This is a genomic window from Nonomuraea sp. NPDC050227, from assembly GCF_044459705.1.
Lineage (GTDB): Bacteria > Actinomycetota > Actinomycetes > Streptosporangiales > Streptosporangiaceae > Nonomuraea.
This window is the reverse complement of sequence record NZ_JBITJF010000003.1, coordinates 53,645-107,939: the sequence shown is the minus strand read 5'-3', so window position 1 is coordinate 107,939 and position 54,295 is coordinate 53,645. Positions and strand designations below refer to the sequence as shown.

The following is a 54,295-nucleotide window of genomic DNA, read 5'->3' as shown; positions in this document are numbered from 1 at the left end:
ACGACGACGGCCTGCCCCACGCTGCCCCAGCCGTGGCCGCGGTGGAGCAGGTCGGACAGCTGGGTGACGGCGAACACGAAGACCAGGTCGAAGAAGAGCTCGACCCAGGTGACTTGCTTGTCTGCTTTCGGCTTCATCGAGCGGTGTGACTCCTCGTACGTCGTGCGGGTGCTCACGCGGGCAGCAGCGCGGGCTCGGCGCCCGCGGCCAGCCGCCAGCGCACGTCGAAGGCGTAGGCGGCCGAGGCCAGCGTGACGTGGTGGTGCCAGCCGTGGAAGGAACGGCCCTCGTAGTCGAACAGCCCGAAGCCCCCGGCCAGCTCGCCGATGGCGTGGGCGGCCCGCCAGCGGGACTTGGCCAGCGCGACCAGCTCCTGCGCCGGCACGGACATGTTCGTCAGCCAGAACGCCCGCGGCCGCGGCCGGCCGAGCGGCCACTCCACCAGCAGCCTGCGCGAGCGCGCGTGGTCGTCGGAGACCGGCAGGAGGACGAACTGCGAACGCAGCGACCGCCCCCGCGGCCCCTCCCACCAGGCCACCGTGCGCCGCTCCGCCCCGGCCGCGGCCTGCGCCGCCTCGGCCAGCGCGACGCGGGCCCGCGGGCCGCCCCCGCGCACCACGCTCATCGAGGCCCGGACCCGGTGGCGGGCGTCGACCTCGACGACGTAGTCGAGGCCGCGGTCCTCCAGGCCGCGCAGCAGGTCGGCGACGCCCCGGACGTGGGTGAGGTCGGCCACCAGCGGCGCGACGGGCGTGCCCCAGTCGAGCGTCAGGTCGTCGACCAGGTCGATCACGTGCTCGCCGAAGGGCCGGTGCCGCTCCTGGTCGGGCACGTGCGCCCGGGCCCGCCGGTCGTGGTCGGCCTCCCACGACTGCGGCAGGCACAGCCGCCAGTTGACCGGCACGGCCGCCTCGCCGGAGCTCATCAGCACGGCCGCGCCCACCTGGCAGTTGACCGTGCGGCCGAGGCCGCGCACGTACTGGCGCTCGACGCCCGCCGACCAGCGGCCGTGCTTGGCGAAGGCCACCTCCTCCACCAGCCAGGCGGCCGGGGGCGCGCCGGCCGCCAGCACGTCGGCGACGGTGCGGCGGACGGGGCGCGGGTCCCAGCGGCTCTGGTTGACGAACTGCTGGAGCGACTGGCCGTTGTGCGGGCCGCCCACCTCGTCGGCGATGCGCTGGATGGACTTGCGCCCGCCCGCGTGCAGCAGCCCCAGCACGTACGACTCGGCCGCGCTACGCTGGTCGGAGCGCGGCAGTGAACCGAATATCGTACCGAAGAATTCTGCGAACTCTTCACGCTCGTTCACCGCGAGTTCTCTCATGACCGCCCCTCACCTGCATTAGAGAAGATCCGTAATGGCGAACGCGGTCAGGATCGCAGTTAAGTTTTGGTTCGCACAAGAGAGTAACACCAAGGTGGCAGCGGAGCTGTCCGGGAGTATTAAAGGGAGTACTCCCGGAGGCATCTGCCTGGTGCTCATCGATAACCCGGTATTACATCACACGCGGCCTCAGTCAGGATGTGCGGGTAAAGGACTTGCCGCCCGATGAGTCTGGAGTGCACTCTTGCATCCGCCGGAATCATGTGATCATATGATGCGGGGATCTGCGCCGGTGACTGAGTAAGGCGACACACACTACGGGGGATGACCAGTGCAGTGCAACATCCAGCCCACGGTTGTGATAGCCGAACGGATCGAGGCCCATAAGGCTGCGATCTTGGCACAGCTGTGCGGCGAAATTGAAGAATCAACTTCCGGGGCCGCTCCCGGCGAGTGCGCGGAGTTGGCGGAAGAGCTCCTCGACCTGATGGTGGCCCGGCTCAAGGCCAGTACGGACCGCTCTCCCGGGGCTCTGGCCGGGGCAACGGACGGCGGTCGCGGCGACGCCCGGGAATGGCGGCGGATTTCCCGCGACCTGCACGATCGGGTGGGCCACGAGATCAGCGTGGCGAGCCGGCAGCTGGAGCTCGCCGAAATCGGTCACGCACGTGGTACGGACGGTTTCCCGGTGCATGTGAAGGAGGCGAAGGCCGCGCTGCTGAGAGCCCACCAGGAAATCCGCGACGTCATATCCGACCTGCGCGTTCACGCCCATTGGCCGGGAATGGAGCAAGCGCTTGTGCGGCTGATGACGACCATTGTGGACCCGCGGCTGGAGCATCGAATCACCCTTATCGGCGATGTCGAGGGCCTGCCTCCGCGCATTCGGGACGAGTTATTCCTGATATTACGCGAAGCCATTACCAACAGCATCTCCCACGCGGGCGCCGACCTGCTCGAAGTGTGCGTCAAGATTGCGCACGACCGGATCACAGCAATTGTGCGGGACAACGGCCGGGGTTTCTCGGGCTGGCGCGCGAAACAGGGGAACGGCCTGACCTCCATGCGCGAGCGCGGGGTCGCTCTGGGCGGCCTGGTGACCATAGAGAGCACCCCCGGGAAGGGCACCGAGGTCGTCTTCCGTGCCCCTGTCCGGCCTGTCCGGGACGAGCGGCCGAAGGAAACATCGGATGCAAAGAGAAGGCAGCATTGACGTCCTCATCGCCGACGACCACACGATCCTGCGGGAGACGCTCAAGCAGACGCTGGAGCTCGAACCCGACCTTCGTGTCGTCGCCACCGCGGGGGACGCGCGCGCGGCGGTGAAGTCGGCCGAGGCGCTGCGGCCGGACGTCGTGGTGCTCGACGTGGAGATGCCCGGCGACGGCGTCGTGCGCACCACCACCCACATCCACCGGGTCTCGCCCCGGTCCCGCGTCATCGTGCTGAGCATGTACGACGACCCGGTGCTGGTGCAGGAGCTCATCGCCCACGGCGTGCGCGGCTACCTGCTCAAGAGCGTCGGCCGGGAGGAGCTGGTGCAGGCCATCCGCGGCGTCTGCGCGGACGCCGAGCGCGTCGTCCTGTCGGTGTCGCGGGAGAGCCTGATGATGTCCGGCCGGCCGCGCGCCGGGAAGCTGTCCGAGCGGGAGCTGAGCGTGCTGTCCCTGGCCGCCCAGGGCCTCAGCAACGCCCAGATCGCCACCCGGCTGATGATCGCCGAAGGCACGGTCAAGCGTCACCTGCGCAACATCTTCACCAAGCTCGACGCCACCTCCCGCCTCGACGCGGTGAACAAGGCCATGGCCGCCTCACTGCTGACGCTCTGACGCCTCCTCCGCCATGGCCGCCTCACCGCTGACGCTCTGACGCCTCCTCTCCGGGGACCAGCCAGAGCGTCGCCAGCGGCGGCAGCAGCACCTCGGCGACCGCACCCCCCTCCGAGCAGGTGACCGAGCCCAGGTTGCCGAGGTTCCCGCCGCCGTAACAGGCGGCGTCGGTGTTGAGCGCCTCCTGCCAGCGCCCGCCGGAGGGGAGCGCCAGCCGGTGCCCGTGCCGCGGCACCGGCGACAGGTTGCTCACGCACACCAGCGGCGCCCCCCACCGGTCCCAGCGCACGAAGGAGTAGACGCTGGAACCGGCGTCGTCGGCGTCGATCCAGGTGAAGCCGCCGGGGGAGCAGTCCAGCCGCCACAGCGCGGGGGTGGCGGCGTAGCGCCGGTTCAGGTCCCTGACCAGGTCGCGCACGCCCTTGTGCCGCGGGTCGCGCAGCAGCGCCCAGTCCAGCTCGCGGTCATGGGACCACTCGCTGCGCTGCGCGAACTCCTGGCCCATGAACAGCAGCTTCTTGCCCGGATGCGCCCACATGAAGGCCAGGTACGCGCGCAGGTTGGCCAGCCGCTGCCACTCGTCGCCCGGCATCTTCCCGGCCAGCGAGCCCTTGCCGTGCACCAGCTCGTCATGGCTGAGCGGCAGCACGAAGTCCTCCGCGTACGCGTACGTCAGCCCGAACGTCAGCGCGTGATGGTGGTACGGCCGGTGCACCGGGTCGCGCCGCATGTAGCCGAGCGTGTCGTGCATCCAGCCCATGTTCCACTTGAAGTCGAACCCCAGCCCGCCGGCGGACGTCGGCCGGGTCACCCCCTCCCACGCCGTGGACTCCTCGGCGATCGTCAGCACCCCGGGACAGCGCCGGTGGACGGTGTCGTTCAGCTCCCGCAGGAACGCGATCGCCTCCAGGTGCTCCCTGCCGCCGTGCGCGTTGGGCCGCCAGGCGCCGTCCGGGCGGGAGTAGTCCAGGTACAACATCGAGGCGACGGCGTCCACGCGCAGCGCGTCGACGTGGAACTCCTCGCACCAGTACAGGGCGTTGGCGATGAGGAAGTTGCGCACCTGCGGGCGGCCCAGGTCGAAGGTGAGCGTGCCCCAGTCCGGCTGCTCGCCGCGCAGCGGGTCGGGGTGCTCGTACAGGGGGCCGCCGTCGAAGCGGGCCAGCGCCCAGTCGTCGCGCGGGAAGTGCGCGGGCACCCAGTCGAGTATCACCCCGATCCCGGCCAGGTGCAGCGCCTCGACCAGGGCGCGGAAGTCGTCCGGGGTGCCGTAGCGGGAGCTCGGCGCGTAGTAGGAGGAGATCTGGTAGCCCCACGAGCCGCCGAAGGGATGCTCGGCCACCGGCATGAGCTCCACGTGGGTGAAGCCCATGCCGCGCAGGTACCCGGGAAGCTGCTCGGCCAGGTCGCGGTAGGTCAGGCCGCGCCGCCAGGAGCCCAGGTGCAGCTCGTACACGCTCATGGGCGCCTCGCGGGCCGGGCCGTCGCCGCGGGCGGCCAGCCACGCGCCGTCGCGCCAGCGGTGCCGCGAGGTGAACACCACCGAGGCGGTGCGCGGCGGGTGCTCGGCCGCCAGGGCCAGCGGGTCGGCCTTGCGCCGGGTACGGCCGTCCGCGCCGGTGATGTCGTACATGTACCGGCAGCCGTCGCCGGCCCCGGGCACGAACAGCTCCCACAGGCCGCCGCCGGGCGCCCGGCGCAGCGCGTGCCCGGCGCCGTCCCAGCCGTTCAGGTCGCCCACCAGCCGCACGTCGCGCGCGCCCGGCGCCCACACGGCGAACGAGACGCCCGCCACGCCGCCCACCGTCCGGGTGCGCCCGCCCAGCGCCCGCCACAGCTCCTCGTGCCTGCCCTCGCCGATGAGGTGCAGGTCCAGCTCGCCCAGCACGGACGGCCCCCCGCCGGTCAGGACGTCCATCACCGCTCCACCGTCAGGATGTGCGCCGGCTGCCTGGACGGGTCCAGCCGCACGAAGTTGCGCGCCCCCCACTGGTAGACCTCGCCGGTCAGCTCGTCGCGCACCCGGAAGGACGGCCCGAGGTCGGGCAGGTCCAGCGTCACCGTGGCCTGCCGCACGCGGTGCGGATCGAGGTTGAGCACGACGATCACGGTGTCCTCGCCCGCCTGCTTGGCGAAGCAGAGCACGGCATCGTCGTCGGCGTGCTGGAAACGCAAATTGCGCAGCAGGCGCAGGGCCGGATGGCGGCGGCGGACCCGGTTCAGCGCCGCCAGGAAGGGCGCCAGCGTGCCGCCCGCCGACCAGTCGCGCGGCCGGTACTGGTACTTCTCCGAGTCCTTGTACTCCTCGCTGCCCGGCGCGGCCGGCTCCCGCTCGCACAGCTCGAACCCGGCGTACACGCCCCAGGTGGGGGAGGCCGTCGCGGCCAGCGCGGCCCGCACCCGGAACGCGGCCGGCCCGCCCTCCTGCAGGTAGGCGTGCAGGATGTCCGGCGTGTTGACGAACAGGTTCGGCCGCATGTACGCCGCCGCCTCCCCGGCCAGCTCGCCCAGGTAGCTCTCCAGCTCCGGCTTGGCGTTGCGCCAGGTGAAGTAGGTGTAGGACTGCTGGAAGCCGACCGCGGCCAGCGTGTGCATGATCGCCGGTCGGGTGAACGCCTCGGCCAGGAAGACGACGTCCGGGTCGGTGCGGTTGATCTCGGCGATCAGGCGTTCCCAGAAGAACACCGGCTTGGTGTGCGGGTTGTCCACCCGGAAGATCCGCACCCCGTGGCCCATCCAGTGGCGCAGCACCCGCAGCGACTCGGCCAGGATGCCGCCGGGGTCGGCGTCGAAGGAGATCGGGTAGATGTCCTGGTACTTCTTGGGCGGGTTCTCGGCGTAGGCGATGCTGCCGTCGGGACGGTGCTCGAACCACCGCGGGTGCTCCCGTACCCACGGGTGGTCGGGCGAGCACTGCAACGCGAAGTCCAGCGCCACCTCCAGGCCCAGCTCGGCGGCCCTGGCCACGAAGAAGTCGAAGTCGTCGATCGTCCCCAGGTCGGGGTGGACGGCGTCGTGCCCGCCCGCCGCCGAGCCGATCGCCCACGGCGAGCCGGGGTCGTGCGGCCCGGCGATGGGCGAGTTGCCCGGCCCCTTGCGATTGGTCCGGCCGATCGGGTGGATCGGCGGCAGGTAGACCACGTCGAAGCCCATCGCCGCGACGGCGGGCAGCCGTTCGGCCGCGGTCCGGAAGGTGCCCGAGCGCGGCGGGTGACATCCCGTGGGGTCCACCACGGCGCCCTCGGAGCGGGGGAAGAACTCGTACCAGGCCCCGTACAGCGCCCGTTCGCGCTCCACCAGCAGCGGCAGGTCCTCACCGGCCGTCACGTGGTCGCGCAGCGGCCGGCGGGCCAGCGTCCGCAGCACCGGCTCGGCCAGCGCGATCGCCAGCCGCGCCTCGGGGTCCAGCTCGCCGTCGCGCAGCGTCGCGGCGGCCACGCGCAGCAGCCGGGCGTCGGCGGGCGGCACCTCGGGCTGGGCGGCGGCCCTGGTCAGCAGCCGGGCGCCGGCCTCCATCGTGACGGCCACGTCGATCGCGGCGGGGATCTTCACCTCGGCCACGTGCAGCCAGGTCGCCACCGGGTCGCTCCACGCCTCCACCCGGAACGTCCACTCGCCCTCCCGGTGGGCGGCCACCTCGGCCGCGTACCGGTCGGAGCCCTGGGAGACGGCCGCCATCGGGATCCAGGCGGCCTGCTTGCCGTCGGGGTCGGTGAGCACGACGTTCGCGCCCACCACGCCGTGCCCCTCCTGGAACAGCGTCGCCGACACCTCGAACGGCTCGCCCGGCACCGCGCGCGCGGGCCGGCAGCCGCCCGCCACGACGGGCCGGACGCCCACGACGGGCACGCGGCCCGCGGCGATCTCGGAGATCTCGGTCAACACCAGCGTCTCAGTCATGTCTCACGCGTCCTGCAGGTCGGCGATGGTCTCGAACGAGGTGCCGGCGGCGGCCTCGCAGTGCGCCGGCACGGTCAGCCCCGGGTACACCGTCACCCCGGACAGCCGCACGCCGGCCTGAACCGTCACTCCGTTGCCCAGCGCGCTGTAGCCGCTCAGCACGGTCACGCAGTCCACGAACGATTCGACGGTGACCATCGTCCCCACGTGGGTGTCGGTGAGCCGCGCCCAGGGGCCGATGATCGCGCCGTCCAGGCAGGCCACCCGCTGCAGACGGCACCCGGTGTGCAGGTCGACGCCGTCGCCGATCGCGGAGTCGGAGACGACCACGCCGGGGCCGATCTCGACGTCCCGGCCGATGTGCACGTTCGGCCCGATCCTGACCAGGCCCGCGCTGATCTTCTCGGCCAGCGTCATGCCCGACGTCGCGTCCCGCTGGCGCAGCGAGGACTCGTGGATGCGCACGTTGCCCGGGTAGGCCCGCAGCATGCCCTTGAGCACGTGGGGGTAGCCGCCGCTCAGCGCGTCGGTCAGCGTGTCGAGATAGTCGCGCAGGTTGCCCAGGTCGCCCAGCTTGGCGATGGGCGCGATGCCGACCCGGTGCCCGGCCTCCACCAGCCACGGGAGCAGGTCGTGCCCCCAGTCGAGCCGGTGGCGGGCCAGCTCGGCCAGCGCCGGCTCCCCGGCCAGCTTCCGCAGCCGCCCGCAGTCGACCAGGTAGAGCCCGGCGTTGACGGGCACCCGGGCCGGGTCGGCGGCCAGGGCGTGCACCTCGGCCAGCGGTGGTTTCTCCACGAAACGCCGGATCTGCCCGGACGCGTCCGTGACCATCGTGCCGTACTTGCCCGCCACCTCCTCGGCCGGCCGCTCGACCACGGCCACGGTGACCACCGCGTCGCTGTCGCGGTGGCGGCGGACCAGCTCGTCCAGGTCGAACTCGAACAGCGAGTCGGTCGGGAAGACCAGCGCCAGGCCGTCGAGCTCCCAGTAGTCCAGGCTGCTCAGCGTCGCCTCGCCGGAACCGGTGTTGGTCCAGTCCATCCGGGGCCGCGAGTAGCGCACGCGCACGCCCAGCCCCTCGCCGTGGCCGAGCACGTCCTTGGCCTGGTAGCGGTTCTCCCGGCCGTTGGCGATCAGGTAGAAGTCGCTGACCCCCTGGTCGCGCAGGGCCATGATCTGCCATTCGATGACCGGCCGTCCGGCGAAGCAGACCGTGGCCTTGCTCCGCAGGTGGCCGGGGGCCTCCAGGGTGAGCGGCCGGGCCCTGAGACCCTGTCCGCCCGCCAATGCGATTCCGGCGATCTCGTTCATTGTCCGTACTTCCCCGTGGGTGTCCTACGTAGAGCGATCATGGTGATGTCGTCGAACTGCTCGGCGGACCCGATGTGCGCGCTGATCTCCCGTTCGAGCCTGTCCAGCAGGTCGTCCGCGCCGGTGGCGGGCTGCGAGACGAGGGTCAGCATGAGCTCCTCGCTGAAGAAGCGGCCGGACTCGTCCCTGGCCTCGGGCACGCCGTCGGTGTAGGCGAACAGCAGGTCCCCCTGGTCCAGGTGGGCCCTGCCGACCTCGAAGACGGAGTCGGGCACCAGCCCCAGCGCCGGCCCGGTGGGACGCAGCAGGGTGTGGCCGCCGCCCGCGTGGCGGATGATGGGCGGGTTGTGCCCGCAGTTGATGTAGACCAGCGCGCCGGTGACCGGGTCGAGCACGCCGAAGAACAGCGTGGCGAAGTAGCCCTGGCGCAGGTGGTTGGCGGTCAGGTAGTCGTTGGTCGCGATCACCGCGCGCAGCAGCGGCGTGGCGTCGTCCTGGACGGTGTCGGCCTCGCCGGTCCCCACGTGCGCGGCGGTGTGCCGCAGCAGGGTCCTGATCAGGGCCATGAACAGGGCGGCGCCGACGCCCTTGTCGCACACGTCGGCCACCACCAGCCCGATCCGCGACCCGCCCAGCAGCTCCAGGGCGTCGTAGAAGTCCCCCGCGACCTCCCTGGCCGGCTGGAAGCGGACGGTGAGCTGCCAGCCGGCGCGGGCCGGCAGCGCGTCGGGCAGGAAGCCCGCCTGGATCTCCCGCCCGATCTGCAGCTCGCGCTCGTACTTCAGCAGCGCCTCCCCCTCGGCGCCCGGATAGCGGCCGAACACCTGGCCCGCCCGCAGCCTGCGGTGCAGCAGCTCCGGCACGAAGGGCGGGACGACGTAGTCCAGCCCGGCCAGCACGTGCGGTTCGAGCTGACGCAGGTCGCCGTCGGTGAACGCGACCACGACGGGCGGCCGCGCGCCGGCCTGGACGACCCGCGTCACCTCGCGCACGACCTCCACGTCGAGGCTCGCGTTCACCAGCAGCAGACCGGTGGGCGGAGGCGCCTCGGCCAGCAGCTGCTCGGGGGTGCGCCTGGCCACGGGAGCGCCGTCGGCGGCCAGCAGCAGGCACAGCTCTTCCGCTGCTGGTGATGGGCCACTGACGACGAGGGTCACCTCCGCATCCATCGGTACCTCCTAGACGCGGTTCATGATGATGGTCGTCTGGTTACGACCCGAGCTGTACTCGTAGCGGACCTGGTCGGCGACCGTACGGGCCAGGTAGACGCCCAGCCCGCCCGGCCGGCGCTCGCCCAGCGGCCGGTCCAGGTCGGGAACGGCCTCGTAGGCGGTCGGGTCGAACGGAGGCGCCGAGTCGGTCAGGCGCAGCCACACCCGGCCCGGCTCCACCCCGCCGGTCAGCTCCAGCTCGCCCGGCCGGTCCCGGTGGCCGTGGGTGATGATGTTGACGATCAGCTCCTCGGCGGCCAGCCGCAGCCAGTGGGCGCGCGTGCGGGTCAGCCCGCCGAGCGCGCTCAGCGTCTGCACGTAGGCCATCAGCTCGTCCAGCGACTCGGGCTCGGCGGGAAGCCTGAGCCGCTCCATCGCCTGCCTACTCGGGGATCGCATCGCTGAAGTCCACGCTGTGGTGGAAGCCGACCAGCCGGATGGTCTGCTCGATGGCGTCGTTGGCGCCGACCAGCACGATGCGCACGTCGTCGGCCAGCTTCTGCCGGGCGAACACCAGCCCGCGCAGCCCCGCCGAGGACATGTAGCTGAGCTGCGACATCTCCAGCACCAGCAGCTCGGCCGCGGCCTCGGCCGCGCGCTCCACCTCCCTCCTGAAGGTCTCGGCGGTCAGGGCGTCCAGCTCGCCCTCCAGTGTGATCAGTGCGGTGCTGCCGTCGTGGGTCAGGATCGCGTTGAACGACATGGGATCTCCTTCGGGGATTTCAGTGAGGGGCGCGGCCGACCAGCGCGACCGCGGCCCGCGGGCCGACGACGATCCGCCGCTGGTCGGCCAGCGGCGGCTCCTGGCCCGGTGAGTGCACGTCGCCGGGGGCGGCGGCCGCGGTGTCGGCGAACAGGTGCCACACCGCGCCGTCCGGCAGGGTGGGCAGCTCCAGCTCCCGCGCCTGCCAGTGGGTGTTGGCGGCCAGGTACAGGTGCTCCGCGCCGCCGCCGGCCGCCGGGCCGCTGCGCAGCATCGCCACCAGCGTGCTGTCCGGCGACCAGTCGGGCTCGCCGGCCCGCTCGCCGTGCCAGGACACCTGCGGCAGCCCGCCGGCGCCCTCGTCGCCGCACGGGTGGCGGCGGTCGCGCACCATCGGGTGCGCGGCGCGGAAGGCGACGCACTCGCGCACGAACCGCAGCAGCTCGCCGTTGCGCTCGGTCAGGCCCCAGTCGAACCACGACAGCGGGCCGTCGTGGCAGTAGGCGTTGTTGTTGCCCTGCTGGGTGCGGCCGACCTCGTCGCCCGCCAGGATCATCGGGATGCCCTGGCTGAGCAGGAGCAGCAGCATCGCGTTCCTGGCCTGCCGCCCGCGCAGCGCCAGCACCTCGGCGTCCTGGGTCGGGCCCTCGGCGCCGCAGTTCCAGCTCTGGTTGTCGTCGTTGCCGTCGCGGTTGTCCTCGCCGTTGGCCTCGTTGTGCTTGCCGTCGTAGGCGAACAGGTCGGCCAGCGTGAACCCGTCGTGGCAGGTGACGAAGTTGACCGAGGCCAGCGTGCCGCGGGAGGCGTACAGGTCCGGCGAGCCGACCAGCCGGGTGGCCAGCTCGCCGGCCGAGCCGGGGGCGGCCTTCAGGAAGCGGCGCAGCGCGTCGCGGTAGCGGCCGTTCCACTCCGACCAGCGCTGATAGCCCGGGAAGGAGCCCACCTGGTACAGGCCGCCCGCGTCCCACGCCTCGGCGATCAGCAGGCAGTCGCGCAGCAGCGGGTCGTGGGCCAGCGTCTCGATCAGCGGCGGGTTGGCCAGCGGCGCGCCGTCCTGGCCGCGGTCCAGGATCGCGGCCAGGTCGAAGCGGAAGCCGTCGATGTGGTACTCGCCGGCCCAGTAGCGCAGGCAGTCGAGCACGTAGTCGCGCACCACCGGGTGGTTGCAGTTGAAGGTGTTCCCGGTGCCGCTGAAGTTGTAGTAGTAACCCTCCGGCGTGAGCATGTAGTAGGTGGCGTTGTCCAGGCCGCGGAAGTGGATGGTCGGGCCGTTCTCGTTGCCCTCGGCCGTGTGGTTGAAGACCACGTCCAGCACCACCGCGATCCCGGCCCGGTGCAGCTCCTTGACCAGGTTCTTGAACTCGTCGGACTGCATGCCGTACCGGCCGGTGGCCGCGTAGCCGGCCTTGGGCGCGAAGAAGCCCAGCGTCGAGTAGCCCCAGTAGTTGTACAGGCGCTCGCCGGTGACCGGGTTGACCCGGCTCATGTCGAACTCGTCGAACTCGAAGACCGGCATCAGCTCCACGCAGTTGACGCCGAGCGCCTTCAGGTAGGGGATCTTCTCGATCAGCCCGGCGTACGTGCCCGGCGCCGACACCCCCGAGGACGGGTCCGCCGTGAAGCCGCGCACGTGCAGCTCGTAGACGACCAGGTCCTCCGGCGCGACGCGCAGCGGCCGGTCCTCCTCCCAGTCGAAGTCGTCGGAGACCAGCACCGACCGGTAGGGGTAGGGATCGTCCCAGTCCACCTCGGCGCCCCACACGTCCCGGCCCGACATGACCCTGGCGTACGGGTCGGCCAGGATCCTGGCCGGGTCGAACCGGTCGCCGGGGGCCGGCGTCTGCGGGCCGGTGACGCGGTAGCCGTACTCGACGCCCTCGTGGTCCAGGCCGAACACGGTCATGGCCCACACGCCGCCGATCCGGTACTCGCCGGGGAAGGGCAGCTCGGCGAACGGCTCCCGCTCGCCGCGCCGGAACAGCACCAGCGACACGGCGCTCGCGCCGCTGGAGTAGACCGAGAAGTTCACCCCGCCGGGCACCAGCGTGGCGCCGAACGGCATCGGATGGCCCGCCCGCACCCCGAACCCGGCCAGCTCGGCCGTCGGGAAGGAGTCGATCCGGCCCGGCACGCCCTGCGTCTCCACACTCATGTGGCCTCCTCCCGAGGCTCGGCGGCCCGGACGATCTCCAGCGCGTCCGCCACGCAGTCGGCGACGACGAAGAAGCGCAGGAACCCGGTCGCCGCCATCACCCCGCGCAGCTCGTCCGACAGGCCCACCAGGGCGATGAAGCTGTCCAGGGTCCGCGCCTGCCGGTAGACCAGCAGCATCGTGCGCAGGCCCGCGCTGGACAGGTAGCTGACGCCGGTCAGGTCGAGCAGCACCGGGCGGCTGTCCGGCAGCAGCGCCAGGATGCGCTCCTGCGCCGCCGGGGCCGACCTGCTGTCGAGCTGGCCGGTGAGCCCGATCACGGTGACCGGGCCGATCGTGTCCGTCGTGATCTCCATGGCCGGCACGCTCACTCCTGCACCGGGGTCAGCGTCACCTTGACGCGCAGCGCCTCGGTGGACTCCGGCAGCTCCACGGTCATCGCCACCGGGTCCAGCACCTCGTACGGCTTGCCGTCCACCTCGGCCTCGGTGAGCAGCACCCGCCCGGCCGGCAGCAGGTCGGGCGCGACGCGCAGGATGCGCTCGGCGTCCGGGCCCGGCTTGAAGTGCAGGGTGAGCGGCTGCCGCGTGACCAGCAGCCGCGTGTAGACGGTCGCCAGATAGCACAGCTCGGAGGAGTGGTACATGCTCATCGAGTGGCTGCCCTTGAACCGCTCGGTCCCGAGCAGGTACGGCAGGCCGTTGGCCAGCACGTTGAAGTAGACCGCGCCCTCGTCGTGGTCGAGGAAGAAGGCGTTGTAGAAGGCCGCCGCCTGGCGCGCCTGCTCCAGGTGGTCGTCACCGCCCAGCTCGCCGGCCACGATCAGGTACGCCAGGATCGCCTGCTCCTGCTGCCACCACGCCTTGCGGTCGTGCCAGGCGAAGCGGTGCCACCGCTGGCCCTCGGCCCGGTGCCGCTCGACGACGTCGTACCAGCCGCCTCGCTGCTGGTCGCTGCCGACCGCCGGCATGGTGCGGGCCAGGTGCTCGGCCAGGTCCCGGTAGGCGTCCTTGGGGCGGGCGCCGTGCATGCGCATGAGGTTCCAGGCGATCTTCAGGTTGTGCCCGACGACCGCGCGGTCCTGCTGCCAGCTGTGCGTCAGGTCGTGGCTCCAGTCGTCGTGGAAGCGCTCGTTGACGAACGGGCTCGACGGCTCGGGGAAGTGCTCGACGATCGTGTCGAAGGTGCGCTCCAGCATCTCCAGGTGGCGCTCGTCGCCGGTGGCCAGGTAGTAGTTGATCAGGTAGGCCGGGGCGTGGTCGCCGATGGAGTTCCAGTTCTTGCGCGACTGGTTCGGCCCGAGCGACTCGTGGTGCGGGCTGAGCAGGATCGGGTCGACGTGCGAGTAGTAGCCGCCGCGCCGGTGGTCGCGGAAGAACTTCTCGAACAGCCGCAGCGTGGCGTTGACGTCGGAGGCGATGCGCTTGTCGCCGGTGACCCGGTAGGTCTGCGTCGGGCCGGCCAGGGCGTAGATCTGCTCGTACATCGGGATGGCGTCGTAGTCGTCGCCGAACTCCGAGGTGAACAGCTTCTTCTCGTGCTCGCCGTCCACCTTGATGCCGTGGTACCAGTACACGACGTCGTTCTCGGGGTCCACGAAGCGCATGTGCTCGCGCAGGTAGCGGGTGCCGCGCTCGGCGACCTCCAGGTAGGCGTCGTCGCCGGTCAGCAGGTACGCCGAGGCCATGCCGTACACCAGCCGCGAGATCGTGTCGGTCTCCTGCACGTGGCTGGCGGTCTTGTCGCCGCCCAGGCGCAGGATCGTCCGGTAGTCGCGGAAGTCGACCGGGCCCTGCCCGAACTGGGCGCGGCGGTAGAACGCGGCGATCTCGTCGAGCTGGTTGATCCACCAGTCGGGCTGCTCGAACCGGTACTCGCCGGAGCCGCGGCCCAGGAAGATCAGCCGCTTGGCCGAGAAGACCGGCTCCTCGCCCTCGGGGTAGAAGATCCCGTAGACGAACAGGTGGCGGCCCGGCGTCAGCATGTCGCGCACGTGGTCGCCCGCGTCCACGTACGGCTCGCCCAGGTTGCGCAGCACCTCGGCCGAGACCTCGCCGTCCAGGCGCACCTCGACCGTACGGCCGTCGATGGTCGCCAGCCGGAAGGAGCCGGAGCCGGCGTCGAACCGTTCGACCCGCCCGGCCACGGTGTCCATGAAGGTGAAGTTCATCGTTGCTCCTACAGCGTCTCGGCGAGCTGGCCGATGATGGTGTGGGCGAACAGATGGCAGTGGTACACGCTGCGCCCGGTGATCAGGTTGCCGTCGATGACCACGTCCTGGTCCACGTACTCGGCGCCCATGTTCCGCACGTCGCCCACGAGGTTGTTGTGCGCGACGACCTTGCGCCCGCGCATCGTCTCGGGGGCGGCGGCCATCAGCCACAGGCCGTGGCAGATCACCCCCGTGATGATCGACGGCTCCTCCAGCGCCCGCCGCACGAACGCGGTGGCCGGCGCCAGCCGGTTGACGTCGTCGGTGAAGCGCAGCCGGTCCGAGACGATCCCCGAGGGCACGATCACCGCGGCGTAGGAGCGCAGCTCACGGTCGCTGATGCCCTCGAACCCGCGGTCCACGGTGAACGGCACCCGCCACTCGTGGCCGGTGAAGGTGATCGACGGCTGCCCCCACAGGCGGGTCATGAAGTGCACCTCGGCGCCGGCCTCGGCGAAGCGCCGCTCGTAGTAGAAGATCTCCGGCTCGACGTAGTCGCTCTCCATCAGGACAGCGATCTTGCGGCCGTTCAGCGCCGCGCCGGCCCGTGGCTCGATGCCGCTCACAATGGCCTCCCCGGTTCGGTGACGAGGTCGATGAGGAAGGGGCCGTCGTGGCCGAGCAGCCGCTCGACGGCCTCCTCGATCTGGTCGGCCTTCTCCACCCGCAGCCCGTCCACGCCGCAGCCTCTGGCCAGGTCGGTGAACTGGAGGTCGGGATGGGAGAGGTCGAAGGAGCGAGGAAAGCGGTGACCGGGGATGCCCCGGCCGCGCCAGTACTCCTCGATGTTGTTGTCCAGCAGCCGGTAGCTGTGGTTGTTGCAGATCACGAACTTGGCGGCGATGTCGTACCGGACGGCGGTGGCCAGCGCCTGGAAGGTGTACATGCTGCCGCCGTCGCCGGTGAAGCCGATCACCGTGCGGTCCGGATGGGCGAGCTTGGCGCCGATCGCCCCCGGGATGCCCACGCCGAGCGAGCCGCCGCGGGTCAGGAACCAGCTCCCCGGGCCGCGCGGCGGGAAGTAGGAGCCGATCACGCCGGAGGCGGTCAGCCCCTCGTCGAAGACGATCACGTCCTCGGGGGCCCGCGCCGCCAGCTCGCGCATGAACGCGTTGAGTATCGAGTCCTCGGCCGGCGCCGGGCGCGGCGCCGCCGTCCGGCGGGCCAGCCGGGCCGCCGCCGCCTGCCGGTCGGCCTTGCTGAGCGTGCCCTCCAGCTCCGCCGACAGCGCCGCCAGCGTGAGCCGGGGGTCGGCCACCAGGCCCAGCGTGACCGGGTGGTTCTTGGCGATCTCGTACGAGTCCAGGTCGATGTGCACGATCCGCGCGTCCTTGCCGAACGGGCTGCTCAGCGACGGGAACACCTCGGGGAACAGGTACGTGCCCACCACCAGCACGGCGTCGGCGTCCTTGACGGCGTCCGCGCTGACCTGGCCGAACATGTGGCCGAGCTGGCCGCGGAAGAGCGGGTGCCGGCCGTCCATGTTCGCCTCGGAGAACTCCACGCCCCACACGTCCGCGCCGAGCTGCTCGGCCACCCGGGTCAGCTCCGCCTGCGCGCCGGAGACCGACACGCCGTCGCCGGCCAGGATGATCGGGGACCGGGCGCCGGACAGCAGCCCGGCGGCCCGGCGGACCAGCTCGGGGGCGGGCAGCGCGGCCGAGTGCGGCACCACCGACGGCTGGACCGGCTCGTGGTTGGGCTGGTCCAGCACGTCGAGCGGGAGCGCCACGAACACCGGGCCGCGCGGCGGCGTCATCGCCATCTTGACCGCCCGGCGCAGCACCCGCAGCACCGAGCCGGGGTCGATCACGCGCATGGCGTGCTTGGTGACGGGCCGGGCCATGGCCACGAGATCGGCGGCCATCTGGGCGTCCATCGCGTCGTAGCCGACCCCGGCCTCACCGGCGACCACCACCAGCGGGGAGTGCCCCCGCTTGGCCTGGTACAGCATGCCGATCGCGTTGCCCAGCCCCACACCGCTGTGGAGCTGCAGCAGCGCGGGGCCGCCCGTGGCGCGGGCGTACCCGTCGGCGATGCCGGCCGCCACCGTCTCCTGCAGGGTGAGGATGTAGTGGAAGTCCTCGAAGCCCTCCAGCGCGTCGAGGAAGCCCTGCTCGACCGTCCCCGGGTTGCCGAACATGTACGTGATGCCGTCGCTGAGGAACTGCTCGATGATCGCGGTGTTGCCGTCCCTGGCCATGGCCCGCCATCACCAGCCGAAGCGGCGCAGGCCGCCCTCGAGCACTTCGACGATCTTCTGCCCGGTCAGGAACGAGTCGGGCGTGGAGCGTCCGGTGACGAACGGGAAGTCCACGATGACCGAGGTCTCCCTGCCGAAGTTGCCGATGTAGCGGCCCTGCGGCCCGGTGGCGTCCCGCAGGATGTACTCCAGCGGGTACGGCGGCGGCCCCATGTTGAAGTCGGGCACGCCGAGGAACCCGGTGCCGTCCTTGTAGTCGTACTCCTTGCAGTGGCCGGTGACGCGCTTGCCCCAGATGATGCTCTTGCGGTCCTCCCAGTCGCGGGCGAAGGCCAGGCAGGCCACGCCGTAGCACTCGGCGGCCACCGGCTTGCCCGCCCGCACGAACGCGAGCACGATCTCGTGCACCCGCTCGTTGTTGGCCAGGTCCACGATCGGCCCGCTGCCGCCCACGATCAGCACCGCGTCGTAGGGCACCAGCTCGGCCTCCAGCTTGGCCACCGCCCGGTGGTAGGACTCCAGCCGGCGCAGGTAGTCGGGGCTGCTGGTGTAGGGACGCTCGGGCGCCCAGGCCGACAGGTTGAGCGGGTTGGCCAGGCGGCCCGACTCGTCCAGGTCGCGGGTCAGCTTGGCCACCTCGGGCGTGGTGACCGAGCGGCCGAGCGGCGGGTCGACGTAGTCGGGGTCCATGCTGGGCGGCAGGGCGTGCGGCTGCTTGCCGGTCGGCGTGGCGAACACGACGTCGTAGCCGCGCTCGTCGAAGGCCGACAGCGGGCCGACGAGCTCCTCCCCCCAGTAGCCGAACTCCGAGAGGATCACGAGAACGCGCTTGGTCATGCCGACTCCCCGGGGATGATCCAGTTTTCCTTGCAGGTCATGGAGAACACGTGGGCCGGGTCGGCGATCGCCTCCAGCTCCGGCTTGACCCGGCGGGCGTGGTGGGCCGAGGCCAGCGCGGCGCGCAGCGCGTCCACGTCGTCGAACCAGAGCTGGTCCACGGCGTCGAAGCCGGCCTCGCCGAAGGTGTACGCGCCGTCCACGGTGTGGCAGTGCAGGTGCCTGCGCAGGCCCGGCAGCCCGGCCACCGCGGCGGCGTAGGACTCCAGGGACTGCTTGCGGTAGGTGTCCAGCGGCAGACCGGGCCGCCGCTTGATCAGCGTGGTGACCTTCACCCAGCTGTCCGGCCGCGGCCTGGGGCCGGGCACCAGCTCGTGGGCGACGGTGTCCACCACGATCGTCGACCAGAACGCCGCCCAGTTGGGCTCGTCCAGCCGGGCGCCCTGGAGGAACTCCTCGCTCTGCAGCGAGGCGAGCTGCTCCTCGGCGCTGGCCAGCCAGATCTCGGCGATGCCCTGGTGCGGCAGCGCCGGCCGGCCCACGTCGCCGTCGAAGGGGATGCGGGTGTCGACCAGGTACTGCCTGATCTGCTTGATCTTGCTGGCGAACTTCACCGCGTGCACGTTGACCCAGTAGTCCTGGAACTGCTGGGCGGTGAAGCCGGGCTTGGGGGCGCCGAAGATGAACTGGTGGATCATCGCGTGGCCTCCTGTCGGGCCGGGAGGAAGTCCGCCGCGACGAACTCGGCCGCGCGCTCGCCGATCATCACGGTGGTGGTGTGGGGGTTGGCCGAGACGATCGTCGGCATGATCGAGGCGTCGGCGACGCGCAGCCCCTCGACGCCGCGCACCCGCAGCCGGGTGTCCACCACGGCGAGGCTGTCGGAGCCCATCTTGCAGGAGCCGGCGAAGTGGTAGTACGAGCCGACGTTCTCCACCACCCAGGCGCTGAGCTGCTCCCGGGTGCGCACGTCCGGGCCGGGCGCGACCTCGGTCAGCCCCCAGTCGCGCCGGAAGGCGGAGCTGGCGTAGATGTCGCGGGCGATCTGCACCATCGTCACCGTGCGCTCCAGGTCCGAGCGCTCGGCGAAGTAGTTCGCGCTGACCCGCGGGTAGGCCGTCGGGTCGGTGCCGGCCAGCCGTACGCTGCCCCGTGACAGCGGGCGGACCAGCCCCGGCAGGGTGAGCACGATCTTCGGGTCGACCAGCTCGCGCACCGGCGTGAGCGGCTGCCCGGTCTCCACCCGCTTGATGACGTTGGCGAAGAACTGGTCGCCGAACGGCGCCCGGTGCACCAGGCAGATCTCCATGTCGGGCACCGGCAGCCCCGGCTCCGACCCCCAGAACAGGCCGACCTCGGTGACCTGCCCGCGCGGGTCGGGCGCGGCCTCCTCCATGTACCCGATCGGGCCGATGACCAGCGGGTGGTCGTGGAAGTTGGCGCCCACGCCGGGCAGGTCGGCGACCACCGGGATGCCGAGCGCGGCCAGCGCCCCGGCCTCGCCGATGCCGGACAGCTGCAGCAGCTTGGGCGACTGGATCGCGCCCGCGCTGACGATCACCTCGTGCTCGGCCCTGACGGTCCGCAGCTCGCCGTCCTTGAGGTACTCCACGCCCACGCAGCGCTCGCCCTCGAACAGCAGCCGGGTGGCCAGCGCGCCCACCTCGACGGTCAGCCGCGCCAGCGCCGGCTCCAGGTAGGAGGCGCGCACCCCGCAGCGGGTGCCCTTGTCGACGTCGATGTCGACGTGGTGCCAGCTCACGCCGAAGCTGTCGGCGTTGAAGTCCTCGACCTGCGGGTAACCGAGCTCCACGCAGGCGTCCACGAACGTCTGGGAGACCGGGTTGCCCATGTCCCGGGCGTTGACGATCTTGATGGGGCCGTCGTGGCCCGCCGTGGGGTTGGTCGTGTCCCGCTGGCCCTCCAGGCGCTGGAAGTAGGGCAGGACGTCGGCGTAGGACCAGCCGGGGCAGCCGTCGTAGGCCCAGGCGTCGAAGTCCGCCGGACGGCCGCGCGTGTGGATCATGTGATAGACGTTCGAGGTCCCGCCCAGGCCGCGGCCCGCCGCCGAGTAGACCTGGCGTCCGCCGAGCCCCGGCTGCGGCTCGCTCATGTACGCCCAGTCCAGCTCGGTCAGCAGCACCTCGTTCCACCGGCTCGGGTCCTCGACCGCGTCCGTGATCTTCGTGTCGCCCGCCTCCAGGACCAGCACGCTGGCCCCGGGCAGCTCGCTCAGCCGGGCGGCGATGACCGATCCGGCCGTGCCGCCGCCGACGACGACGAAGTCGAAGCTCTGTGTCATCTCAGCTCACCTCCGCGCCGATGCGGCGACCAGGTCGGCGGCCTTCTCGGCGATCATGATCGTGGCCGCGTTGGTGTTGCCCCGGGTGATGACCGGCATGACCGAGGCGTCGGCCACGCGCAGCCCGTCCACGCCGCGGACCCGCAGGTCGGGCCCGACGACCGCCTCGTCGTCGCGGCCCATCCGGCAGGTGCCGGCCGGGTGCCACACGGTCGAGGCGCTGGCCCGCACGTACTCGGCCAGGGCGGCCGGGCTCGTCACGCCGGGCCCGGGGGCCAGCTCCCGCCCGCGCAGGGAGTCGAAGGCCGCGTCCGAGACCAGCTCCCTGGCCAGGACGACGGCCTCGGTCAGCAGCCGCAGATCCGCGGCGGCCTCCAGGTAGTGCGGGTCGACGAGGGGACGCAGCGGGTCGCCGGGACGCAGCCGCACCTCGCCCCTGCTCTCCGGCTGCAGCAGGATCGGCGCGAAGGTGAACCCCGGGCCGTCCGTCCTGTACCGGTCGTCGATGAACTGCACCGGGCCGAAGAAGAACTGCAGGTCCGGCCCGTCGCCGCCCAGGACGTTGGTGAACAGCCCCGCCTCGGCCAGCAGCTCGGGGAAGGGCAGCTCGCGCAGGCTCTCGTAGCCGATGCCGAACAGCACGTGGTCCTGCAGGTTGCGGCCCACGCCCGGCAGGTCGGCGACCACCTCGACGCCGTGCTCGCGCAGGTGCGCGGCCGGGCCGAGGCCCGAGCGCAGCAGCAGCGCCGGCGAGCCCAGCGCGCCGCAGGCCACGACGACCTCCTGCGCGGCCGTGGCCCGGTGCGTACGGCCGTCCTTGACGTACTGCACGCCGGCGGCCCGGCCGCCCTCGACGGTGAGGCGGGTGACCACGGCGCCGGTCTCCAGCGTGAGGTTCGGCTCGCCGAGCACCGGCCGCAGGAACGCCTCCGACGTGCTGGAGCGGCGGCCGTCCTTGTCCCGGGTGGACTGGTAGAAGAAGGCCAGGCCCTCCTGCCGGGGGCCGTTGTAGTCGCCCGTGCCGTCGGCGCGGCCGCGGGCGATCGCCGCCCGGACGAAGGCGCGCGAGGCGTCCGACGGCGAGCCGTAGTCCACGACCTTCAGCGGGCCGCCGCCGCCCCGGTACTCCGGCGAGCCGCCCGGGTAGTCCTCCGAGCGCCTGAAGTAGGGCAGCACGTCGTCGTAGGACCAGCCGTCGTTGCCCAGCGCGGCCCAGCCGTCGAAGTCGCGGCGGTTGCCCCGCACGTACATCATGGCGTTGACCGAGCTGCCGCCGCCCGTCACGCGGCCCTGCGGGATGGGCACGACCCGGCCGCCCAGCTCCCGCTGCGGGGTGCTGGCGTAGTCCCACACGAACTCCGGCGAGCCCCACATCGACGTCATCGACGGGACGTCGGTCCGGTGCACGCACTCGGCGTCGTCCGGGCCGCCGGCCTCCAGCAGCAGCACCCGGCAGCCCAGCGCGTCCAGCAGCCGCCTGGCCAGGACGCAGCCGGCGCTGCCCGCGCCCACCACGATGTAGTCGTAGGCGCTCACGACGGCTCCAGCAGCCGGGCCCGCTCCAGCGCGGGCAGCAGGTCGCCGACCAGGAACTCCAGGTAGTGCTGACCCCACATCGTCCGCCAGAGCGGGAAGGTGGCGTCGAAGGCGTCGCCGCGCAGGTCGGCCAGGCGCTCCTCCAGCTCCCACACCACGCCGTTGAAGTCGGCCTCGGAGAACGGCAGCCCGTGCTCGGCCGCGGCGGCGACGACCTCCGCCTTGCTCTTGGCCTTCAGCGACTCCAGCACGTCGGCGCGCGAGCCCGCCAGGCGCAGGAACGCGATCAGATTCGTCCCGCTCATGCCACCGGCCGCCTCTCGTCGGCCGCGAACCCGCGCAGCTCCTGCTCGCCGAACCTGGCCACCACGTGATCGAGCAGGTAGTCCAGGTAACGCCTGCCCCACATGTGCCGCCAGAGCGTGCTGCCGCCGTCGACGGACTCGCCGTCCTTGGCGACGATGACCTCGATCTCCAGGGCCCCGACCACCGACACCAGCTCCTCGGCGGTGAACCGGAAGCCCTCGTCGGAGGCGTGGAACAACAATTGACTGAGATTTCTCGCGCTATACTCAGCGCGTCTTTGCGGATTCTCCCGGAGGTCGCCGAGGAATCTCACGAATTCGCTCTTCGCCATTGGCACCACCATTTCGTCCGGCGCTACGGATGAATCATGTTCGGCCGCCGGAAAACGCGTCAACGCGCCGCCCTGCGGTGACCGGGCGGTATGGAGGTAGCCGGTCCCATTCCGTCAAGTCCGAACCCGCATTCACCGGAATTCCGGCGAATGCACTTGACTTGGATCGCGCTCGAAGGGCGACAATGATCGGTATGAGTCAGAGCCTGACGATCGCGGAAGTCGCAGCCGAGACCGGCCTCAGCGCCCACGCGCTGCGCTATTACGAGAAAGCCGGCCTGATGCGGGAGACGCCGCCGCGCGGCGGTAACGGGCACCGCCGCTACACCGAACGTGATCTGGCCTGGATCCGCTTCCTGACCAGGCTGCGCGGCACCGGGATGTCCATCGCCGACGTCCGCCGCTACGCCGAGCTGGTCCGCGCCGGCGAGAGCACCACCGCCGAGCGCAAGCAGATCCTGCTCACCCACCGCGAGGAGGTGGCCAAGCGCATCGACCAGCTCAAGGACGACCTGGCCGCCATCGACTACAAGATCGACATCTACGAGAAGCTAGAGGAGAAGTACCAGCTGTGACCGCGCCGCCGCGGCCGGACAGCGAGCCCGGCCAGGCCGCCTTCGGCCCCCGCTTCGTCACGGCGGTCTCGGTCGGCTCGCTGCTCAACCCGATCAACTCCTCGATCATCGCCATCGCGCTCGTGCCCATCGCCCACCACTTCGGCGTGGGCGCCGACGCCACCTCCTGGCTGGTGTCGGCCCTGTACCTGGCCACCGCCATCGGTCAGCCGGTGCTGGGCCGGCTGGCCGACCGGCTCGGCCCGCGCCGCGTCTACCTGGCCGGGCTGGTCACGGTCGCGGCCGGCGGGCTGCTCGGCTACTGGGCGCCGACCCTCGGCCTGCTCGTGGCCGCCCGCGTGGTGATCGGCCTCGGCACCTCGGCCGCCTACCCGGCCGCCATGAGCATGGTCCGCCGCAGGTCGCAGCGGTCCGGCGGCGCCGCGCCCGCCTCGGTGATGGGCGCGCTGGCCATGGCCGGGCAGGTCAGCATGGTGCTCGGGCCGCCGCTCGGCGGGCTGCTCGACGCGCTCGGCGGCTGGCGCTGGATCTTCCTGGTCAACCTGCCGATGGCCGTGGCCGGGGTGGTCTCGGCGCTGCTGTGGCTGCCGCGCGACGAGCCGTACGAGCGTTCCGGCGCGGGCGGCGGCGGCAGCCTGCGCGACCTGGCCGGCAACCGGCCGCTGCTGGTCACCTACCTGCGCAACGCGGTGACCTTCATGGCCACCTACGGCTTCCTGTACGGCTGGACGCAGTGGCTGGAGCAGGGCAGGGGGCTGACGGCGGCGGTCGCCGGGCTGCTGCTGATGCCCACCTCGGCCGTGGGCGCGGTGGTCTCGGGGCTGGCCGCGCGGGCCGACGGCGCGTCGGGCCGGGCGCGCTGGATGTTGCCGACCGGCGCCGCGGCCCTGCTGGCGGGCTGCGCCTGGCTGCCGGCGCTCGACGGCGGCGCGTCCATCCTGTCGTTGTGCCTGCTCAGCATGGTCTTCGGGGTGCAGAACGGGCTCAACATCGTCGGCAACCAGGCCGCCATGTACGCCCAGGCGCCGCCCGCCCTGATCGGCATGGCCGCCGGCCTGCTGCGCACCTCGCAGTACGCCGGGGCCATCTGCTCGGCGCTGCTCCTCAGCGTGACCTACGGCGAGCGCGCCACCGACGAGGGGCTGCACCGGCTGGGCGTGGTCCTGACGGTCACCTCGGCGCTGCTGCTGGCCGGCACGCTCCTCGCGGCGATCCGCGCCGGCGGCGCGGCCCGCGGGCGCGCGTGAGCGGGGAGGGGCCTGCCGCCCCTCCCCGCTCACGGGGTCCGCGCCGCCCGCTCAGCGGGGGCTGATCAGCTCACTGATCGCGAACCCGGTCAGGTTGGTCACGTTGGCGCCGCCCACCGACAGGATCGTGGACGTGCCGGGCACGCGGTCCACCGCGTACGCGCCGGCGTACCCGGCCGACGGGCGGGCCGGGCCGCTGACCCGGGTCCAGGAGGCGCCGTCGAAGTACAGGTAGGCGGGTGCGGTGGTGCCGCCGCCGGTCGGGATGACCAGGTGGCCCTGGCCGTCGCCGCTGATGCTCGCCGAGCCGTTGCCCGGGGCGCCGGGCAGCGCCGAGACGGTCCAGCGGGCGCCGTCGTAGCGGGCGATCGCCGGGGTGGCGGGCTGGTTGGGACGGGGCTGGTAGCCGCTGATCCAGATCCGGCCGGGGCCCTCGACGTACACGCCCCGGGGGCTGACGCCCGGCCTGCCCAGCGAGCGCATGGCCGTGCCGTCCCACAGGACGACGCCGTTCTCGGCGGCGAAGACGATCTGGTCGCCGCCGTCCACGGCGCGCAGCAGGCCCAGGTTCTCGGTGCGCGGGTAGACCGTCCAGGAGCCCTGGCGCAGGCGCAGGATGTCGGTGCCGCCGGTGTTCTTGAACCTGATCGACCAGAGCGAGCCGTCCTTGGTGGCGGCGATCGGGCCGGTCCACTCGTCGCCGGGCAGCGGGGGCGTCCAGCCGGGCGGGGGCGGGATCTCCGACCAGGCCGAGCCGTTCCAGTACGCCGAGCGCGGCCAGGAGACGTCGGCGATGCTCTTGCTGCCGGTCACGTAGATCTGGTCCGGCGCGACGGCCGCGACGCAGCACGGGCTCGGCACGTCGTACCCGGCGGTGAGCGGCAGCCTGCTCCAGGACGAGCCGTCCCAGCGCAGCACGGAGGTGTCCGGCGAGCCGTCGTAGCCGCGCCAGCCGACGGCGTAGGCATGGGAGGCGTCCAGCACGTCGACGTTCCAGAGGGCGGTGGGGTCGCCGGGCGGGTCCACGGCCCGGAAGGACGGGGCCAGGAGCGCCTGGGCCGGCGTCGCCGCCGCCAGCGCGGCGGTGACGGCCAGGGCGGCGGCGGAGGCGCGGAGGACGCCACGCAAACGGGTCATGTCTTCTCCTGTGGGCGCGTTCCTGCGGGAAAAAGGGGCACGAAGGAGGGCCGGGACGGGCCGCGGGCACGAGAAAGCGGGCCGGTACCGACCGGCCCGCCGGGGATCGCCCGCTCAGTCGTCGGATCTGCGCCCGTCGGGGCCGATCGGACCGAAGAACGAGCTGAAGTTGGCGGTCCCGTCGCCGAAGATGCCGCCGCGGCCCTCCACGATGCGGCCGTTCTCCCACCGCATCAGGTCCACCCCCTCCATCTGCAGGTGCTCGTAGAAGGAGGTGCCGTCCGAGCCGGTGCGCCTGCGCACGGCGGTGCACCGGTTGACGTCGATGGTGTAGCCGTCCACCGGGTTGACCAGGCAGGCGATCTGCTCCATGCGCAGGGTGCCGCCGGCCAGCCGCTGCCAGGTCTTGATGAAGCCCATGAAGGCGTCCAGGCCGTCGTGCCAGCCGGCGTACGGGTGGTTGCCGGGGGACTGGAACCGCACGTCGGGGTGCCAGTACTCCAGCGCGCGCTCGCGGTCGCCGGACCGCAGCGCCTGATGTGCCGCCGCCAGTCGCTCAGCCGTCAGATCCGACATCGCTCTCCTCTCACTGCCTCGGGTGCTACTGCATCGGGTGCTTGGCGAGGAAGGCCGAGACGCCTTCGCCGACCGCTCTCGGGTTCATGATCTGCAGGCCGTGGGTGGCGCCGACGATGCCGCAGCGCTCGGCCTGGGGCAGCCAGTTCATGAGGAAGTGCTGCGCCTCGCGGAAGCCGGGCATGGCCGCCTCGCTGTCCAGGCCCATCACGGCCAGCACCGGCATCCGCGGCTTGTCCGGCACCAGCTGGTCGGCCTTGGACATGCGGAAGCCCCAGCCGCCCAGCGCCGGGAAGTCGACCTTGAACGTGACGTCCGCGCACTCCTCGACCCGCTCCCACACGTCGAGGGGGCAGGTCATGTCCACGGAGCCGAGGTAGCTCGGGCCGCAGACGGCGGCCATGAAGTCGCAGGCGGCGGTGAGCTTGTCGCCCTTCTGCACCAGCTCGATGGCCGTCATCACGGCGTCGTTGTTGGCCTTCTCGGCCTCGGCGCCCTCACGCGGCAGGTACGGCTCCAGCAGCACCGCCGAGTGCGTGCGCTCGGGGTAGGAGAGCATGAACTGGAAGCCGATCACCCCGCCGAAGGAGTACGACATGACGTGCGCCTTGTCGATGCCGAGGTGGTCGAGGAGCTGCTTGGCGTGCTCGGCGCCCTCCTCGATGCTGAGGCTGTCCTTCTCCAGCGTGCTGCCGTTGTAACCGGCGCGGTAATAGCTGATGAACTGGTACTTGTCCAGCAGCTCCGGGTTGTACTTCAGGAGCGGCGTGATGAGACCGTCCGAAATGGAGGTGCAGTGGATGCACAGGACGGGCTCGCCGCGCCCCACGACGGTGTAACGAAGTTCCGCGTTGCTGACCTTGACTCGCTTGTCGTGGTCGAGTTTCCAGTCTCGACCGGCGTACAAAGCATTCGCGCTCATGCCATTCCTCTCACGCGATCACTCGACCGTTTCTCGTGCCCGCTTGGCCATACTCAAGAATGGTTGCCATGGGCCATGGAGACGGTCAACGAAAGAGCCCGCGCCGGGGTATTCACCGCGAAATACGCCGGGGAACTCTGTCAAGTCGGCACGCGTGGGAAGGCGGCTGCGGTCAGAGGAAGGACAGCTCGTACTCGACCTGCTCGACGGGGTTGCCGTCGCCGTAGTCGTGGGTGCGGGCCGCGCCGGACTCGGTGAAGCCGCTCTTGGCGTAGAACCGGCGGGCCTGCGGCGTGTCGCGCAGCGTCCACAGGTGCACCCGGGTGAAGCCCTCGTCGCGGATGCGGCGCAGGGTGTCGGTCATCAGGGCGGCGGCCACGCCCGTGCCCCAGCCGTCGGGATGGCCGTAGAAGCCGAGGAGCTCCGCCGCGCCCGCCCGGGACGGCGAGGGCCCGAAGTGGGCGAAGGCCAGCCGGCGGCCGTCGAGCGCGGCCAGCACCAGGCCCGCCGGGGTCTCGGCGAGCACGTCGTGCCATTTGCCGCGCCGGTGACGCACGGCCTGGTCGAAGAAGTCGGGGGAGAAGAAGCCGGCGTAGGCGGCCTTCCAGGATTCGGCGTGGATCTCTCCCAGCGTCTCACCGTCGCCCGGCGAGGCTGGGAACACTGTGAAAATTCCGGTCACAAGATCACACTAGTCGAGAGGTCCCGCGGGTGTCCGGCGGCGGAGCGCGGGCACGTACGGGTATGCACGCACGCGGGGCGGCGCTCGGCGCGTCCGCCGCCGCGCGAGGCGTTCGAGGCGTTCGAGGAGGTGCGGGCGGAGAAGCTGCGCGAGACGGCCGTCCGGGCGTGGCGGCCGGGTCGGTCGATCACGCGATCCCGGCCGCCGTGCCGCGGCCGGAGGTCATCCGTAGCGCGGGAGCGCGGAATGGAGGCTCGATGAGGTGGCTGGCTCGCGGGGAGGGGCAACTCCCGGCGGGGGAGGACCGGACGGGCGACGGGCGGCCCGCCGAGCACCCGCTCGCCCGCTGGACCGTCAGTCAGGCCCTGCACCTGGTCTGCCCAGGCCCCGCCGGCGACCCCGACGTGCGGCGCCGCCCCGACGGCGCGGCGCAGGCGTGGCGGGACGGCCGCCCGCTGCCGGTGGGCATCTCGATCACCAGCCGCGCCGGATGGGCGGTGTGCCTGCTCGGCCTGGAGCCGGGGGCCGTCGGCTGCGACCTGCAACTGGTCGAGCCGCGCGGCCCGGGGTTCGTCGCCGACCGGTTCACCCGCCAGGAGCAGCGGATCGCCGGCGACGACCCGCTGCTGGGCAGCCTGCTGTGGTCGGCCAAGGAGAGCGCGGCGCAGGTGCTGCGCCGCGCCGAGCACCGGGCGCTTGAGGTGTCGCTGGGCTGCGGGCGGCCCCGCGACGGGTGGAGCGGGCTGACCGTGCGCGCGGGCGGGCGCGGGGTGGCGCACGGGTGGTGGCGCCGGTTCGGGCCGCTCGTGCTGACCGTGGCGGCCGACCGTCCCACGCCGCCGCCGCGCGGGCTGGAGGAGCCCTCTGCGCTGGCCTCGGCCCAGTCGTCTGTCTCGTCGCCGGTCGGGTCGTACGCCGGGTGCGCCTCGGGGGCCGGCTGACCCGCCGCGGCGCTCAGGCCGTCTGCGACCGGTAGGAGTGGCCGAGCTCCGGCCCGAGGCCGAAGTAGTGGCGGAAGTTGTACAGCAGCGGGCTCCACGCGGACGGGTCCACGTGCTGGGTGCCGGGGATCACGATCCGCGGGTCGGCGTGCACCCTGCGCACGACGGCCTCGACGATGACGAAGTCCTCGGACTCGTTCGGCATGATCCGCGTCGCGGCCGCCTCCAGCTGGAGGGGGCACTCGGCCACGCGCGGCGGCCGTACGGTCTCGGAGGGCTCGGGGCGCAGGCCCGCCGCGCCGAACTTGTCGGGCTCGAAGCGGCAGCCGGCCGCCTTGGTGTCGGGCACGGGGTCGCGGCCGGTGAGCGGCGCGAGCCGTTCCACCTGCGGCCACAGGTGCGGGGCCGGCAGGTTGACGACCAGTTCGGGCCGCTCGGCCAGGTTGCGCGCGCTCTGCCCGTCGGCGCCGAGGCCGAGCACGACGGTCCGGCCGAGCGCCCAGGCCGACGACATCGGGGCCAGGTTGGCCGAGCCGTCGGGGTTCTCCGTGCTCAGCAGCACGACCGGGGTGCCGAAGTAGAGGATGCTGGGTTCGATGGCGACGTGGCCGAGGGTTGCCGTGTTCATGGCAGGAGCCTAGGAACGCGACGTTCAACCACGGGCCGAAATGTCCCCGTCGCGCTGATCTACATCGTAAAGGCGCCCGGCTGGGCCGCGTACGCCACGCCCTTGCCGGACAGGCTCGCGCCCGCGACGGCCGGGACGAACGCCGACTCGCCCGGCCGCAGCGTCAGCTCGCCGAGACGGGCCTCGCCCTCCAGGCACAACACGATCCGGGGGAGCCCGGCAGGCAGCTCGAAGGAGGCGGCCTCGCCGAGGTCGTAACGCGTGAGGGCGAACTCGGGGGCGGGCGGGACGTAGCGCCGCTCCCCGTCGGCCGGGCGCTCGGGCTCGACCAGGTGCGGCTCGGCGGGCGTGAAGTCGACCACCCGCATCAGCTCGGGCGCGTCGACGTGCTTGGTGGTCAGCCCGCAGCGCAGGACGTTGTCGGAGCTGGCCATGATCTCCACGCCGACGCCGCCCAGGTAGGCGTGCGGCACGCCGGCGCCGAGGTAGAGGGCCTGGCCGGGCCGCAGGTCGACGTGGTAGAGCAGCAGGGCGGCCACGACTCCGGGGTCGCCGGGGCAGGCCGCGGCGATGTCGGCGTACGGGGCCAGGTCCGGGTCGGAGTTGCCGGCGAGGGCGTCCTCGACCTGGGCGCGCAGCGGCGCGGAGGCCTCGTCCAGCATCTGCGCGAAGACCGTGCGCAGGGCCTGCCCGGCGGGCCGGACGGCGAGCGCGTCGATCCAGGGTTGCAGGCCCGGCACGCCGAGCCGGGCGAGCAGCCCGGCGGTGACGACGGGGGAGCGGAAGCCGCACAGCCCGTGGAAGGGCGTGACCGCGCAGACCATCTCCGGCTTGTGCGAGCGGTCCTTGTAGGTGCGGGCCGGGTCGCCGATCGGCACGCCGCGCGCCTCCTCGGCGGCGAACCCGGCCTCGGCCTGCGCGATCGTGGGGTGGACCTGGAGCGACAGCGGCCGCGCGACCGCGAGCACCTTCAGCAGGTACGGCAGCGCGGGCCCGAACCTCGCGACCGCCGGCGCGCCGAGGGCGGCGACGGGGTCGCCCGCGATGAGCCGGTCGAGGGGCACGCCGCCGGCGATCGACGGGTCGGCGGGATGGGCGCCCATCCAGAGCTCGGCCTGCGGGCGGCCGGTCGGCTCGGTGCCGAACAGCTCGGGCATGGCGGTGACGGAACCCCAGTCGTAGGGCCGGATCGTGGTGTCCAGGCGCAGGGGCAGTTCGAACGTCGGCACAGGGCAGGAGCGTAGTCGCCGGCGGCCCCTCCCGCGCGCCCGGGGCCGGGCGGGGCTGTACGCCGGTATAGGATGCTTGTCCGGTGAACAGTCCGCTGTACGAATCGGTGGTGTGATGACAACCGTCCAGGACCCTGAGGACCTCACCGCGCGGGCCCGCATCCGCGACGCGGCGATCCGGCACATCGGCGAGCACGGGTTCGAGCGGGCCACGATCCGCGACATCGCCGAGTCGGCGGGGGTCTCGCTCGGCCTGGTCCGCCACCACTTCGGCTCCAAGCAGGCGCTGCGCGAGGCGTGCGACGAGCACCTGATGAAGACGGTGCGCCGGCTCAACGCCGAGGCCGCCGCCCGCCCGCCGGCCGGCTTCAACCCGGTGGCCGCGCTCGGCCCCTACCGCGCCTATCTGGCGCGGGCGCTGACCGAGGGCTGGGCCGCGCCGCTGTTCGACGAGATGACCCGGCTCGGCGAGCGCTGGCTGGCCGCCGCCGACCAGGACCGCGCCGATCCGCCGGACGTGCCGCCGCGGGCGCGGGCGGCGGTGATGGCCGCGATGGCGCTGTCGGTCACGGTCCTGTACCCGCACGTCTGCCGCGGCATGGGGGCCGACCTGTCCACGCCGGAGGGCGAGCGCCTGCTGATGCGCACGCTGATCGAGGTCTACTCCCAGCCGGTGCTCGACCCGGAGGCCGCCGCCGAGGCGCGCGCCTGGCTCGGCTGACCCGCTATCAGCGCGGCCCGGCTGCGCTCGTCCGGCCAGACCGACGCGAGGTCCACGTACGGGCGGAGCAGGCCGGTCAGCTCGGGGTCGCCGCGGCCGTTGAGCTCCTCGGAGGCGATCTTGCGCGCCACCCCGGCGACGATGTCGGCCACCTGGACGCGGGGGTCCAGGTGCGAGGCGACCAGCGTCAGGCTGGTCAGCACCAGCGGGCCGGCGGGGCCGTCCGGGCGGGCCAGCAGCAGCCGCAGCCGCTCGATGCGCTCCTCGGTCAGCGTCGTCTGCCGGTCGTGCACCACCGAGACGGGCCGGCCGCCCGCGCCCCAGTGGGCGACCGCGTGCGCGATGGCCGGGATCAGCGGGTCGAGCGCGGGGAAGACGTGCGGGTCGTCGAGCAGGCGGGTGGTGAAGGCGTCCACGAGCGGCCGGGCGGCCCACAGCTCGTCCATGATCTCGCCGGCCGGGCCGGGGGTGGTGCGCAGGTCGGCGACCAGCCCGAAGGCCGACTCGGCGGAGATCTCGGGGCCGCGGCCGTTCCTGGCGCGCAGCAGGTGGTTGAAGGCGTCGAGGAAGGCCGTCCAGCGGGCGGGGCCGAAGGCGTGGCGGCCCTCCTGGTAGAGGGTGGCCGCCAGGGCGGCCGAGCGTTCGTGCCGGTCGAGGCCGAGGCTGGAGTGGTGGCCGGCGAGCAGGTCGGTCACCTTGCTGACGGCGAAGTACGCCTTGTCGGTCAGGTGCACGCAGGCCCGTCCGAGGATGGGGCCCGACGGGCCGAGCAGCCAGATCAGGGTGGCCCGGTTCTTCTCGCGCAGCACGTGCTCGGCCTTGAACTCGGTGACCGGTGAGGGCGCCCTGAGGCGCAGCTCGCGTACGCAGTCGGCCGCGGCGGCCACGTCGAGGGAGACGCCGGCGTGGGCGAACACGTCGGTGTTGCCGCCGACGAGCTTCTCGCCCTCCGCGCCGGACTCGTCGCAGGCGATCTCGACGGGAGGGCCGTCGGGCGCGCGGCTTCGCATGACTTCCATGGTCACTGGCGAACCTACCCAAACCGTCCTTCCTCCCGCGAGACATTTTCCGCCCGCCCATCGGAGGCGGAACCGGCGGGCGGGCGGGTAAGGACCGGACGGCAGGTGCGGCAGGTCTGGAGGGAGAACATCGCGCGTGAGCATCAACGTGACCGTCTGGGGCGAGAACGTACACGAGCAGCGGGAGGAGGAGGTGCGCCGCCGCTACCCCGAGGGCATGCACGGCGCGGTCGCCGGCGGCCTGCGCGAGCACCTGGGGGAGCGGGTGCGCGTGCGCACCGCGACGTTGCAGGACCCCGAGCACGGCCTCGACGCCGCGACGCTGGCCGGCACCGACGTGCTCACCTGGTGGGGGCACGCGGCGCACGAGGAGGTGGACGACGAGGTCGTGGCGCGGGTGTGCGAGCGCGTCTGGGCCGGGATGGGCCTGCTGGTGCTGCACTCGGGCCACTACTCCAAGGTCTTCCGCGCCCTCATGGGCACCACCTGCACGGTCAACTGGCGCGACACCGCCGACCGCGAGCTGCTCTGGACGGTGGAGCCGGCCCACCCGATCGCCGCGGGCGTGCCCCAGCCGCTGGTCATCCCCGAGCAGGAGACCTACGGCGAGCCGTTCGGCGTCCCGGCGCCCGACGAACTGGTGTTCGTCAGCTCCTTCTCCGGGGGCGAGGTGTTCCGCAGCGGCTGCTGCTACCGGCGCGGCAAGGGACGCGTCTTCTACTTCAGCCCCGGCGACCAGAACTACCCGGTCTTCCACCAGCCGGGCGTGCGGCGCATCCTGGCCAACGCGGTGTTGTGGGCGGCGCCCGCCGGGGGCGCGGGCGAACCGCTGCGCAACACCCGCGTCGAGGCCGGCGACTGGTGACCTACCTCGGGCCGGGCATGACGATGACGACCTTGCCGGTCACGTGGCCCGTCCGCAGGTGGTCCATCGCGTCGGGGAAGCCGGCCAGCTCGAACGTCCGGCCGACCACGGGGGTGAGCTCGCCGGTCGCGGCGAGGCCGGCCAGGTGGCGCAGGTCCGCCGGATCGGTCCGGGTGATCGGGGCGCGCAGGGTGTGCCGGACGAACGGCGACAGCGCCGTCGCCCGGAGCTGGCGGCCGGTGCCGTGCAGCCAGCGGCCGGAGGCGTTCTCGCCGCCGACGATCACGAGCGTGCCCCGGCGGGTGAGCATCCGCCGCAGGTCCCGCAGCCGGCGGTTGCCCGCGGTGTCGAGGACGACGTCGTGGCGGCCGGTGGCCGGCTCCTCGCGGGTGTAGTCGACGACCTCGTCCGCGCCGAGTGAGCGGACGAGGTCGCCCTTGCCGGGGCCGCAGACGCCGGTGACGTGCGCGCCCCGCGCCTTGGCGAGCTGGACGGCGAACGTCCCCACCCCGCCGCCCGCGCCGATGACCAGCACGCGCTGCCCGGGGCGCAGGCGGGCGTGGTCGCGCAGCGCCTGGAGCGCGGTCAGCCCGCTGGTCGGGACGGCGGCGGCGGCCTCGGACGACAGACCGGCCGGCCTGGGGACGAGGCGGTCCGCGCGGGCGACGGCGTGCTCGGCGAGCGCCCCGTCGCAGACGCCGAAGACCTCGTCGCCGGCCGCCAGACCGGTGACTCCAGGGCCGACGGCCTCGACGGTCCCGGCGACGTCGCGGCCGAGGAGGGGCGAGCGGGGGCGGCGCAGCCCGGTGGCGAGGCGGACGGGGTAGGGCAGCCCGGCGCCGAGGTGCCAGACGCCGTGGTCGAGGCAGGCGGCGTGCACGCGCAGGAGCGCTTCGCCGGGGCCGGGGGCGGGACGGTCGAGGTCGGTGAGGGTCGGGGGGCCGTAGACGTGCCGGGTGATGGCCTTCAAGGCAGGTCTCCATGTCAAAGAAAGTAGACATGATGAACGTAAAAGAAGGCGGACATCATGTCAATGATTTTGTACATCAGTCGGCTCGGGAGGGCTGCCTGATGTGACGCGCTGGAGCTTTCCACCCGATAACCCGAAATATCGGTATCGCTACCGATAACGGTACGGATGGGAGGCGGAGTTACCCTCTGCCCACCCCCCACCACGGCGGGCCGCCTGTTCGCCGGCTCCGCCGGCCCCTGGCCGGCGCGGCCTACGCGCCCGGACCGGGCCCGGCTCCCGGCGATCGGCGGCCTGCTTCGGTCACCCCTCACGTGGAGGTGTCCCCCGCATGAGTCCTTCCCGATGGAGAGCGGCGGCCACGGCGTTGATCGCCGCGCTGGCCGTCGTCGCGCCGGCGACCCCGGCCCCCGCCCTCGCGCAGGCCCCCGCCGCCGCACCCCTGCACGCGCAGCTCGACAGCCGGGTCTCCCCGGCCGGCGAGGAGGTGCTCGCCGACCTGTCCCTGTCCTACGGCGCCGCCGGACGGAGCTGGAGCACGCGCGTCACCCGGCCCGGCTCCCGGTACGTCAAGGTGCACTTCGCCGCGCTCACCCTCGTGCCCGGCGACTACGTCACCGTCGCCTCGCCGGACGGCCGCGAGACCCACACCTACTACGGCGACCCCACCCGCGGGCGCTACCCGACCGGCTCCGGGTACACGCTGCACGGCGTCCCAGGCTTCGCCGCGCTCTCCGTGGACGGCGACACGGCGGTGGTCACCCTGCACGCGTCCGGGCCGCGCAACGCCGTCCGGCTGGCCCGGCAGGGCTTCGGCGTGCGCATCGACCGGTACTTCCGCGGCTACACCACCCAGGAGGCCGCGGCCCTGACGCCGCGGACGTTCAGCGTCTGCGGCACCGACGCGCGGCGGGACGTGGTCTGCTACAAGGACAGCAACCCCACCGAGTACGCCCGCAGCCGCGCCGTGGCCCGCCAGCTGCTCAACGGCCTCGGCTACTGCACGGCCTGGCGGGTCGGCAACACCAACCGCATGCTGACCAACCACCACTGCATGGAGAGCGCCGCCGACCTGAGCGCCAGCGAGTTCCAGTTCGACTACGACTGCGCCACCTGCGGCGGCGACAACCCGGGCGCCGGGACGAAGGTCGGCGGCGGCCAGTTCCTGAAGACCAGCGCACTCGAAGCGCTCGACTACACGCTCTTCAGCGTCGCCGACTTCGCCGCGATCCAGCAGTTCGGCACCCTGTACCTCGATCCGCGTCCCCCGGTGGCGGGCGAGCGCATCTACATCCCCGGCCACGGCGACACCCTGCCCAAGCGCCTGTCCCTGTACGAGGACACGCAGGGCGGCGCGGCCTGCAAGATCGACGTGGTGTCGTCGGGCGTCAACACCGGCTACCGCTGCGACACCTCCGGCGGCAACTCCGGCTCCCCGGTGATCGCCGCCTCCAGCCACAAGGTGATCGCGCTGCACCACCTCGGCGGCTGCCCCAACTGGGGGACGCGCATCACCGAGGTGTACAACGAGATCTCCGGCATGATCGACAACACCCCGCCGAACGGCGGCGGCGACGACTTCGCGATCTCGCTCTCGCCCACGAGCGGCGGCGTCACGCCGGGCGGGTCGACCACGAGCACCATCTCCACCGCCGTCACGCGCGGCGGGCCCCAGCAGATGCAGTTCGCCGCCGCGGGGCTGCCGGCGGGGGCCGCCGCGACGTTCGCGCCGCCCACCGTCCAGTCGGGCGGCTCGTCCGTCATGACGATCTCCACCACCGCGCAGACGCCCGGCGGCATGTACGTGATCACGGTCACCGCCATCGGCCCCGCCGCCACCCACACGGTCTCCTTCGCCCTGTCCGTGGCCGCCGCGGGCGGCTGCTCCGGCTACGAGACCACCAAGTCCGGGACGCTGGCCTCCGGGGCGGAGCAGTACCAGCCCGACGGCGGGTATCTGCAGACCACGGTCACCGGCCCGCACCAGGCGTGCCTGGACGGCCCGCCCGGCGCCGACTTCGACCTGTACCTGCAGCGCTGGAACGGGTCGACGTGGGCGACGGTCGCGCAGAGCGCCGGGTCGGGAGCCGACGAGACGCTCACCTACACCGGCGCGGCCGGTTACTACCGCTACCGGGTGCACTCCTACTCCGGCACCGGTCCGTACACCTTGGGATACAACGCTCCCTGACCCTGGACAGTCGTCCGGGCTTCCCGGCCAGGGTGAGCCACGGCCAGGGGGCCCGGCGCTGGAGTGCGTTCCGGGCGGCCATTCCGATCGACGGTGACCCATGGACAGGCGGCCGGGCGGCGCGGAGATTGGGCGGCAGGCACGGTTCGCACGGACGCGGGAGCGCGGATGAGGATCATGGAACTCGTCTCGGTGGACGGCTGCATCGCCTTCGACCTGGACTGCCCGGTCAGCGCGGGCGGCACCCGGCTGGCACCGGACGTCACCCGCGAGGAGGCGGGGCTGCTGGCGCGGGCGATGACGTACAAGCTGGCCGTGCTCGGCGAGCGGATCGGCGGGGCCAAGGCGGTGCTCCGGGCCTCGCCGGCCGACCGGGCGGGCACGGTGGCGCGCTTCTGCCGGGAGGTCGCGCCGCTGGTCGAGAAGGGCACCTTCCTCACCTCCTCGGACCTGGGCACGCGGACGCAGGACTTCGCGCCGCTGCCCGGGTACCGGGCCGACTCGATCATGCACGGGGAGGCCGGCGGCGAGCTGGTGGACACCGTCGTCACCGGGCTGGGCGTGGTCGTGGCCGCCGCGACGGCGCTCGGCGGCCTGGCCGGGCGGACGCTGGCGGTCGAGGGCTTCGGCAAGGTGGGCAGCGCCGTCGTGCGCGAGGCGGCGCGGCGCGGCGCGCGCCTGGTCGCCCTGTCCACCCTGCACGGATGCGTCAGCGACCCCGCCGGCCTGGACGTCGCGGCCCTGGAGGAACTGCGCGCCGAGCACGGCGACGCCTGCGTGACCCGGCTCAGCCTCCCCGTGCTGCCACCCGAGGCGTTGTACGAGGTGCCCGCCGACGTGCTGGTTCCCGGGGCGCGGACCGGCACCCTGTCGGCGCGGCGGGCGGCGACGGTGCGGGCCGGCCTGGTCGCGCCGGCCGCGAACGTGCCCTACACCGCCCGGGGGCTGCGGACGCTGGGGGAGCGGGGCGTGGTGACGCTGGCGGACTTCGTCTGCGGCGCGGGCGCCACGATCGGCTACCTCGCCGAACGGGCGGGAACGGTCTCCACCGCGGACGAGGTCGGCCACCTGGTCGAGAACCGCGTCGCGGAGATCACCGCCGCCGCCCTGTCCCATGCCGAGGGCCCGTACGCCGGCGCCTGCACCCTGGCCAAAGCCTTCCTGACGACCTGGCACCTCCCACCCGCCCCACCGCTGGCCCCCGACCCGGAGGACTCCTGACGCTGGGACGACTCCTGACGCTGGGACGACTCCTGAGCGGCCAGCGGCTCCTGAGCGGGCGGCCCTAAGTGGGTGGCGGATTCTGGGGGCCGCCCACGAGGCTCGGGCCAGCTCTGACCTTGGCGGCGCCGCCCAGGACTCTGGCGGCCGATCAGTTCCCGTCCGGCCCGCCACTGGCTCATCCAGCGGCTCCTGAGGCTGAGGCAGCCCTTGAGCCTCGGCCCGTCCTGAGCCTAGACGGCTCCTGAGACCAGGGGCGGCCTCCTGGGAGTGGGGAGGCGGCCTTCTGAGGCTCAGGCGGGGGCGTAGTTGGAGAGTGCGGGTTCTAGGAGGTCGAAGGCGCGGGTGGCGTCGGGGGCGATCGTGTCGGCGATGCGGTCGTTGGGCAGGCCCGCCAGGGTGAGCTCGTGGATGCGCTGGAACAGCACCCGGTGCACGGTTCCCAGCAGCCCGGCGGCGGTCTGGACGGTGATGTCGTCCGCCGTCGTGCCGGTGGCGTCGGCGAGGGCCCGGGCGAGGTGCTGTTCGCGCTGGTCGTGCAGGCCGCGCAGGCAGGACGTCAGGGTGGGGCTGTCGGCGATCATGCGGGCGAACTCCGGTCCGGAGAACCCCGCCACCGGGTCCTGAGCCGCGACGGAGGCCAGGAAGGCGCGTCGTAGAGCGGACAGGGCCGATTCGCCGGGACCGCGGGCGGCGACGGCGTCGGCCAGGGCGGACGTGAACGCCTCCTGATGGTCGAAGGCCAGGTCCTCCTTGCGCGGGAAGTAGTTGGTGACCGTCTTCTTGGCGATGCGGGCGGCGGTGGCGATCTCGGCGATGGTGGTCTGCTCGAACCCTTGGGCGATGAACAGCCTGGTGGCGTGGTCGGAGATGAGCTGCCGGGTCTCCTGCTTCTTGGATTCGCGGAGGCCGGGTGCGGGCGAGGTCTCGTGAGCCATGAAGGAATCTTACCCTCGTCGTATTTTTACGTTGACACCACTCGAACCCTCGGACTATATTTACGTCCGTCGTAAGTTTGCAACCGACGAACGAAAAGGAGAACCTGCTTGGAACTCAAGCTCTTCCCGGCTGTGGCTTTCAAGATCGACCTCGGGGCGTCGGAGGGCCGCGAACGCAAGTCACAGCACTCTTCCCTCCCGGGCGGCGGAGTCCGCAGACCGTCCGTTCTCATCTCTCATGGAGACCTTCTTGCAGATCACCACGTCCACCGTCTCGCTCACCGTTGACGACGTCGCCGCCTCCCAGGCGTTCTTCACCGAACACCTGGGCTACACCGTCCGGGTCGCCGCGGACGGGTTCGCCTCGCTCACCCGCGCCGACGCGATGGACATCGTGCTGCTCGCCCGCGGCATCGAGGTCCTGCCGCCGGAGCAGCGCGACCAGCACGCCTCCGGTCTCATCCTGGCCTTCACCCTGGACGGCGGCCTGGACGGGCAGGAGAAGCTGCTGCGTGACGCGGGCGTCGAGATCACCATGCCGCTGCGCGAGGAGCCCTGGGGTGAGCGCCTGTTCCAGGTGACCGACCCCAACGGGATCGTCATCCAGTTCGTCGAGTGGGTGGCTCCCGCCTGACCGGGGCCGCCTCAGCCGGTCTCGCGGGCCTGGCCGTCGAGGAAGTCCGCCACGAGCGCCGCGAACTCCGCCGCCTGGTGCTCCAGCGGGATCACGCCGCCCTTGACCACGGCCTGAGTGCTGTGGGGAAGGGCGGCGGCCAGGCGTTCGAGCTCGGGGAAGGCGAAGGGGTCGTCGGTGGCTCCGACGACCAGCACCGGACAGCGGACCAGCCCGACCCGCTCCTCCATCCGGTACGCGGCCACCGCCTCGTGCCCGCGCTCCACCTCCGGCAGGACCGTCAGCGCGTCGCGGACGAAACGGCTTAACAGGGGCCACGGGTAGTAGGGGGCCCGCCGGCTCCACAACTCGCCCAGATGGGAGCCGTCGGACTGCTCGCGCACGGCGTCGATGGAGGGATGGCCCGCACGACGCCGCCGCCCTTCGGGGTCGACCATCGGCGTGGACGACAGCACCAGGGCGGTGACGCGGTCGGGTGCGCGCGCCGCCGTCTCGACCGCGATGACGCCGCCCGTGTGGTGCCCGGCCACGGCGGCTCGCGGCAGGCCGAGGGCGTCCATCAGGGCTAACACGCCGGCGGCGTAGGTCTCGATCGAGTGCTCGGGCGGGCGGGCGGAGTTGCCGAAGCCGAGCGTGTCCATGGCGATGGCTCGCCGGGTGCGGCCGAGCAGGGGGAGCACCTCGCGGTATTCGTCCCATGAGCGGGGGGTCTGGTGCAGCAGGAGCACCGGCTCGCCCGTGCCGCACGAGGCGTGGTGGATCTGGCCGAACGGGGTGTCGGCATAGCCGAATCTGATCACGGCGTCTCCTCCTGCCTGCTCACCAGGGGCGGACCGGCCCCCGTCGCGCGGACGATCACCGCCAGGGTGCGCCCCCGGCCGCCCTCACGCCCTCACGATCGCAGACGGAACCCCGCCGCGCATCAGCCCCTGGTCTGACCTTGCACCCCCGCCGGTGAAGATCACCGGCGAGCGCCGGACGACCCGCTACCCGATCCGGTACCCCACGCCCGGCCGGGTGCTGATCACCGGCGGTTCGCCCAGCTTGCGGCGCAGGCGGCCGACGGTGACGGTCACGGTGTTGGTGAACGGGTCGGCGTGCTCGTCCCAGACCTGTTCGAGCAGGGCCTCGGTGCTCAGGAAGCCGGGCGACGCGCGCAGCAGCGCCTCCAGCACGGCGAACTCCTTGACCGACAGCTCCAGCGGACGGCCGTCCCGGGTGACGGTGTGCCGCAGCGGGTCGAGCTCGATCCCGGCCCCGCGCAACGTGCGCGGCCGGGCGCCGGGGCGGCGGCGCGCCAGCGCCCTCACCCGCAGCACCAGCTCCGGGAAGTGGAAGGGCTTGGCCAGGTAGTCGTCGGCGCCCAGGGTCAGCCCGCTCACCCGGTCGCCGGGCGAGCCGGCCGCGGTCAGCATCAGGACCATGGGGCGTTCGTCCTGGTCGGTGAGCATCTGGCAGAGGGTGTCGCCGTGGATGCCCGGCAGGTCGCGGTCGAGCAGCACCACGTCGTAGGGGGCGAGGTCGAGCTTGGCCGCCGCCTCCAGGCCGTCGTGGGCGACGTCGACGGCCATGCCCTGGTCGCGCAGGCCCTCGGCGAGCACGGCGGCCAGCGCCCGCGCGTCCTCCACCACCAGCACCCTCATGCCGGCAGCCGCACGGTGGCGCGCAGCCCGCCCTCGGGGCGGGCCGCGAGGTCGAGGGCGCCGCCGTGCGCCTGCGCGACGGCCGCGACGATCGACAGGCCGAGCCCCGAGCCGTCCGCCGACCCGGTGCGGTCCGCGCCGAGCCGCTGGAACGGCCGCGCCAGCCGCGCCACCTGTCCGGGGTCGAGCCGGTCCCCGCCGGACTCCACGACCAGGCGTGCCCACCGGCCGTCGGCCGCGGCCTCGACCCTGATCCAGCCGCCGTCCTGGTTGTGGACGATCGCGTTGTCGACGAGGTTGTGCACCATACGCGTGACCAGCGCGACGCTGCCCCGCGTCCGCACTCCCTCAGCGACGCCCTCGTCGTCCAGGGTGAGGCGCCGGGCCGCGAGGTCGGCGGCGCGGGCGTCCAGGGTGTGCCGCACCAGGTCGCCGAGCGTGATCGCGGCGGCGTCGGGCAGGCTGCCGTGCTGGGCGCGGGCCAGCGCGAGCAGGCCCTCCAGGAGCCGGTCGACCTGGTCGAGGTCGGTGCGCAGCCGGTCGGCCAGCGCCAGCGTCTGGGCCGGTACGGGCTCCGGCTTCGCCACGGCCACGTCCAGCCGCGCCCGCATGGTGGCCAGCGGGGTGCGCAGCTCGTGCGAGGCGTCGGCGACGAACCGGCGCTGCGCGGCGAAGGCGTCCTCCAGGCGGGCGAGCAGCCCGTCGATGGTGTCGGCCAGGTCCTTGACCTCGTCGGCCGGGCCCGGCACGGCCAGGCGTTCGTGCAGGTTGTCGGCGGAGATGCGGCGGGTGGCGGCGGTGATCGTGCGCAGCGGGCGCAGCACCCGGCCCGCGACCACCCGGCCGAGCACGATCGACACCACGGCCATGACGGCCAGCGCGAGCACCGACCCCGCCAGGAGCTGACGCGACTGCGTGGCGTGCACGTCGGCGAGCTGGGCCTGGAGCAGGGCGATGTATTCCTCGGCGGCGGCCGGGGCCGGCCGGCCGCCGGGCCGGCCCGGCACCGGCACGGTCCGCGACAGCGGCATGCCGACGAGGTTGACCAGGACCAGCAGGCCCGCGCCGGAGGCCAGGAACAGCCCGCCGTACAGGAGGGTGAAGCGCAGCCGGACCGTACGTGCGGGCAGCCTGGGACGTGGCGGCATCTGTCTCCTTCCGGGGACTCCAGGATGCCGCCACCGACCTAACACCGGCATGACGGGGTCGGCCCTCCGCCGCCCACCACTCACGCCCACGGCCGTGAGACCGGTCAGGGCCGTGGGACCGGTCAGGGCCGTGGGACCGGTCAGGCGAGCTCGACGAGCGCTTGGCTGCGCTCCCACAGGCGGCGTGCCAGGCCGAGGTCGTCCGCCAGGCGGTGGACGGCCGAAGGGCGGCGCTTCTCGTAGTGGCCGCCGGGGGCCCAGTCGGCGCCCGGCCGCGAGGTGGCCAGCCAGACCAGGGTGTCGGCGCCCTGCTCCGGCGTGAGCAGGAACCGCTTCAGCGGCGTGTGGTAGAGCAGCCGCGCCGCGCTGTCGCCGCCGCCGGAGAAGTTGGTGGCCACCACGCCGGGATGGAAGGAGGCCGCGGCCAGGCCGTCCGCGCCGTGGCGGCGCTGGAGCTCGCGGGTGAACAGGATGTTGGCCAGCTTGGAGTTGGCGTACGCCCGGCTGCCCGAGTAGCGGCGCACCGCGTCGAGGTCGTCGAGGTCGAGCCGGGCGCGGGTGTTGATCAGGCTGGACGTCGTGACGACCGTGCCGCCGGCGGCCAGCAGCCGGGGCAGCAGCAGCGTGGTCAGCAGGAACGGCGCCAGGTGGTTGATCTGGAAGGTCGCCTCGTGGCCGTCGGGCGTGGTGGTGCGCGAGCCCATGATGGCCCCGGCGTTGTTGACCAGCACGTCGATGGCCGGGTGGCGGTCGAGCAGGGTGGCCGCCAGGTCGCGTACCTCTGACAGGCGCGCGAAGTCGGCCACGTGGTGGTCGGCCGCGAGCTCCTTCGCCAGCGCCGCGGTCTTCCCGGCCGACCGGCCGACGAGGACGACCTCGTCGCCCCGCTGTCGCAGGGCGCGTGCCGCGGCACGGCCGATGCCGTCGCTGGCGCCGGTCAGGACGATGGTCTTTCCCGCCATGGGCCCGATCCTTCCGCATCCGGCCACCACCATAGATCGCGGGGCAGCGCACCCGCCACGCCGGGGCGGCCCGTGGCCGCGCGTGAGGCGAGGGGGCCCCGCAGTCAAGGGCCACGCGGCGAAGGGGCCCGTAGTCAGGGATGGGGGGCGCGGTCAGTGGTCGGTGGTGTGGAAGCGGGCGGCCGGGGCGTCGCCGAGGGCGGCGTCGAGGCGGGCGCGCATGTCGGCGCTCAGGTCCGGCAGCTCCCGCAGGGAGAACCAGCGGGCCTCGCTGTTCTCGCCGTCGGCCGGGTAGGGGTCGCCGGACCGCCAGCGGCAGCGGAACACCAGGTCGAGGTAGCGGGCCCGGTCGCCGTTGGGGTAGGTGACCTCACGCGTGACGTGCACCAGGGCCAGCCGTTCCGCGACGGCCCGCACGCCGGTTTCCTCGGCCACCTCGCGCAACGCGGCGTCGGCCGGCTGCTCGCCCGGGTCGATGATGCCGGTCACGGGCGTCCAGGCGCCGGTGTCGCTCCGGCGGACCAGCAGCACCTGGTCCTCGTGCAGCACGACCGCGGTCACCCCGGACAACCACAGCGGCTCGGTGCCGATCTTCTCGCGCAGCGCGAGGACGAACTCAGGGGTTGGCATCGGTCCAGCATATGCGTGGGACGCCGGCCACCGGAGGGGTCGCTGCGCGACCGGCGCCGCGCAAACGCGTCGGCACTTCCGGCGTGCCGGGCATGCGGCGGACGGCCATAACCCCATAAAGTCTATAGGTAATAAGGATAATCCCAAGGAGAGGTAAGCAGCCATGTCCGGCTCCACGTCCTGGCCTAGCCTCGGTTCCATGTCGATCGACGAGAACGCCCTGCTCCCCGATCCCGGCCGCGCCGTCGTGGCGGTCGAGCCGCCGGTCCCGGCGCACGGCCACTGGGCCGGGGCGCCGAGCGCCGTCGCCGCGGACGGGCTGATCTACCTCGCCTACCGCCTGCGCCGCCCGGTCGGTGAGGGCCGCGGGTACGCGGTCGTCGTCGCCCGCTCGTCCGACGGCGAGCGTTTCGAGCCGCTGACCACGATCACCCGCGAGGAGATGGACGCCGAGTCGCTGGAGCGGCCCGCCCTGGTCCGCACCCCGCAGGGACGCTGGCGGCTGTACCTGAGCTGCGCCACGCCCGGCACCAAGCACTGGCGGGTGGAGGTCGTCGAGGCCGCCGACCCCGCCGCGTTCGACCCGCGCACCCGCACGACGGTGCTGCCCGGCGACCCCAAGACCGGGGTCAAGGACACCGTGATCGTGCGGCGCGGCGACGTGTGGCACCTGTGGGCCTCCTGCCATCCGCTGGCCGACCCCGACGAGGCCGACCGGATGGTGACCGACTACGCCACCAGCGCCGACGGCCTGGACTGGACCTGGCACGGCACCGCCCTGACCGGCCGCCCCGGCCTGTGGGACGCCCGCGGCGTCCGGATCAGCGCCGTGCGCTTCGACGGCGACCGGGTCGTGGCCTTCTACGACGGCCGCGGCAGCGCGGAGGAGAACTACGAGGAGCGCACCGGCGTGGCCGTGGGCGCCGACCCCGACGCGCTGGCCGCCCTGGGCGACCGGCCCGCCGCGATGTCGCCGCACCACGGCGGCGGCCTGCGCTACCTCACCTTCGTCGACCTCCCGGACGGCGGCCTGCGCCTCTACTACGAGTACACGCGCGCCGACGGCGCCCACGACCTGCGCACGGAACTCCGCCCGCCCCACTGACCGGCCCGCTCACCGGCCCGTCCCGGGGCGACGTCGCGGTCAGGGGGCGCGGTCAGGGGGCGCGGCCGTTTCTGGCCTGGCGCTGGCCGGGCGGCCGGCTGCCGACCAGCCCGCCCGAACGTTCCCGCGGCCGCAGCCAGTCGCTGAAGTCCTCGCCGGTGACCTGCTGGAGCAGCTCGACGTCCGCCGCGAAGTAGGGGATCAGGCGCTGCCGCTGCGCCCACTCCAGCGGCCGTCGGGCCCGGCCGCGCCGCTGGAGCAGCCGCTCCAGCGGCCCGGACAGGGCCGCGGGAAGGGTGCGGCGCAGGGTGGACAGCAACGCGTGCCGCGCGCCGGGGTCCGGGTGCGCGGTCACGTTCTCCCTCGGGACGCCGGTGAGCAGCCCCTGCCGCACGCCGAGGAAGCCGCAGATGCGGTCCAGGGTCTCGGCCGGACGGTCCACGATGTCCCGGTAGCGGAAGATGAGCACCTGGTCGCGGGGGAACAGGGTGAACAGGTGGGCGAGCTGCCCGCCGTACCGGCCGAGGGCGGTGTAGTGCCAGAAGTGCGCCCAGCCGGCCGCGATGCGCTCCGGCTCGGCCTCGCAGGCGCGGACGAGGTCGCCGATCGGCTCCAGGCCGGCCGACCACAGGTGGGTCCAGTTGGAGTGGGCGCGCTCGACCGGGTCGCGCAGGCTCACGATGAGCCGGACGTGCGGGATCGTCTCCCGGATGCGGCGCTGGGCGTCCAGGTCGTACAGGTAGAAGGGGGTGGACTCGCCGGCGAGGGTCCCGGGGGGAGCGGCGGCGAACAGCGCCTCGTAGTCCGCGCGCCGCCAGACGTGTTCCCGGTAGGTCTCGGCGTCGCCCGGTCCGCCCCGTCCGGGCGGTGGCCCGTCGGTGAGGAAGAACTTCGGCTCCTTGATGGGCGACAGGAACAGGTCGGGGTGCGGGTGCAGCGCGGTGTGCAGCGCCGTCGTCCCCGCTTTGGGCACTCCCGCGATCAGGAAATCGGGCAAGGGCACCGTCAGCCTCCCAGTGACGAGAACCGGTATTGCCAGATTTTCCTACCAAAAGTGTAGGAAGCCAAGAGGCTCCCGCGACGTCACCGTCGGGCGGGCGAGACGGACGCGGCGGCCCCGTCCCCGGCCGTCCGGCCGCCGCGACGTCCGGGCAGCGCCATGGTGACGGCCGCGGCGGCCAGCGCAGCCCCGCAGCCGACCAGCATCCCGGTACGGAAGCCGGCCTCCGACGGCAGCGTGTGCGCGCCCAGCCGGATCGTCAGCTGCGACAGGATCACGCCGACGACCGCCGCCGAGACCGTCGTCCCGATCGAGCGCATCAGGGTGTTGAAGCTGTTGGCCGCGGCCGTCTCCGACCGGGGCACCGCGCCCATGATGAGGGCGGGCATCGCCCCGTAGGCCAGGCCGACCCCGAGGCTGCACACGCAGGTGACGACCAGCATGCCCCAGGCCGACCCCAGCAGGCCCATGGAGGAGCCGTAGCCGAGCGCCATGACCAGGCTCCCGGCGATCAGGGTGACCTTCGGGCCGCGGGCGGCCGACAGCCGGGCGCCGAGCGGCGAGACCACCATCATCATCAGGCCGGAGGGGGCCATCCACAGGCCGGCGGCCAGCATCGACTGGCCCAGCCCGTAGCCGGTGGCCGCGGGGAGCTGGAGGATCTGCATGACGATCAGCGCCTGGGCGTACATCGAGAAGCCGACCATGATGGAGGCGAGGTTGGTCAGCAGCACCTGCCGCCGGGCGGTCACCCGCAGGTCCACCAGCGGCTCCGCGGCGCGCAGCTCCCACAGGGCCCATGCCGGCAGGATCAGCGCGGCCGCGCCGAGCAGCCCGAGCGTGGTGCCGCTCGCCCATCCCCAGTCGGCGCCCTTGGAGACCCCCAGCAGCAGGCACACCAGCCCCGCGCCGAGGCCGAGCGCGCCCGGCACGTCCAGCCGCCCGGCCGCGCCCTCGCGGGGCAGCGGGGGAGTGGGCGGCACCAGCACCCGGATCAGCACCGCGATCAGCACGCTCAGCACGGCCGAGCCCCAGAACAGCACCCGCCAGCTCGCGTACTCGGCGACCGCGGCCGAGACCGGCAGGCCGAGGGCCCCGCCGATGCCCATGGACGAGCTCATCAGCGCGATCGAGGGGCCGAGCCGGTCGGGCGGCAGCAGGTCGCGCAGGGCGCTGATGCCGAGCGGGATCAGGCCCATGCCCATGCCCTGTAACCCGCGCCCGACGATCATGGGGGCGAGCGACCCGGCCAGCGAGCAGATCACCGACCCGGCGATCAGCGGCGCGGTGCAGACGAGCATCATGCGGCGCTTGCCGTACAGGTCGCCGAGGCGTCCGGTGACCGGCGTGGCGACCGCGCCGGCCAGCAGGGTGGCGGTGATCACCCAGGAGGCGTCGGAGGCGGTGCCGCGCAGCAGCCGCGGCAGCTCGCCGATCAGCGGCACGACCAGGGTCTGCATGAGCGAGGCGACGATGCCGGCCACCGCCATCACGCTGACGATGCCGCCGGGGCGGGCGGTGGATGTGGAGCCCCCCACGTTGTTCTCCCGTCGTCGAAGGATGTGCACGCTACACATCATGTGTTACGTACACAATTCATGTAAGGTGCACATATCTCGCGAAAGGGGGGATTGGGATGGAAAAGCCCACACATCTCATCGAGTTCGAGACGATGTTGCTCGGCCGGCACCGGCACTACGACCGTAGTGCCCACCTCCTGCTGCGGCGGCTGCACGGCTCGGGCCCGATGTCCATCGGGCAGCTCAGCGACGCCTTCGGCCTGGACGTCTCCACCCTCAACCGGCACACCTCGGCCCTCCTGCGCGCCGGCCTGGTCGAACGCATCCCCGACCCCGAGGGCGGCATCGCCCGTAAGTTCCGCCTCACCGCGGAGGGCGAGCGCAGCCTCACCGAGGAGCGCGAGCGGAACGTGCGCGGCCTGGAGAAGGTGATGGCCGACTGGTCGCCGGAGGACGTCGCCGCCTTCGCCGCCTACCTCAGGCGCTTCAACACCGACATCGAACGCCTGGCCGGCCGCCCCTGGCCGCGTGCCTGAGCCGGGCCGCCCGGTCCTGGACGCGCGCGAGGGCCCCCCGCCGGGACGGGCGGGGGGCCCTCAACGCGTGGGCACCGGTGTGCGTGTCGCCTCTCGGCGAGGTGCACAACGCGGCTCCAGCCGAACGGTAGTCCGCGAAGGCGATAGGTGAGGCCCGGGGACACTGGGCACACCGGCCACGAGGGATGTAACGGCGGCCGCCGCCGGGATGTTCCCGGCAGATCAGGCGAAGTGCATGACGATGGCCAGGCCGACGAGGTGCGTGACCACCACCACGACCAGCAGCGTGACGAACACGAACTTGGCCGGGCCGTGCTCGAAGTGCTTGCCCTCCTTCAGCGGAGGCAGCTTGGCCTGACGCTCGGCGATGCGCTCCTCCAGCGGCTTGCGGTGAAACATGAGGTGTCCCTCTTTCGGCGGCCCGGCCACGGGTACGATTTGTGTGGCATCGATTTGCAGGCTATTAGTTTGTACACAAAGTAAGTTACCAGACGGCATCGGAGGCGTACACGCATGGAGCCTGTGACAGAGGCGACAGACCTGCTGGCGCTCGACCGGCAGGTGTGCTTCGCCCTCAGCATCGCCTCGCGCAGCGTGATCGGCCTCTACCGGCCGCTCCTGCAACCCTTCGGGCTGACCCACCCCCAGTACCTGGTGATGCTGGCCCTCTGGCAGCACGAGCCGCTGTCGGTCAAGGAGCTGGGCGAGCTCCTGCAGCTCGACCCCGGCACGTTGTCCCCGCTGCTCAAGCGGCTGGAGGCGCTGGGCTACGTCCACCGCGAGCGCAACAGCAAGGACGAGCGCGCCCTGGCCGTCACCCTGACGCCCGCCGGACGGCAGCTCAGGGCCGAGGCGGAGAAGATCCCGCCGGCCATCGTCGCCCGGCTCGGCATGGACCTCGACGAGCTCCAGGACCTGCACGCCGCGCTGATGCGCCTGATCGCCTCGGCCCGCCGCGACGCCTGACCCCGCCGGCCGCCCGCCGCACAGCGCAAGCCGCCGATAAGCAACCGCAGTTGACTACGTCCAGAATAGTCAACTACGGTTGCTCGCGTTCGCGGATCCGTTTCGTGTCGCTGGAGGCAGCATGTCCATGATTCACGCCGACCGTCCGAGGTTGCGGCAGGTGCTCGACCGGCTGGTGGCCGGCGACCGCGGGCCCGGCGTCGTGGCCGAGGTCCGGGACGGCGACGACCCGCCGTGGTTCGGCGCCGCGGGCGTGGCCGACCTGGAGACCGGCCGCCCCCGCGGCCCCGGGGAGCACTTCCGCATCGGCAGCTTCACCAAGGCGTTCGTCGGGACCGTCGTGCTGGGCCTGGCGGCCGACGGCGACCTGGCCCTGGACGCTCCCATGACCACCTGGCTGCCGGGTGTCGTCGAGGAGTACTTCCCCGACGCCGACGCCGCCCGCATCACCCTGCGGCTGCTGCTCAACCACACCAGCGGCCTGCCGGACGCGATCCCCGGCCAGGAGACCCCGCCCGCCGGGAAGCCGGGCGAGCGGTTCGTCTACTCCAAGGTCAACTACAACCTGGCCGGGATGATCGTCGAGGCGGCGTCCGGCTCGACGCTCGCCGAGCAGATCGACCGGCGCGTCGCGGCCCCGCTGGGGCTGACCGGGACGTACCTGCCCGCGGCCGGCGAAGGGCTGCGCGACCCGCACGCCCGCCACTACTCCGGCCAGGACGAGACCGGCCAGGAGACGGTCCGCCACGACGTGACCGACGCCGACCTGTCATGGGCCTGGGCCGCCGGCGGCATGGTCTCGACCACGGCCGACCTCCACCGCTTCCTGGCCGCCCTGCTGGGCGGGCGGCTGCTCCCGCCCGCCCAGCAGGAGGAGATGTTCACCACCGTGCCCACCGAGGGCGCCGGCTGGGTGCCCGGCGCCCGGTACGGGCTCGGCGTCTACTCCCAGCGGTTCCCGTCCGGCGTCACGCTCTGGGGCGGGGGCGGCTACATCCAGGGGTCGATGACGTACGCGATGGGCGACCGGCAGGGCGGCCACGCCCTGGTCGCCAACGTGAACGGCGACTGGGGCGACTTCCTGGGGACCTGCGCCGACCTGTTCCAGGCCGAGTTCGGCTGACGGCGCGGGCCCCCGCCCCACCGGCTCAGACGAGCCCGGGGACGGCCACGTCGGCCGTCCTGACCTCGCCCGTCCGGCCGGCGAACATCTCCGCCATCCGCTCGACGCCCGGGAACACCGCGACGGTCATGAACAACGTCCGGCCGTCCGGGCCGCCGAGCGCGGCGGCGAAACAGGCCCGGTCGAGCTCGATCCGGTCGGTCACCTCGCCGCCCTCGCGCACCCGTACGCAGGCGGACCCCTGTTCGTCGTCCACCTGGGTCCAGATCGCGCCCTCGGCGTCCATGCAGATGCCGTCGCCGCCGATGGGCGCCCACACCCGGCGGCCGGACAGCCCGCCGTCCGCGTCGATGTCGAACGCCGTCAGCCGCCGCGTCCAGGACTCGGCGACGATCAGCGTGGAGCCGTCCGGGGTCACCACCATCCCGTTGGGGAAGTACAGGTCCTCGGCGACCACCCGGGCCTCGCCGCCGGGGCCGACCAGGGCGATCACGCCGGGCGCGAAGTCGGCCCGGCCGAAGTCGAAGCCGACGCAGTTCACGTAGATCCGGCCGCGGCCGTCCACGACGACCTCGTTCGGCCCGGCCGGCAGCTCGCCCAGGTCGGCGTGGACGGACGTCGTGCCGTCCGGCTCCACGCGCAGCAGCTCGTGCTCGCCGGTCACCAGCAGGCGGCCGTCGGGCAGCCGGCCGAGGCAGAACCCGGCGGGTTTCGGGCCGCGGGCGACCACTTCGCGCTCGCCGTCCGGGGTGACGGCGACGATCTCCTGCACCCCCCAGTGGGCGAACCACAGCCTGCCCTCGTGCCAGCGCGGCGACTCGCCCACGCACAGCCCGGTCACCAATGTCTTCGTCTCGGTCATGTCGTCATGCCTCCTTCTGCCCTCTACACGAAGGACGGGGGCCCGGATCGACATCGCCGGGAAGAAAAATCGCCGGGAAAAAAGATCCGCGCCTGGTCTACAGGGCGGCGCGGGCGCGCTCGGCCAGCGCGGCGCGGTCGATCCCCGCCAGGGCCAGCGCCCGCGGGACCGTGCCCACCTCGGCCTGCAGGACGCCGAGCAGCACGTGGACCGGCCGCAGGTCCTTCTTGCGATGGGTGGCGGCCAGCCGCTCGATCGCCAGCCTGACCGACGCCCCGAGCTGCGGCCGCCGCTCGGGGTCGGGCGTCGAACGCAGGTCGAAGGCCGCGGCCGACACCCCGGCCGCGGCGAGGCTGTGCTCGAACTCCCGCCGCAACGCCGCCCGCACCCCCGCCTGGTCGAGCCCGGCCTCGGCCAGGATCGCCCGCGCCGCGGTGTCCTGCGGCGCCGCCATGGCCAGCAGCACGTGGTGGGCCTCGATGGTGGGGGAGCTCTCCGCGCGCGCCTCGGCCTCCCCCCGGATCAGCACGTCGTGCAGGTAGCGGTCGAAAGCGCCGCTCATGCCCGCCTCCTCAGCTCGACCCCGGCCGCGATGAGCCGCTTGGCGTGCTTCTTGTGGACCGCCTGGCGGGTGACGCCGAGCGCCTCGGCCACCTGCGGCCAGCTCCAGCCCGCCCGCATCGCCTGCTCCACGGCGGCGTCCTCCAGCTGGTCGGCCAGGCGGCGCAGCGCGACCACGGCGGCCAGCGCGTCCGCGGGCTCCTTGACTGACATTCCAGCCACCCTAGGCGTCCGCCCCCGGGACAGGCAATTCAGGTTGCTTAAACGGGGCCGATGCGTCACACCGGGAGCCACCGGGTAGGGCCAGGGATGCCATGAGCACGATCGAGAACGCCGGGGCCGCCGCCTACCGCATCCCCACCGACCAGCCGGAAGGCGACGGCACGCTGGCCTGGCGGTCCACCACCATGGTCGTCGTCACCCTGACCGCCGCGGGCGTCACCGGCACCGGCTGGACCTACGCCCCGGCCGCCGCCGCCTCGGTCGTCACCGAGCTGCTGGCCGGCGTCCTGACAGGCGCGGACGCCGCCGACATCCCCGCCCTGCACGCCGCGATGGTCCGGCAGGTGCGCAACGCGGGCCGTCCCGGCGTCGCCGGCTACGCCGTCTCGGCCGCCGACGTGGCGCTGTGGGACCTCAAGGCGCGCCTGCTCGGCCTGCCGCTGACCCGCCTGTTCGGCGCCGCCCGGCCCGAGGTCCCGCTGTACGGCTCGGGCGGCTTCACCACCTACGACGACGAGGCCACTGCCGCCCAGCTCGCCCACTGGGTCCACGAGCGGGGCATCGGCCGCGTCAAGATCAAGATCGGCGAGTCGTCCGGCGCCCGCCCCGACCGCGACCTGCACCGCGTGGCCCTGGCCCGCCGCGTCATCGGCGACCGGGCCGAGCTGTACGTCGACGCCAACGGCGGCTACACCGCCAAACAGGCCGTCCGCCTGGCCGCGCGCATGCGCGAGCACGACGTGACCTGGTTCGAGGAGCCCGTCTCCTCCGACGACCTGCCGGGCCTGCGGCTCGTCCGCGAGCGGGCCGCCCCCGACGTCACCGCCGGCGAGTACGGCTGCGACCCCGCCTACTTCACCCGCATGTGCCAGGCCCAGGCCGTCGACTGCCTCCAGGCCGACGCCACCCGCTGCGGCGGCTACACCGGCTGGTTCGCCGCCGCCGCGATCGCCGCGGGCCACAACCTGCAGGTGTCCGCCCACTGCGCGCCCAACCTGCACCTCCCGGCCGCCGCGAGCACCGCCAACCTGCGCCACGTCGAATGGTTCCACGACCACCAGCGCATCGAGGCCGAGCTGTTCGACGGCGCCGCCGACCCCTCCGGCGGCCTGGCCCGCCCCCGGCCCGACGCCCCCGGCCACGGGCTGGAGCTGCGCGCCGCCGCCGCCGAACCCCACCGCGTGGCCTGACGGAAGGAGCGGGCGCCGATGCGGATCGAGGACTACGCCCTGATCGGCGACATGCACACCGCCGCGCTCGTCGGCCGCGACGGCTCGATCGACTGGTTGTGCCTGCCCCGCTTCGACTCGCCCGCCTGCTTCGCCGCGCTGCTCGACGGCCCGTCCGCCGGACGCTGGCTGCTGGCCCCCGCCGGCGGCGGCCGGGCCACCTCCCGCGGCTACCGCGAGGGCACCCTCATCCTGGAGACCACCTGGGACGGCCCCGGCGGCAGCGTCCGGGTGGTGGACTTCATGCCGCCCCGCGGCGAGGCCCCCGACGTGGTGCGGATCGTCGAGGGCGTGCGCGGCCGGGTCGAGATGACCATGGAACTGGTGCTGCGCTTCGACTACGGCCACGACGTCCCCTGGCTGCGCTACGAGCCCGGCGTGCTGGCCGCGGTCGCCGGCGGCGACGCCACCTGGCTGCGCACCCCCGTCGAGCTGTGCCCGGACGCCGACCGGCACCGCACCACCGCCTCCTTCACGGTGGGGGAGGGGCAGCGGGTGCCGTTCGCGCTGACCTGGCAGCAGTCGTGGCTGCCGCGCCCGGAACCGGTCGACCCGCCCGAGGCCCTGGCCGACACCGAACGGCTGTGGCGCGAGTGGGCCCGCCGGTGCGGCTACCAGGGGGACTACGACGAGGCCGTCCGCACGAGCCTGCTCACCCTCAAGGCCCTCACCTACGCCCCCACCGGCGGGCTCGTCGCCGCCGCCACCACCTCGCTGCCCGAGCAACTGGGCGGCCCGCGCAACTGGGACTACCGCTACTGCTGGCTGCGCGACGCCAGCTTCACCCTCCAGGCCATGATGACCGCCGGCTACGACGCCGAGGCGCGCGCCTGGCGCGAATGGCTGCTGCGGGCCGTCGCCGGGCACCCCGCCGACCTGCAGATCATGTACACCGTCGAGGGCGGCCGGCGCATCGCCGAATGGACCGCCGACTGGCTGTCGGGCTACGAGGGGTCCCAGCCGGTACGCGTCGGCAACGCCGCCTCCGGCCAGTTCCAGCTCGACGTCTACGGCGAGACCCTCGACTGCCTGCACCTGGCCCGCCGGTCCGGCCTGGCCGTCGACGACGAGGCCTGGGACGTCCAGAACGCCCTGATGAACTACCTCGAAGGCATCTGGGACCGGCCCGACAACGGGCTGTGGGAGACCCGGGGGCCGCGCCGTCAGTTCGTGCACTCCAAGGTGCTGGCCTGGGTCGCGGCCGACCGCATGATCCAGGCCGTCGAGGCGTTCGGCCGCGACGGCCCGGTCGGCCGCTGGCGCGCCCTGCGCGAACGCATCCACCAGGACGTCTGCGCCCACGGCTACGACGCCGAACGCAACACCTTCACCCAGTACTACGGCTCGACCGGCCTGGACGCGGCCCTGCTGCTCATCCCGCGCCTCGGCTTCCTGCCGCCCGGCGACCCGCGCGTCGTCGGCACCGTGGACGCGATCGCCCGCGACCTCGTCCACGACGGTCTCGTCCTGCGCTACCGGGCCGAGGACGAGGAGATCGACGGCCTGCCCGGCGGCGAGGGCACCTTCCTGGCCTGCTCCTTCTGGCTGGCCGACGCCCTGGCCGCGACCGGCCGCCGGCGCCGGGCCACCGAGCTGTTCGAACGGCTGCTCGGCCTGCGCAACGACGTCGGCCTGCTGTCGGAGGAGTACGACACCGTGCACCACCGGCAGGTCGGCAACTTCCCGCAGGCCTACAGCCACGTCTCGGTGATCAACAGCGCCACCGTGCTGTCGGGCAGGTTCAGGCCTGGGCGCCCTCGGCATCAAGCCGGGTGAAGGTGGCCCCGCGCAGCACGGCGCGGGCGCCGAGCACGTGCCCGTCGCACATCCTGGTCACCGTCCCGGCCTGGTCGGTCACCTTCCACCGGACCAGCTCCTGGCAGGGCCGGCCGGCCCGGTCCTGCGGCCAGGTGCGGTGGCAGACCCGGCACTCGGTGACGTCGGCCCGGTAGGACAGGGTGTTGCCGTGCTCGGGGCAGACGCCCCACGGCATGCCGCAGACCTGCTCGCGCTGCGCCCGCAGCCGGGCCAGGTCGCCGGCCGCCCGTTGCAGGTCCTCGCCGCCCCGGTCCAGCCAGTCGGCGGCGTGCCGCGCGGCCCTGAGCTGGTCGCCCTCGGGGGATCCGGCGGGCTCG

56 protein-coding genes (2 of these 56 cut by a window edge) are annotated in these 54,295 nt (G+C 72.9%); 16 read left to right on the top strand and 40 right to left on the bottom strand.

Translation table 11 applies throughout. The annotated features are described in order from the left end of the window. Together ACIBK9_RS12960 and ACIBK9_RS12955 are read right to left on the bottom strand one after the other, a co-directional pair. On the bottom strand, positions 1-137 hold the 5' end (the start) of the coding sequence (locus ACIBK9_RS12960; protein ID WP_397157769.1) for a low temperature requirement protein A. Its footprint begins 976 nt before the window's first position; only the first 137 of its 1,113 coding nucleotides appear in the window; the start codon lies at positions 135-137; its stop codon lies off the left edge, out of view. A 35-nt stretch (positions 138-172) separates the two neighbouring features. Next, entirely contained in the window at positions 173-1,324 is a 1,152-nt protein-coding gene (locus ACIBK9_RS12955; protein WP_397157767.1) for an IS701 family transposase, read from the bottom strand. Between the two features lie 331 nt (positions 1,325-1,655). Here ACIBK9_RS12955 and ACIBK9_RS12950 point away from each other — a divergent pair, with 331 nt between their 5' ends. Both ACIBK9_RS12950 and ACIBK9_RS12945 read left to right on the top strand, forming a co-directional pair. Continuing rightward, the gene (locus ACIBK9_RS12950; protein WP_397157765.1) at positions 1,656-2,537 is read left to right on the top strand and encodes a sensor histidine kinase; all 882 of its coding nucleotides are present in this window, start codon (positions 1,656-1,658) and stop codon (positions 2,535-2,537) included. Beyond that, positions 2,515-3,153 carry a response regulator transcription factor gene (locus tag ACIBK9_RS12945; protein ID WP_358297574.1) on the top strand — a complete coding sequence of 213 codons (639 nt, stop codon included), beginning with the start codon at positions 2,515-2,517 and terminating at the stop codon, positions 3,151-3,153. The genes ACIBK9_RS12950 and ACIBK9_RS12945 overlap by 23 nt, the downstream gene beginning before the upstream one ends. Before the next feature lie 22 nt (positions 3,154-3,175). On the opposite strand, the gene glgB is transcribed toward ACIBK9_RS12945, so the two are convergent. From glgB to ACIBK9_RS12860, 17 genes are read right to left on the bottom strand one after another with little or no spacing between them, the layout of a single operon-like run. Beyond that, positions 3,176-5,071: a 1,4-alpha-glucan branching protein GlgB gene (gene glgB / locus ACIBK9_RS12940; protein WP_397157762.1), complete on the bottom strand. Its 1,896-nt coding sequence runs from the start codon at positions 5,069-5,071 to the stop codon at positions 3,176-3,178. Further along, complete coding sequence (locus tag ACIBK9_RS12935; RefSeq protein ID WP_397157760.1) at positions 5,071-7,053, bottom strand: alpha-1,4-glucan--maltose-1-phosphate maltosyltransferase; 1,983 nt, start codon at positions 7,051-7,053, stop codon at positions 5,071-5,073. The genes glgB and ACIBK9_RS12935 overlap by 1 nt, the downstream gene beginning before the upstream one ends. A 3-nt stretch (positions 7,054-7,056) precedes the next feature. Continuing rightward, positions 7,057-8,364: a sugar phosphate nucleotidyltransferase gene (locus ACIBK9_RS12930; protein WP_397157758.1), complete on the bottom strand. Its 1,308-nt coding sequence runs from the start codon at positions 8,362-8,364 to the stop codon at positions 7,057-7,059. Then, positions 8,361-9,533, bottom strand: a complete 1,173-nt coding sequence (locus ACIBK9_RS12925; protein ID WP_397157756.1) for a PP2C family protein-serine/threonine phosphatase — start codon at positions 9,531-9,533, stop codon at positions 8,361-8,363. The genes ACIBK9_RS12930 and ACIBK9_RS12925 overlap by 4 nt, the downstream gene beginning before the upstream one ends. A gap of 9 nt (positions 9,534-9,542) precedes the next feature. Beyond that, entirely contained in the window at positions 9,543-9,974 is a 432-nt protein-coding gene (locus tag ACIBK9_RS12920) for an ATP-binding protein (RefSeq protein WP_397157754.1), read from the bottom strand. Next, entirely contained in the window at positions 9,958-10,278 is a 321-nt protein-coding gene (locus ACIBK9_RS12915) for an anti-sigma factor antagonist (RefSeq protein ID WP_352329001.1), read from the bottom strand. Before ACIBK9_RS12915 ends, ACIBK9_RS12920 begins: the two co-directional genes overlap by 17 nt. A gap of 19 nt (positions 10,279-10,297) precedes the next feature. Continuing rightward, on the bottom strand, positions 10,298-12,430 hold the full coding sequence (gene glgX / locus ACIBK9_RS12910) for a glycogen debranching protein GlgX (protein ID WP_397157752.1): 2,133 nt from the start codon (positions 12,428-12,430) through the stop codon (positions 10,298-10,300). Next, on the bottom strand, positions 12,427-12,786 hold the full coding sequence (locus tag ACIBK9_RS12905; RefSeq protein WP_358297553.1) for an STAS domain-containing protein: 360 nt from the start codon (positions 12,784-12,786) through the stop codon (positions 12,427-12,429). Before ACIBK9_RS12905 ends, glgX begins: the two co-directional genes overlap by 4 nt. Before the next feature lie 11 nt (positions 12,787-12,797). Further along, positions 12,798-14,600, bottom strand: coding sequence for an AGE family epimerase/isomerase (locus tag ACIBK9_RS12900; RefSeq protein WP_397157750.1), 1,803 nt, complete (start codon positions 14,598-14,600; stop codon positions 12,798-12,800). A gap of 8 nt (positions 14,601-14,608) precedes the next feature. Continuing rightward, positions 14,609-15,208 carry a DJ-1/PfpI family protein gene (locus ACIBK9_RS12895; RefSeq protein ID WP_397157748.1) on the bottom strand — a complete coding sequence of 200 codons (600 nt, stop codon included), beginning with the start codon at positions 15,206-15,208 and terminating at the stop codon, positions 14,609-14,611. After that, complete coding sequence (locus ACIBK9_RS12890; protein WP_397157746.1) at positions 15,205-16,845, bottom strand: thiamine pyrophosphate-binding protein; 1,641 nt, start codon at positions 16,843-16,845, stop codon at positions 15,205-15,207. The genes ACIBK9_RS12895 and ACIBK9_RS12890 overlap by 4 nt, the downstream gene beginning before the upstream one ends. A gap of 9 nt (positions 16,846-16,854) precedes the next feature. Then, on the bottom strand, positions 16,855-17,682 hold the full coding sequence (locus tag ACIBK9_RS12885) for a type 1 glutamine amidotransferase domain-containing protein (RefSeq protein ID WP_387682292.1): 828 nt from the start codon (positions 17,680-17,682) through the stop codon (positions 16,855-16,857). Further along, positions 17,679-18,380: an EthD domain-containing protein gene (locus ACIBK9_RS12880; RefSeq protein WP_358297539.1), complete on the bottom strand. Its 702-nt coding sequence runs from the start codon at positions 18,378-18,380 to the stop codon at positions 17,679-17,681. Before ACIBK9_RS12880 ends, ACIBK9_RS12885 begins: the two co-directional genes overlap by 4 nt. Then, positions 18,377-19,984, bottom strand: a complete 1,608-nt coding sequence (locus tag ACIBK9_RS12875; RefSeq protein WP_397157744.1) for a GMC family oxidoreductase — start codon at positions 19,982-19,984, stop codon at positions 18,377-18,379. Before ACIBK9_RS12875 ends, ACIBK9_RS12880 begins: the two co-directional genes overlap by 4 nt. Before the next feature lie 6 nt (positions 19,985-19,990). Next, the gene (locus ACIBK9_RS12870; protein ID WP_397157742.1) at positions 19,991-21,520 is read right to left on the bottom strand and encodes a GMC family oxidoreductase; all 1,530 of its coding nucleotides are present in this window, start codon (positions 21,518-21,520) and stop codon (positions 19,991-19,993) included. After that, positions 21,517-21,825, bottom strand: a complete 309-nt coding sequence (locus tag ACIBK9_RS12865) for a Nif11 family protein (protein ID WP_358297530.1) — start codon at positions 21,823-21,825, stop codon at positions 21,517-21,519. The genes ACIBK9_RS12870 and ACIBK9_RS12865 overlap by 4 nt, the downstream gene beginning before the upstream one ends. Then, the gene (locus tag ACIBK9_RS12860) at positions 21,822-22,067 is read right to left on the bottom strand and encodes a hypothetical protein (protein ID WP_352363715.1); all 246 of its coding nucleotides are present in this window, start codon (positions 22,065-22,067) and stop codon (positions 21,822-21,824) included. The genes ACIBK9_RS12865 and ACIBK9_RS12860 overlap by 4 nt, the downstream gene beginning before the upstream one ends. A gap of 284 nt (positions 22,068-22,351) precedes the next feature. On the opposite strand from ACIBK9_RS12860, the gene ACIBK9_RS12855 reads away from it, so the two are divergent. Beyond that, a complete protein-coding gene (locus ACIBK9_RS12855; protein ID WP_352330857.1) occupies positions 22,352-22,732 on the top strand; it encodes a MerR family transcriptional regulator in 381 nt (126 codons plus the stop codon). Continuing rightward, positions 22,729-23,979, top strand: coding sequence for an MFS transporter (locus tag ACIBK9_RS12850; RefSeq protein ID WP_397157739.1), 1,251 nt, complete (start codon positions 22,729-22,731; stop codon positions 23,977-23,979). Before ACIBK9_RS12855 ends, ACIBK9_RS12850 begins: the two co-directional genes overlap by 4 nt. Positions 23,980-24,030: 51 nt before the next feature. Here the strand turns inward: ACIBK9_RS12850 and ACIBK9_RS12845 are convergent, their stop codons facing one another. The 4 genes from ACIBK9_RS12845 to ACIBK9_RS12830 form a co-directional block, all read right to left on the bottom strand. Beyond that, positions 24,031-25,116: a hypothetical protein gene (locus ACIBK9_RS12845; RefSeq protein WP_397157737.1), complete on the bottom strand. Its 1,086-nt coding sequence runs from the start codon at positions 25,114-25,116 to the stop codon at positions 24,031-24,033. Between the two features lie 114 nt (positions 25,117-25,230). Then, positions 25,231-25,692, bottom strand: a complete 462-nt coding sequence (locus ACIBK9_RS12840; protein ID WP_352363710.1) for a nuclear transport factor 2 family protein — start codon at positions 25,690-25,692, stop codon at positions 25,231-25,233. A 25-nt stretch (positions 25,693-25,717) separates the two neighbouring features. Then, positions 25,718-26,614 (bottom strand): alpha/beta hydrolase, encoded by an 897-nt coding sequence (locus tag ACIBK9_RS12835; protein ID WP_352363708.1) that lies wholly within the window; start codon positions 26,612-26,614, stop codon positions 25,718-25,720. 172 nt (positions 26,615-26,786) lie between these two features. Beyond that, a complete protein-coding gene (locus tag ACIBK9_RS12830; RefSeq protein WP_397157734.1) occupies positions 26,787-27,296 on the bottom strand; it encodes a GNAT family N-acetyltransferase in 510 nt (169 codons plus the stop codon). A 257-nt stretch (positions 27,297-27,553) separates the two neighbouring features. Between ACIBK9_RS12830 and ACIBK9_RS12825 the strand changes: the two genes are divergently transcribed. Continuing rightward, on the top strand, positions 27,554-28,237 hold the full coding sequence (locus ACIBK9_RS12825) for a hypothetical protein (protein WP_397157732.1): 684 nt from the start codon (positions 27,554-27,556) through the stop codon (positions 28,235-28,237). Positions 28,238-28,250: 13 nt separating this feature from the next. Here ACIBK9_RS12825 and ACIBK9_RS12820 read toward each other — a convergent pair whose 3' ends face one another. Together ACIBK9_RS12820 and manA are read right to left on the bottom strand one after the other, a co-directional pair. Continuing rightward, positions 28,251-28,865, bottom strand: coding sequence for a flavin reductase family protein (locus tag ACIBK9_RS12820; RefSeq protein ID WP_397157730.1), 615 nt, complete (start codon positions 28,863-28,865; stop codon positions 28,251-28,253). Positions 28,866-28,924: 59 nt separating this feature from the next. Continuing rightward, positions 28,925-30,094, bottom strand: coding sequence for a mannose-6-phosphate isomerase, class I (gene manA / locus ACIBK9_RS12815; RefSeq protein ID WP_397157728.1), 1,170 nt, complete (start codon positions 30,092-30,094; stop codon positions 28,925-28,927). A gap of 115 nt (positions 30,095-30,209) precedes the next feature. On the opposite strand from manA, the gene ACIBK9_RS12810 reads away from it, so the two are divergent. Continuing rightward, positions 30,210-30,815, top strand: coding sequence for a TetR/AcrR family transcriptional regulator (locus tag ACIBK9_RS12810; RefSeq protein WP_397157726.1), 606 nt, complete (start codon positions 30,210-30,212; stop codon positions 30,813-30,815). Here ACIBK9_RS12810 and ACIBK9_RS12805 read toward each other — a convergent pair. Beyond that, complete coding sequence (locus ACIBK9_RS12805; RefSeq protein ID WP_397157724.1) at positions 30,755-31,825, bottom strand: hypothetical protein; 1,071 nt, start codon at positions 31,823-31,825, stop codon at positions 30,755-30,757. The genes ACIBK9_RS12810 and ACIBK9_RS12805 overlap by 61 nt on opposite strands. A 145-nt stretch (positions 31,826-31,970) precedes the next feature. Between ACIBK9_RS12805 and ACIBK9_RS12800 the strand changes: the two genes are divergently transcribed. Continuing rightward, positions 31,971-32,699, top strand: coding sequence for a ThuA domain-containing protein (locus tag ACIBK9_RS12800; RefSeq protein WP_397157722.1), 729 nt, complete (start codon positions 31,971-31,973; stop codon positions 32,697-32,699). Between the two features lies 1 nt (position 32,700). Here the strand turns inward: ACIBK9_RS12800 and ACIBK9_RS12795 are convergent, their stop codons facing one another. After that, positions 32,701-33,669 carry an NAD(P)-dependent alcohol dehydrogenase gene (locus ACIBK9_RS12795; RefSeq protein ID WP_397157720.1) on the bottom strand — a complete coding sequence of 323 codons (969 nt, stop codon included), beginning with the start codon at positions 33,667-33,669 and terminating at the stop codon, positions 32,701-32,703. Positions 33,670-34,000: 331 nt separating this feature from the next. Here ACIBK9_RS12795 and ACIBK9_RS12790 point away from each other — a divergent pair, with 331 nt between their 5' ends. Together ACIBK9_RS12790 and ACIBK9_RS12785 are read left to right on the top strand one after the other, a co-directional pair. Then, positions 34,001-35,860: a trypsin-like serine peptidase gene (locus tag ACIBK9_RS12790; protein ID WP_397157718.1), complete on the top strand. Its 1,860-nt coding sequence runs from the start codon at positions 34,001-34,003 to the stop codon at positions 35,858-35,860. 168 nt (positions 35,861-36,028) lie between these two features. Next, positions 36,029-37,081, top strand: coding sequence for a Glu/Leu/Phe/Val dehydrogenase dimerization domain-containing protein (locus tag ACIBK9_RS12785; RefSeq protein ID WP_397157716.1), 1,053 nt, complete (start codon positions 36,029-36,031; stop codon positions 37,079-37,081). Between the two features lie 293 nt (positions 37,082-37,374). Here the strand turns inward: ACIBK9_RS12785 and ACIBK9_RS12780 are convergent, their stop codons facing one another. After that, positions 37,375-38,019 (bottom strand): TetR/AcrR family transcriptional regulator, encoded by a 645-nt coding sequence (locus ACIBK9_RS12780; protein WP_358297491.1) that lies wholly within the window; start codon positions 38,017-38,019, stop codon positions 37,375-37,377. 250 nt (positions 38,020-38,269) lie between these two features. On the opposite strand from ACIBK9_RS12780, the gene ACIBK9_RS12775 reads away from it, so the two are divergent. Further along, positions 38,270-38,653 (top strand): VOC family protein, encoded by a 384-nt coding sequence (locus tag ACIBK9_RS12775; protein WP_397157713.1) that lies wholly within the window; start codon positions 38,270-38,272, stop codon positions 38,651-38,653. An 11-nt stretch (positions 38,654-38,664) separates the two neighbouring features. Here the strand turns inward: ACIBK9_RS12775 and ACIBK9_RS12770 are convergent, their stop codons facing one another. The 5 genes from ACIBK9_RS12770 to ACIBK9_RS12750 all read right to left on the bottom strand — a co-directional run bounded on the left by ACIBK9_RS12770 (position 38,665) and on the right by ACIBK9_RS12750 (position 43,036). Next, entirely contained in the window at positions 38,665-39,453 is a 789-nt protein-coding gene (locus ACIBK9_RS12770; RefSeq protein WP_397157711.1) for an alpha/beta fold hydrolase, read from the bottom strand. 186 nt (positions 39,454-39,639) lie between these two features. Continuing rightward, positions 39,640-40,296: a response regulator transcription factor gene (locus ACIBK9_RS12765; RefSeq protein ID WP_358297483.1), complete on the bottom strand. Its 657-nt coding sequence runs from the start codon at positions 40,294-40,296 to the stop codon at positions 39,640-39,642. Beyond that, positions 40,293-41,444, bottom strand: coding sequence for a sensor histidine kinase (locus ACIBK9_RS12760; protein WP_397157709.1), 1,152 nt, complete (start codon positions 41,442-41,444; stop codon positions 40,293-40,295). The genes ACIBK9_RS12765 and ACIBK9_RS12760 overlap by 4 nt, the downstream gene beginning before the upstream one ends. 140 nt (positions 41,445-41,584) lie before the next feature. After that, positions 41,585-42,406: an SDR family NAD(P)-dependent oxidoreductase gene (locus ACIBK9_RS12755; protein ID WP_397157707.1), complete on the bottom strand. Its 822-nt coding sequence runs from the start codon at positions 42,404-42,406 to the stop codon at positions 41,585-41,587. Positions 42,407-42,559: 153 nt separating this feature from the next. Next, positions 42,560-43,036, bottom strand: a complete 477-nt coding sequence (locus ACIBK9_RS12750; protein WP_397157705.1) for an NUDIX hydrolase — start codon at positions 43,034-43,036, stop codon at positions 42,560-42,562. A 199-nt stretch (positions 43,037-43,235) separates the two neighbouring features. Between ACIBK9_RS12750 and ACIBK9_RS12745 the strand changes: the two genes are divergently transcribed. Further along, positions 43,236-44,141: a hypothetical protein gene (locus ACIBK9_RS12745; protein WP_358297473.1), complete on the top strand. Its 906-nt coding sequence runs from the start codon at positions 43,236-43,238 to the stop codon at positions 44,139-44,141. A 52-nt stretch (positions 44,142-44,193) separates the two neighbouring features. Here ACIBK9_RS12745 and ACIBK9_RS12740 read toward each other — a convergent pair whose 3' ends face one another. Then, positions 44,194-45,144 (bottom strand): sulfotransferase family protein, encoded by a 951-nt coding sequence (locus ACIBK9_RS12740; protein WP_397157703.1) that lies wholly within the window; start codon positions 45,142-45,144, stop codon positions 44,194-44,196. Positions 45,145-45,224: 80 nt separating this feature from the next. After that, positions 45,225-46,679: an MFS transporter gene (locus ACIBK9_RS12735; RefSeq protein ID WP_397157701.1), complete on the bottom strand. Its 1,455-nt coding sequence runs from the start codon at positions 46,677-46,679 to the stop codon at positions 45,225-45,227. A gap of 98 nt (positions 46,680-46,777) precedes the next feature. Between ACIBK9_RS12735 and ACIBK9_RS12730 the strand changes: the two genes are divergently transcribed. Further along, positions 46,778-47,197, top strand: a complete 420-nt coding sequence (locus ACIBK9_RS12730) for a MarR family transcriptional regulator (RefSeq protein WP_358297465.1) — start codon at positions 46,778-46,780, stop codon at positions 47,195-47,197. Positions 47,198-47,419: 222 nt separating this feature from the next. Here ACIBK9_RS12730 and ACIBK9_RS12725 read toward each other — a convergent pair whose 3' ends face one another. Continuing rightward, positions 47,420-47,596, bottom strand: coding sequence for a hypothetical protein (locus ACIBK9_RS12725; RefSeq protein WP_189650423.1), 177 nt, complete (start codon positions 47,594-47,596; stop codon positions 47,420-47,422). Positions 47,597-47,710: 114 nt separating this feature from the next. Between ACIBK9_RS12725 and ACIBK9_RS12720 the strand changes: the two genes are divergently transcribed. Then, on the top strand, positions 47,711-48,163 hold the full coding sequence (locus ACIBK9_RS12720) for a MarR family winged helix-turn-helix transcriptional regulator (protein ID WP_387682213.1): 453 nt from the start codon (positions 47,711-47,713) through the stop codon (positions 48,161-48,163). A gap of 121 nt (positions 48,164-48,284) precedes the next feature. Continuing rightward, on the top strand, positions 48,285-49,286 hold the full coding sequence (locus ACIBK9_RS12715; protein WP_397157698.1) for a serine hydrolase domain-containing protein: 1,002 nt from the start codon (positions 48,285-48,287) through the stop codon (positions 49,284-49,286). Between the two features lie 25 nt (positions 49,287-49,311). Here the strand turns inward: ACIBK9_RS12715 and ACIBK9_RS12710 are convergent, their stop codons facing one another. The 3 genes from ACIBK9_RS12710 to ACIBK9_RS12700 form a co-directional block, all read right to left on the bottom strand. Further along, positions 49,312-50,148 carry an SMP-30/gluconolactonase/LRE family protein gene (locus tag ACIBK9_RS12710; RefSeq protein ID WP_397157696.1) on the bottom strand — a complete coding sequence of 279 codons (837 nt, stop codon included), beginning with the start codon at positions 50,146-50,148 and terminating at the stop codon, positions 49,312-49,314. Between the two features lie 97 nt (positions 50,149-50,245). Beyond that, a complete protein-coding gene (locus ACIBK9_RS12705) occupies positions 50,246-50,710 on the bottom strand; it encodes a Clp protease N-terminal domain-containing protein (RefSeq protein WP_387682204.1) in 465 nt (154 codons plus the stop codon). After that, complete coding sequence (locus tag ACIBK9_RS12700; protein WP_352324434.1) at positions 50,707-50,922, bottom strand: hypothetical protein; 216 nt, start codon at positions 50,920-50,922, stop codon at positions 50,707-50,709. Before ACIBK9_RS12700 ends, ACIBK9_RS12705 begins: the two co-directional genes overlap by 4 nt. A gap of 101 nt (positions 50,923-51,023) precedes the next feature. Here ACIBK9_RS12700 and ACIBK9_RS12695 point away from each other — a divergent pair, with 101 nt between their 5' ends. Together ACIBK9_RS12695 and ACIBK9_RS12690 are read left to right on the top strand one after the other, a co-directional pair. After that, a complete protein-coding gene (locus ACIBK9_RS12695; RefSeq protein ID WP_397157694.1) occupies positions 51,024-52,121 on the top strand; it encodes an enolase C-terminal domain-like protein in 1,098 nt (365 codons plus the stop codon). Between the two features lie 18 nt (positions 52,122-52,139). Then, positions 52,140-53,936: a glycoside hydrolase family 15 protein gene (locus ACIBK9_RS12690; protein WP_397157692.1), complete on the top strand. Its 1,797-nt coding sequence runs from the start codon at positions 52,140-52,142 to the stop codon at positions 53,934-53,936. Here ACIBK9_RS12690 and ACIBK9_RS12685 read toward each other — a convergent pair. Further along, positions 53,902-54,295 carry the 3' portion of a hypothetical protein gene (locus ACIBK9_RS12685; protein ID WP_397157690.1) on the bottom strand. 83 nt of this gene lie beyond the right edge of the window, so the window shows 394 of its 477 coding nt (coding positions 84-477); its start codon lies off the right edge, out of view — the gene reads right to left on this strand; it ends in the stop codon at positions 53,902-53,904. The two genes, ACIBK9_RS12690 and ACIBK9_RS12685, sit on opposite strands and share 35 nt — an antisense overlap.

Excerpts from the sequence above, each read along its gene's own strand:
- ACIBK9_RS12750 (WP_397157705.1), bottom strand. The coding sequence starts at position 43,036 with ATGCCAACCCCTGAGTTCGTCCTCGCGCTGCGCGAGAAGATCGGCACC.
- ACIBK9_RS12835 (WP_352363708.1), bottom strand. The coding sequence starts at position 26,614 with ATGAGCGCGAATGCTTTGTACGCCGGTCGAGACTGGAAACTCGACCAC.
- ACIBK9_RS12900 (WP_397157750.1), bottom strand. The coding sequence starts at position 14,600 with ATGAACTTCACCTTCATGGACACCGTGGCCGGGCGGGTCGAACGGTTC.
- ACIBK9_RS12755 (WP_397157707.1), bottom strand. The coding sequence starts at position 42,406 with ATGGCGGGAAAGACCATCGTCCTGACCGGCGCCAGCGACGGCATCGGC.
- ACIBK9_RS12805 (WP_397157724.1), bottom strand. The coding sequence starts at position 31,825 with ATGCGAAGCCGCGCGCCCGACGGCCCTCCCGTCGAGATCGCCTGCGAC.
- ACIBK9_RS12840 (WP_352363710.1), bottom strand. The coding sequence starts at position 25,692 with ATGTCGGATCTGACGGCTGAGCGACTGGCGGCGGCACATCAGGCGCTG.
- ACIBK9_RS12880 (WP_358297539.1), bottom strand. The coding sequence starts at position 18,380 with ATGATCCACCAGTTCATCTTCGGCGCCCCCAAGCCCGGCTTCACCGCC.
- ACIBK9_RS12825 (WP_397157732.1), top strand. The coding sequence starts at position 27,554 with ATGAGGTGGCTGGCTCGCGGGGAGGGGCAACTCCCGGCGGGGGAGGAC.
- ACIBK9_RS12875 (WP_397157744.1), bottom strand. The coding sequence starts at position 19,984 with ATGACACAGAGCTTCGACTTCGTCGTCGTCGGCGGCGGCACGGCCGGA.
- glgB (WP_397157762.1), bottom strand. The coding sequence starts at position 5,071 with ATGGACGTCCTGACCGGCGGGGGGCCGTCCGTGCTGGGCGAGCTGGAC.
- ACIBK9_RS12790 (WP_397157718.1), top strand. The coding sequence starts at position 34,001 with ATGAGTCCTTCCCGATGGAGAGCGGCGGCCACGGCGTTGATCGCCGCG.
- ACIBK9_RS12920 (WP_397157754.1), bottom strand. The coding sequence starts at position 9,974 with ATGCGATCCCCGAGTAGGCAGGCGATGGAGCGGCTCAGGCTTCCCGCC.
- ACIBK9_RS12690 (WP_397157692.1), top strand. The coding sequence starts at position 52,140 with ATGCGGATCGAGGACTACGCCCTGATCGGCGACATGCACACCGCCGCG.
- ACIBK9_RS12885 (WP_387682292.1), bottom strand. The coding sequence starts at position 17,682 with ATGACCAAGCGCGTTCTCGTGATCCTCTCGGAGTTCGGCTACTGGGGG.
- ACIBK9_RS12725 (WP_189650423.1), bottom strand. The coding sequence starts at position 47,596 with ATGTTTCACCGCAAGCCGCTGGAGGAGCGCATCGCCGAGCGTCAGGCC.
- ACIBK9_RS12845 (WP_397157737.1), bottom strand. The coding sequence starts at position 25,116 with ATGACCCGTTTGCGTGGCGTCCTCCGCGCCTCCGCCGCCGCCCTGGCC.
- ACIBK9_RS12785 (WP_397157716.1), top strand. The coding sequence starts at position 36,029 with ATGAGGATCATGGAACTCGTCTCGGTGGACGGCTGCATCGCCTTCGAC.
- ACIBK9_RS12710 (WP_397157696.1), bottom strand. The coding sequence starts at position 50,148 with ATGACCGAGACGAAGACATTGGTGACCGGGCTGTGCGTGGGCGAGTCG.
- ACIBK9_RS12820 (WP_397157730.1), bottom strand. The coding sequence starts at position 28,865 with ATGAACACGGCAACCCTCGGCCACGTCGCCATCGAACCCAGCATCCTC.
- ACIBK9_RS12765 (WP_358297483.1), bottom strand. The coding sequence starts at position 40,296 with ATGAGGGTGCTGGTGGTGGAGGACGCGCGGGCGCTGGCCGCCGTGCTC.
- ACIBK9_RS12810 (WP_397157726.1), top strand. The coding sequence starts at position 30,210 with ATGACAACCGTCCAGGACCCTGAGGACCTCACCGCGCGGGCCCGCATC.
- ACIBK9_RS12715 (WP_397157698.1), top strand. The coding sequence starts at position 48,285 with ATGTCCATGATTCACGCCGACCGTCCGAGGTTGCGGCAGGTGCTCGAC.
- ACIBK9_RS12905 (WP_358297553.1), bottom strand. The coding sequence starts at position 12,786 with ATGGAGATCACGACGGACACGATCGGCCCGGTCACCGTGATCGGGCTC.
- ACIBK9_RS12935 (WP_397157760.1), bottom strand. The coding sequence starts at position 7,053 with ATGACTGAGACGCTGGTGTTGACCGAGATCTCCGAGATCGCCGCGGGC.
- ACIBK9_RS12705 (WP_387682204.1), bottom strand. The coding sequence starts at position 50,710 with ATGAGCGGCGCTTTCGACCGCTACCTGCACGACGTGCTGATCCGGGGG.
- ACIBK9_RS12915 (WP_352329001.1), bottom strand. The coding sequence starts at position 10,278 with ATGTCGTTCAACGCGATCCTGACCCACGACGGCAGCACCGCACTGATC.
- ACIBK9_RS12865 (WP_358297530.1), bottom strand. The coding sequence starts at position 21,825 with ATGAGCGGGACGAATCTGATCGCGTTCCTGCGCCTGGCGGGCTCGCGC.
- ACIBK9_RS12945 (WP_358297574.1), top strand. The coding sequence starts at position 2,515 with ATGCAAAGAGAAGGCAGCATTGACGTCCTCATCGCCGACGACCACACG.
- ACIBK9_RS12720 (WP_387682213.1), top strand. The coding sequence starts at position 47,711 with ATGGAGCCTGTGACAGAGGCGACAGACCTGCTGGCGCTCGACCGGCAG.
- ACIBK9_RS12745 (WP_358297473.1), top strand. The coding sequence starts at position 43,236 with ATGTCGATCGACGAGAACGCCCTGCTCCCCGATCCCGGCCGCGCCGTC.
- ACIBK9_RS12855 (WP_352330857.1), top strand. The coding sequence starts at position 22,352 with ATGAGTCAGAGCCTGACGATCGCGGAAGTCGCAGCCGAGACCGGCCTC.
- ACIBK9_RS12955 (WP_397157767.1), bottom strand. The coding sequence starts at position 1,324 with ATGAGAGAACTCGCGGTGAACGAGCGTGAAGAGTTCGCAGAATTCTTC.
- ACIBK9_RS12700 (WP_352324434.1), bottom strand. The coding sequence starts at position 50,922 with ATGTCAGTCAAGGAGCCCGCGGACGCGCTGGCCGCCGTGGTCGCGCTG.
- ACIBK9_RS12780 (WP_358297491.1), bottom strand. The coding sequence starts at position 38,019 with ATGGCTCACGAGACCTCGCCCGCACCCGGCCTCCGCGAATCCAAGAAG.
- ACIBK9_RS12925 (WP_397157756.1), bottom strand. The coding sequence starts at position 9,533 with ATGGATGCGGAGGTGACCCTCGTCGTCAGTGGCCCATCACCAGCAGCG.
- ACIBK9_RS12730 (WP_358297465.1), top strand. The coding sequence starts at position 46,778 with ATGGAAAAGCCCACACATCTCATCGAGTTCGAGACGATGTTGCTCGGC.
- ACIBK9_RS12695 (WP_397157694.1), top strand. The coding sequence starts at position 51,024 with ATGAGCACGATCGAGAACGCCGGGGCCGCCGCCTACCGCATCCCCACC.
- ACIBK9_RS12760 (WP_397157709.1), bottom strand. The coding sequence starts at position 41,444 with ATGCCGCCACGTCCCAGGCTGCCCGCACGTACGGTCCGGCTGCGCTTC.
- ACIBK9_RS12890 (WP_397157746.1), bottom strand. The coding sequence starts at position 16,845 with ATGGCCAGGGACGGCAACACCGCGATCATCGAGCAGTTCCTCAGCGAC.
- glgX (WP_397157752.1), bottom strand. The coding sequence starts at position 12,430 with ATGAGTGTGGAGACGCAGGGCGTGCCGGGCCGGATCGACTCCTTCCCG.
- ACIBK9_RS12930 (WP_397157758.1), bottom strand. The coding sequence starts at position 8,364 with ATGAACGAGATCGCCGGAATCGCATTGGCGGGCGGACAGGGTCTCAGG.